Origin of the sequence: Arenibacter troitsensis (genome assembly GCF_900177645.1) — a bacterium.
GTDB lineage: Bacteria > Bacteroidota > Bacteroidia > Flavobacteriales > Flavobacteriaceae > Arenibacter > Arenibacter troitsensis.
The window spans coordinates 115,343-156,176 of the sequence record NZ_FXAO01000004.1 but is presented as its reverse complement, the minus strand read 5'-3'; the positions used below and the strand labels follow the sequence as shown (position 1 = coordinate 156,176).

General features: G+C 41.2%; 29 protein-coding genes (1 of these 29 only partly in view). 10 read left to right on the top strand and 19 right to left on the bottom strand.

Going from position 1 to position 40,834, the window contains the following annotated elements:
- Positions 1-357: 357 nt before the first annotated feature.
- The 10 genes from B9Y87_RS10225 to B9Y87_RS10175 form a co-directional block, all read right to left on the bottom strand.
- Positions 358-915, bottom strand: a complete 558-nt coding sequence (locus tag B9Y87_RS10225; RefSeq protein WP_085499237.1) for a DinB family protein — start codon at positions 913-915, stop codon at positions 358-360.
- A 57-nt stretch (positions 916-972) separates the two neighbouring features.
- Positions 973-1,509 (bottom strand): Crp/Fnr family transcriptional regulator, encoded by a 537-nt coding sequence (locus B9Y87_RS10220; RefSeq protein WP_085498743.1) that lies wholly within the window; start codon positions 1,507-1,509, stop codon positions 973-975.
- Between the two features lie 11 nt (positions 1,510-1,520).
- Positions 1,521-2,492 carry an NAD(P)-dependent alcohol dehydrogenase gene (locus B9Y87_RS10215; protein ID WP_085498742.1) on the bottom strand — a complete coding sequence of 324 codons (972 nt, stop codon included), beginning with the start codon at positions 2,490-2,492 and terminating at the stop codon, positions 1,521-1,523.
- Between the two features lie 26 nt (positions 2,493-2,518).
- The gene (locus B9Y87_RS10210) at positions 2,519-3,931 is read right to left on the bottom strand and encodes a BNR-4 repeat-containing protein (protein WP_085498740.1); all 1,413 of its coding nucleotides are present in this window, start codon (positions 3,929-3,931) and stop codon (positions 2,519-2,521) included.
- Positions 3,932-3,935: 4 nt separating this feature from the next.
- A complete protein-coding gene (locus B9Y87_RS10205) occupies positions 3,936-4,385 on the bottom strand; it encodes a GNAT family N-acetyltransferase (RefSeq protein WP_085498738.1) in 450 nt (149 codons plus the stop codon).
- Between the two features lie 651 nt (positions 4,386-5,036).
- Positions 5,037-5,255, bottom strand: coding sequence for a hypothetical protein (locus B9Y87_RS10195; protein ID WP_085498735.1), 219 nt, complete (start codon positions 5,253-5,255; stop codon positions 5,037-5,039).
- An 80-nt stretch (positions 5,256-5,335) separates the two neighbouring features.
- On the bottom strand, positions 5,336-6,178 hold the full coding sequence (locus B9Y87_RS10190; protein ID WP_085498733.1) for a pseudouridine synthase: 843 nt from the start codon (positions 6,176-6,178) through the stop codon (positions 5,336-5,338).
- 74 nt (positions 6,179-6,252) lie between these two features.
- A complete protein-coding gene (locus B9Y87_RS10185) occupies positions 6,253-7,158 on the bottom strand; it encodes a geranylgeranylglycerol-phosphate geranylgeranyltransferase (protein WP_085498732.1) in 906 nt (301 codons plus the stop codon).
- A gap of 11 nt (positions 7,159-7,169) precedes the next feature.
- A complete protein-coding gene (locus B9Y87_RS10180; RefSeq protein WP_085498730.1) occupies positions 7,170-8,108 on the bottom strand; it encodes a mevalonate kinase family protein in 939 nt (312 codons plus the stop codon).
- A 117-nt stretch (positions 8,109-8,225) separates the two neighbouring features.
- Positions 8,226-9,308 carry a diphosphomevalonate decarboxylase gene (locus B9Y87_RS10175; protein WP_085498729.1) on the bottom strand — a complete coding sequence of 361 codons (1,083 nt, stop codon included), beginning with the start codon at positions 9,306-9,308 and terminating at the stop codon, positions 8,226-8,228.
- Between the two features lie 94 nt (positions 9,309-9,402).
- On the opposite strand from B9Y87_RS10175, the gene B9Y87_RS10170 reads away from it, so the two are divergent.
- Positions 9,403-9,876, top strand: a complete 474-nt coding sequence (locus B9Y87_RS10170; protein ID WP_085498727.1) for a TspO/MBR family protein — start codon at positions 9,403-9,405, stop codon at positions 9,874-9,876.
- A gap of 483 nt (positions 9,877-10,359) precedes the next feature.
- Here B9Y87_RS10170 and B9Y87_RS10165 read toward each other — a convergent pair whose 3' ends face one another.
- Positions 10,360-10,914, bottom strand: a complete 555-nt coding sequence (locus B9Y87_RS10165) for a DUF1697 domain-containing protein (RefSeq protein ID WP_085498726.1) — start codon at positions 10,912-10,914, stop codon at positions 10,360-10,362.
- Between the two features lie 203 nt (positions 10,915-11,117).
- Between B9Y87_RS10165 and glpK the strand changes: the two genes are divergently transcribed.
- Together glpK and B9Y87_RS10155 are read left to right on the top strand one after the other, a co-directional pair.
- The gene (gene glpK / locus B9Y87_RS10160; RefSeq protein WP_085498724.1) at positions 11,118-12,617 is read left to right on the top strand and encodes a glycerol kinase GlpK; all 1,500 of its coding nucleotides are present in this window, start codon (positions 11,118-11,120) and stop codon (positions 12,615-12,617) included.
- An 18-nt stretch (positions 12,618-12,635) separates the two neighbouring features.
- On the top strand, positions 12,636-13,364 hold the full coding sequence (locus B9Y87_RS10155) for an MIP/aquaporin family protein (RefSeq protein ID WP_085498722.1): 729 nt from the start codon (positions 12,636-12,638) through the stop codon (positions 13,362-13,364).
- Between the two features lie 7 nt (positions 13,365-13,371).
- Here the strand turns inward: B9Y87_RS10155 and B9Y87_RS10150 are convergent, their stop codons facing one another.
- The 6 genes from B9Y87_RS10150 to B9Y87_RS10125 form a co-directional block, all read right to left on the bottom strand.
- The gene (locus B9Y87_RS10150) at positions 13,372-14,658 is read right to left on the bottom strand and encodes a BaiN/RdsA family NAD(P)/FAD-dependent oxidoreductase (protein WP_085498720.1); all 1,287 of its coding nucleotides are present in this window, start codon (positions 14,656-14,658) and stop codon (positions 13,372-13,374) included.
- Entirely contained in the window at positions 14,658-15,347 is a 690-nt protein-coding gene (locus tag B9Y87_RS10145) for a glycerophosphodiester phosphodiesterase (RefSeq protein ID WP_245808690.1), read from the bottom strand. Before B9Y87_RS10145 ends, B9Y87_RS10150 begins: the two co-directional genes overlap by 1 nt.
- An 80-nt stretch (positions 15,348-15,427) precedes the next feature.
- Positions 15,428-17,218 carry an alpha-amylase family protein gene (locus B9Y87_RS10140; protein WP_085498715.1) on the bottom strand — a complete coding sequence of 597 codons (1,791 nt, stop codon included), beginning with the start codon at positions 17,216-17,218 and terminating at the stop codon, positions 15,428-15,430.
- A 205-nt stretch (positions 17,219-17,423) separates the two neighbouring features.
- Positions 17,424-19,739: a glycoside hydrolase family 65 protein gene (locus tag B9Y87_RS10135; RefSeq protein ID WP_085498713.1), complete on the bottom strand. Its 2,316-nt coding sequence runs from the start codon at positions 19,737-19,739 to the stop codon at positions 17,424-17,426.
- Positions 19,740-19,835: 96 nt separating this feature from the next.
- Positions 19,836-20,498, bottom strand: coding sequence for a beta-phosphoglucomutase (gene pgmB, locus B9Y87_RS10130; RefSeq protein WP_085498710.1), 663 nt, complete (start codon positions 20,496-20,498; stop codon positions 19,836-19,838).
- A gap of 165 nt (positions 20,499-20,663) precedes the next feature.
- Positions 20,664-21,683: a LacI family DNA-binding transcriptional regulator gene (locus B9Y87_RS10125; protein ID WP_085498708.1), complete on the bottom strand. Its 1,020-nt coding sequence runs from the start codon at positions 21,681-21,683 to the stop codon at positions 20,664-20,666.
- 458 nt (positions 21,684-22,141) lie between these two features.
- On the opposite strand from B9Y87_RS10125, the gene B9Y87_RS10120 reads away from it, so the two are divergent.
- Both B9Y87_RS10120 and B9Y87_RS10115 read left to right on the top strand, forming a co-directional pair.
- Positions 22,142-25,264, top strand: coding sequence for a SusC/RagA family TonB-linked outer membrane protein (locus B9Y87_RS10120; RefSeq protein WP_085498706.1), 3,123 nt, complete (start codon positions 22,142-22,144; stop codon positions 25,262-25,264).
- Positions 25,265-25,274: 10 nt separating this feature from the next.
- Positions 25,275-26,843, top strand: coding sequence for a RagB/SusD family nutrient uptake outer membrane protein (locus B9Y87_RS10115; RefSeq protein ID WP_085498704.1), 1,569 nt, complete (start codon positions 25,275-25,277; stop codon positions 26,841-26,843).
- Between the two features lie 93 nt (positions 26,844-26,936).
- Here the strand turns inward: B9Y87_RS10115 and B9Y87_RS10110 are convergent, their stop codons facing one another.
- On the bottom strand, positions 26,937-28,589 hold the full coding sequence (locus tag B9Y87_RS10110; protein WP_085499236.1) for a solute:sodium symporter family transporter: 1,653 nt from the start codon (positions 28,587-28,589) through the stop codon (positions 26,937-26,939).
- 405 nt (positions 28,590-28,994) lie between these two features.
- Here B9Y87_RS10110 and B9Y87_RS10105 point away from each other — a divergent pair, with 405 nt between their 5' ends.
- From B9Y87_RS10105 to B9Y87_RS10085, 5 genes are all read left to right on the top strand, one after another.
- Entirely contained in the window at positions 28,995-32,351 is a 3,357-nt protein-coding gene (locus B9Y87_RS10105; protein ID WP_085498702.1) for a VCBS repeat-containing protein, read from the top strand.
- A complete protein-coding gene (locus B9Y87_RS10100; RefSeq protein WP_085498699.1) occupies positions 32,344-35,592 on the top strand; it encodes a VCBS repeat-containing protein in 3,249 nt (1,082 codons plus the stop codon). Before B9Y87_RS10105 ends, B9Y87_RS10100 begins: the two co-directional genes overlap by 8 nt.
- Positions 35,593-35,676: 84 nt before the next feature.
- Positions 35,677-37,023 (top strand): vanadium-dependent haloperoxidase, encoded by a 1,347-nt coding sequence (locus B9Y87_RS10095; RefSeq protein WP_085499235.1) that lies wholly within the window; start codon positions 35,677-35,679, stop codon positions 37,021-37,023.
- A gap of 73 nt (positions 37,024-37,096) precedes the next feature.
- Positions 37,097-37,993 carry a GyrI-like domain-containing protein gene (locus tag B9Y87_RS10090; RefSeq protein ID WP_085498696.1) on the top strand — a complete coding sequence of 299 codons (897 nt, stop codon included), beginning with the start codon at positions 37,097-37,099 and terminating at the stop codon, positions 37,991-37,993.
- Between the two features lie 66 nt (positions 37,994-38,059).
- A complete protein-coding gene (locus B9Y87_RS10085) occupies positions 38,060-38,920 on the top strand; it encodes a hypothetical protein (RefSeq protein WP_085498694.1) in 861 nt (286 codons plus the stop codon).
- A gap of 28 nt (positions 38,921-38,948) precedes the next feature.
- Here B9Y87_RS10085 and B9Y87_RS10080 read toward each other — a convergent pair whose 3' ends face one another.
- Positions 38,949-40,834: the 3' portion of a metallophosphoesterase gene (locus tag B9Y87_RS10080; protein WP_317045128.1), read on the bottom strand. The gene runs 1,822 nt beyond the window's last position; only the last 1,886 of its 3,708 coding nucleotides appear in the window; its start codon lies off the right edge, out of view; it ends in the stop codon at positions 38,949-38,951.

Sequence of the window (40,834 nt, the reverse complement as noted above, 5' to 3'; positions counted from 1 at the left end):
ATTCCCCCTCCTTGGGAGGGGGCTAGGGGGAGGACTTCAAGGCAGGATAATCATTGCTTAGTGCGAAAACAAAAAAGACGGAAGGGATTGAAACCCACAGCTAGATATTTTTCGCGAAAGGGTTTATGAAGTGCCGAGACAGGAGACTTTGCACAGTATGGATCATATTCCCCCTCCTTGGGAGGGGGCTAGGGGGAGGACTTCACGGCAGGATGTTCATCTCCAATTATTATCAGTCTCGTCAGTCAAAAACTGATTGTCGCACCATACCTGGCTACCGGCTAAGTATTCTCGCTATGACCATAAAATTTCAGGTAGACATTAGAGACCATAAGGTGAAACCTACATTCTTTCTTTCTAAACGGATAACCTGCTAGCCTCCCTTAATACCCTTTCCGCTTGGGCCATGTGGCGCTGATTGTGGTAGATGACCACCCTAAAGGTATCTCCCAATCTAAGTTGGATCCATTTGGAAATGGAAATGCCTGTTTTGGTCTTGTTGAGGTCTACCGCTTTGGATTTGTCCAATAGGTTAAGGATGGCCTGTTGTTGGCTCAGAAATTTTTTAAGGGTGTCCATGTTCAGCTCACTGCCTACGGGGTTCATGGACTTAAATGTTTTCATTTTGTTCAGCTTTTCCTGCGGAAGCATGGTTTTAGCAAAATAGTTGCCCAGCCATCCGCTTTTGAAAATTTCTGTAGACCGATGCTGGGAAGTTGCTATCCGCTTTTCAATTTCAGGAATATAGTAATCCCCATAGCGGTTTAAGTGTTCCAGGCATTCCAAAACACTCCAACTATCAGGGGAGGATTTCCAATTCAAAATTTCCAAAGGCAAGTGTGTAAAGCTCTCGGCCTTGTTTTTGTTTTCCTGGGTACGCTCCAATAAATCCTTCAATAAATCCTTAGAAAGCATGTCTTTATTTTTAAGGGCAAATTTTGGCATTTTAAAGCTCTAAATCATTGATTGAAATCAAGATTTTTTAATCCGGGAAAGCGTTTCAGGGGTCATTCTTAAATAGGAGGCTATGTATTTGTGGGGAATTTCCTGAAAGAGTTGGGGAGAGCGCTTCAGTACCCTTGTATACCTTTCCAAGGGAGACACGGTTAAAATATCCCGCTCCCTTTCCATTTGTTGCAATACCAATTGCTCCAACATAAGTTGCCAGGTGGTAGTATTTTCTGGGGTGGATTTCATTAAATCCATGAAAGTGGCCTTGTCAATGACTTTAACGGTGGTTTTTTTCAGTGCCTGTATATAGAGATCGGAAGGTTTTTCATCCAAAAAGGAATCCAGAGCAGTAATAAAATTATGGGTATAGCCAAACCTAATGGTGTGTTCCTCATTTTCCTCCACCACATAAATTCTTAAACTTCCCTGAACCACCCAATAGAGGTTGGTGTCCTTACTGCCCTTTACCTTTAGAAATTGGTTTCTATCCAATTCCAAGACATTGGTCCATAACCCTTTGCGTTCTATGTTCTCAACGAGGTCGGTAATTGGAGTCATTTTTTAAGGGATTAGGAATTGGTGGTCATTACTATTTTCCCCTTATGCTTTGCGTCTCCAAAATACTGGAGCAAGCGCCCGGCATCTTCCAATGGATATGGGCCATCTATCTGGCATCGAATTTTCTGTTGCGCAAGCAGATCACAGATATAATCCAACCCAATATTCGATTTTAGGGCGAGTATCTTTAACCTCTTGGAACTGAAAAGGGGTACAAGTTTTCCCCATAACAATAACCCTATAAGGTTCAAAGGCTTGCCCCCTATACTAACATATCGCCCAGTGGGGTTTAAGGCTTTTAGGTAGCTAAGGGAAGCTTTGTTGGACCTACAATCCAGGATGAGGTCGTACAATTCCCCCGCCTTGGTGAAATTCACCTTTTTATAGTCCAGCACATGGTCATAACCAAGCGATGTCATCATGGCCAATTTTTCTTGGGAATCCACTCCTGTAACCTCACAATTATACAGTTTGGCTATTTGCAGACCAATGGTCCCTACGCCGCCACCGCCACCGTTGATCAGAATTTTCTGGCCTTCTTTTATTTTTCCTAGGTCCCTTAGGGCCTGTAACGCCAGGCAGGAGGCATGTGGAATGGCTGCGGCTACCTCAAAACTTAAAGCCTGGGGTTTTTGGACCACCGCCTTTTCGTTAATACAAATATATTCCGCAAAGGTGCCAAAACCAAAATCTGCGGTGTCGCCCATAACCGCATCCCCAATAGTGAATTTCGTAGCCTTGGCCCCCAAAGCCGAGACGGTGCCCGATAACTCCATGCCCAAGCCATGTTTTGGTTTAAATAGCCCGAAAAATATTCGGTATATATAGGGCTTGCCTCTAACTATACTCCAGTCGTAGTCGTTTACGGTGGTGGCATGGACCTTTATTAAGATCTCATGGTCTTTGGGCGAGGGGGTAGGAACTTCGGTTATCCGGACCACTTTTTCGGGTGGGCCATAGGTTTCACATATAATAGCTTTCATCTGTTTCTATTGTTGTCCTAAGTTAATCATTTGATTCTAATGGGTTTCTCAAAATCTTCGGTCATTGTATAGGGCATTTTCCATATGTTGCCCTTAAAATTGCCAAAATAGAGTTCGGATTTACTGGATTGGTGCGAATGACCATCGGCCCAGAAAAAGCAAAATGGGGCTTTAAAATTTACGGCTTTGCGTACATAGGAATGGCTCATGATACTCTGTTCCGTCAATACCTTGATCTTTTTCCAGGTTGCCCCTTGGTCTTCAGACTGCCACATGGCCAATTCCCCGCCAACTCCCCAATCCTGGGCCCCTTGTTCCGTAGGCCCCACAATTTTCCAATGGTCTTGGCTAATAAAGAGACTCCCCATATCATAATTGTGGTCGGAGGTGGTAACCACTGAGGTTTGCCATTCCGTGCCGGTCCATTTGGTAATGCACCATTCGTAGGGGGCGCTTTTGGGGCCAGGCTCGTGGCCATTACTTCTAATATATAGGCAGGCCGGATTCCCCATAGCATCAAAGCCCATATCTTTTAGGTACACATTTTTTTCTTGGGAGGCGTAATCTACCGCTTTGGCCGGACTGTCCAGTTCTTCTACCGGAATAGGTATTTTTAGGCCATTAACGGTGGACCAAGTGGCTCCGAAGTCGGCCGATTGAAGGTAGTACAGGTCCGTCCTTTTATCCACATTGCCATTGGGGTGCCTGTTTAGGAAGGTTCCTAAAAGTTGGCCATTATAAAGGTCGCTCACTTGGTAATGGCCGGACTTTTCACCTTGCTTTTCAGGGATGGCGGCCAGCAATCTATCCTCGGTCCAAGAGATCCCGTCCTTGCTGGTTTCATAATAGAGCTGGCGTACCCCGGTATATTTTGTAAAAAAATGAAAAAAGCCAAAATCGGTATACCTGGGTTGTGGGTAGGTCATTTCCTCTTCCGTAACCTGTACAAATTCCTGTATGGAATAGGGTGTTTTGCTTTTGTATTTATAACCTGGCCTGTTAGTGCCCCTTCCACTGACAAACACCCAAATATAGCCTGAAGCATCGATTAGGATGGAAGGGTTGTCATGGGGGTCGTTTACCCCATTTTTATCGTAGACTACAGTGGGTTTGGAAACCATTTCCGTCTTATGATCGAACTCCCCGATCATACAGAGCAGGTGGTGTTGAGCTTCTGTTGGAGTGCCCCCATAAACAAAAAATGTCTTTTCTACTTCAGGGGCATAAATGGCCAAGGGCACATGCTTTGCGGTATAGGTACCCAGTGCTCCCGAGTATTTATCCCCATACTCGTACTTCTGGTTTAATTGGAACCAAATGCCCCGGTAGCCATTGATTTTGGTGTTGGTCAAACTTTGGCCAAAGCTATTTCCAACGGAAAAAATTATAAAAATCAGCACTAGAGTTTTGAAGCTTCCTGAAGTTTTAATACGTGCCATTTTCCTATTTTGTTTTGCCAAAGCATTTTTTTTTGATGCCTCCCGTACCGATATATTCACCTGTTTCCTGAAACCCAAACTTTTTATAAAGGGCTATTGCTGGGGTATTGGCCCAACCGGTTTCTACAATAAGGGTCTCGTAATCGTCATAATTTTCAAGGAACAGTAACAGCTTACGGGCAATTCCCTGCCTAAAATGTTTTGGATGTACTACCAGGCTACAGATATCCAGAGTGTTTTTTAGTGGGTCTATTTCAACTGCAGCGGCCAAAACATCGTCTTTCCAGAATCCAAAAAACTGGGTAGTGCTATTTTGAAATTCCGAAATGCTTCTGTGTAAAGGTGGAAAATCCGTAACGCCCAGTAATTCAGCCTCGATGCGATAGGAGACTTGGAAAAGCGCGTGGAGTTTTTCTGCATTGGAAATTTCGGAAGGGACTATTTCTTTGATCATTGACGGTAAAGGACGGCCTTAATTGTAGAATACTGTTATTAATGGAAACTCTAATATAGCAATTCTTTGTCTCTCTTGGAGGTTGTGGGTATGAAGGTTACAGGTTGAAAGTTAAAAGTCCGAAGTCTGTCACTTCAAACCTGCCTACAGCAGGAAGGTGGCTTCACAGACTAAAGGAGGAGAAGACGGAGGGGAATGGGAATGAAGGCTCAAGACCTTGGCGCATTGACCAAAGTATTGGAAATACCTTAGTTCTAATATTCTATTTAAGGATAGGTTTGTTCCTCCTCCATGGGAGGGGGCTAGGGGGAGGGCTTTAAAGCAAGATGGTATTGACCATTTTCGACTGCTATATCCAGATTGCTCCACAGTGCCTATCCTGTACTAGGCAGACGCTCAATTATAGATTAATGTAAGGCCGAGGGCTGTTTCCAAAAAGGATGAACTTCTCCCAAGATGTACGATATTTTCTCGCTATGTTCTCTTAGCGGAATAGGTAAGGAAAATAGTGTAGTTTTTTTCTAGAATATCAATCCGAAATCTATTGCAATGCCCCTTTAGAAATGGTAAAAGTATCTGTTTCAGTTCCCTTCCTAAATAATATATAGCCCTGTCTAATTCAATTTACCTTAAGATTAGGATTCTAAGGTGTTATTTTTTATTCACCGTATAAACTCCTCCGGCAACCAAAAGTATACCTAAACCTAAATAGAGATATCCCTGTTGTTTGCTCCCTTTATCTGAAACATCGAGTTCTATATCCAACACCTTTATAGAGGCCCCACTATTTTCTATTTTATTCAAACCCGAATACCCTAGGGCCAAGCCACCAATTATTAGAAGGATTCCGATTATTTTTTTAGTATTCATAGTTGGTTATTTAATGCTAAATATCAACAAAATTTTATGAACCTTATAATAATGATGGTAATGAAAACAGGCTTTGGACCCTATTTTATCATTCCCAAATTAATGACTTCCTGTTCGGTAAGATGTCTCCAATGCCCACGGGGAAGATCTTTTTTGGTGAGTCCGGCATAGACCACCCTATCCAATTTTACGACCTCGTATTCCAATTCCTCAAAGATTCGGCGTACAATTTTGTTACGGGTGCTTTTCAATTCTATCCCTACCTCGCGCTTGGGTGCGTTTTCAATAAAACTAACGTCATCTACCTTAACCACGCTATCGTCTATAGAAATGCCTTCCTTGATCTTAATAAGGTCTTCGCCCCTTAAGTTTTTGTTCAGCTCTACATGGTATATTTTACGAAGTCCGTTTTTCGGTTTCGTAAGTCGCTTCGTCATTTCCCCATCATTTGTAAATAATAAGAGACCGGTAGTGTTCTTGTCCATTCTCCCAACCACCGAAAGTTTGGATTTGGAAGCATTGGAAATAAGGGAGGCCACAGTTCTTTTGCCGTGCTCATCCTTTGGAGAGGTAACAAAATCCTTGGGCTTGTTCAGCAGCACGTACTCCTTTTTCTCCGGATTTAGCAAACGGCCATCAAATTTTACTTCATCGGTCAGTTTTACCTTGTAGCCCATTTCGGTAATTGGCTTGCCATTTACAGTGATGTTACCGGCAGCTATATAAATATCCGCGTCCCTACGCGAACATACCCCAGAGTTGGCTACATAACGATTTAGACGCATTACGTTGGGATCGGATGGCGGCTTTGCGTCCATTTTCTTTCTTATAGGTGCGTTGCCCCGTGCATGGCTCTTTTTTCTAAAAGTGCCCCCTTGTCTTCCTGATGCTTTTTTGTCGTTATTGGAATCTGACCTACTCATATGTACTATAATTTATTGCAAAGGTAGCAAAGGAAATGGTATGTTTAAGCTATTGTAGCGGTTATTAGCGATTCTTAGAGAATTCTGTTCAATACCAGATCTACATTGATCAATAAAATACTGAACACGCCCAGTATAATGATCAGCTTTAGAATGTTATGCAGCCATACATAGTGTTTTTTGCTGTTCGATTTTACCAAAAGGACTAAAAATCCCATCAACAAAAAAATACAGCCAATAAAATAGAGGTACATATAGCCTACATCAAAATATTCGATCAGGAGAAAGGAGGGAAGCAACGTTAGGCCAATCAAAATAGCGATACAGGTCTTGGAAAACTTGGCGCCGTACAATATGGGAATGGTCTTATAGTTTTGGGCCATATCCCCGGCTATATTTTCCAGGTCTTTGATCATTTCCCTGGCCAATATCAATAGGAAAAGAAAGAGGGCATGCACAAAAATTACAGTGTCGAAGTTCTTGTAATACACAAAAACGGCGAAAAAGGGGGCAATGGCCAAGGTGGCCGAAACAAAATTGCCCAAAAATGGTACTTTCTTTAATTTGTGCGAATAGAACCAAATGCCAAAAATATAGGCAGAAAAGAATACAACCGCCTTAAAGGAAACATAGCTGGCAAAAATAACCGAAAGAAAATTTAGAACAAAGTAGGTGGTTAGTTTGGTACGCTGACTCACCAATCGATCCAGCATACTCTTTCTAGGTTTGTTGATCAGGTCCTTTTCCGCATCGTAGAAATTATTGATGATATATCCTGCCGCAATGACCAAGGCGGAACTGAGCACAATAACAAATAGGTTTCCATCAAAAACAACCTTTCTTAAGGGTAAATGGGGAGCTAAAATATAAATGGAGGCCAGGTACTGTGCCAAAATGATCATAAGAATGTTGTATCCCCGGACCACAGAAAACAGGCTCAGAAACTTTAATAGCAAGAGCTTGTTTTTTCTACTAAGCATAAAGGAGGTTGTTAGAAGTTGTATACCACTTCTAAATTATAGCCCTTCAGGGCTTTTTTGGCTTTGTTGATGTCTTCGGTAAATCCTAAAATATAGCCTCCGCCACCGGAGCCACAGAGTTTTAAATAATAGTCGTTGGTATCTATTCCCTGTTTCCATAGTTTATGGAATTCCACAGGTATCATGGGCTTGAAATTATCAAGAACCACATGCGACAACTGTTTTAAATTCCCGAACAACGATTTTACGTTCCCGTTTATAAAATCCTCTACGCAGGCATCCGTATGCTTAATAAACTGATCCTTTAGCATGGCCCGGAATCCTTCATGTTTCATTTGTTCCATGAACAAATGTACCATTGGCGCGGTTTCTCCAGTGCTGCCACTGTCCAATAGGAACACGGCTCCCTTGCCATCCAGGTTCTGGGATGGAATACTGGTAGATTCTATATTATCCTGTGAATTTATAAGTATAGGCAGGCTTAGATAGCTGTTCAAGGGATCAAGGCCTGAGGATTTTCCGTGGAAAAACGATTCCATTTTCCCGAAAATAGCCTTCAATTTTAATAGTTTTTCCCTGGTAAGATTCTCTAAAACGGTAATTTTTTCAATGGCATACTTATCGTAAACGGCCGCCACCAGGGCGCCACTACTTCCTACGCCATATCCCTGCGGAATGGAACTGTCAAAATACATTCCGTCAGCTACATCCTTGTTCAATGCCTCCAGATCAAAAGTTACCAATTCCTGGTCTTTCTGCTGCAGGTCTTTTAAATATTCTGCAAAGGCCCTAAGGCTGGCGTTCGACTTCCTTGCCGCCTCGGAATCCTTATTTTTTGATTTTAGTGCTCCCTTAAAAAAATTATAGGGTATGGAAAGCCCTTTGGAATCCTTTATGATTCCATATTCCCCAAAAAGTAAAATTTTAGAGTAAAACAACGGTCCTTTCATATCTTTAAGATAAACATAAATAATTAAAATTCATGCAAAGGCATTAAATTAACAACAGATGCAATTGAACAATTAACGTATTATAAGGCTATTAATTATCCATTTTTCATATGAAAATTACAGCTTTTTCGCCCCATTTCCAATTTGATCGCAAATATACTGCCCGTTTTCACAATATGCAACCAACTCATTACTAATAAATTGATAAACTTCTTCCTTTTCGTTTTCAGGATAAAGCACATGCACATTTGCCCCCGCATCCAAGGTAAAACATACATGGGTTTTGGACGATGCCCGAAAGGCCCATATTTTATTGATAATCTCCAAGGTATTGGGTTTCATCAATATAAAATACGGCATGCTAGTCATCATCATGGCGTGTAGGGTGAGGGCTTCACTTTCTACTAGTTTGATAAATTCCAATAAATTTCCCTCTTCAAAAACCCTTTTTAATTTGGTCAGATTTTTATGCGCTTGGTCGAACCGTTCTTCCGCAAATGGGTGATCGTGCATTAAATTGTGGCCAAGACTACTGCTCACTTGTTTGGATCCTTTGTCCACCAAAAGGATGGTATCCTGATAGTTTTTAAAAACGGGGTGCACTTTATAGGGATATCTTATGGCATAAAGATCGGAACTGTTTATAGTGTCCTTATGTAATCCCCATTGCATAATGTCCCCTTCAATACTCCTACAGGCACTCCCAGACCCCAATCGGGCCAAAAAAGAAGCCTTTCTGTTAAAAAAATCGGTTTCCATATGGGGGTTCAGTTCCCTTTCCAATTCCATAAGGCACAGTGCCAAGGCCGACATTCCGCTGGCCGAGGAGGCAATACCACTGCTGTGGGGAAAGGAATTGGAGGTCTCTATGGTAAAATGATAGGCCTTTAAAAAGGGCAAATAGGGTTCCGTTCTCTTAAAAAATGTGCTTATTTTGGGTTTAAAATCTTCTTTGGGCCTGCCTTCGAATAAAAGGTCGAAAGAAAAGTCGGATGCTTTGTTCTTTAATTTTTTATAGCTGAGGGTTGTGGTGGTAGCACAGGTATCCAAGGTAAAGCTGATGGATGGGTTGGCGGGAATCTGATGTTCCTTTTTCCCCCAGTATTTTACCAAGGCGATATTACTGGGCGATTTATAAGTAACTTTTCCTTCCGTGATGTATGTGGCGTAAGAGGAAGGGATAAAGTCTTTATGGGTCATATTGGAAACAATTTTTGCAAAGATAGCTTTTAAGTAGTTTTACTGTAGATCCTGTTAAAATAAATTGTTAATTTAGGGCGTAAACAACCAATACTTGAAAAAGCAACTAACCTATATCGCCATTTCTGTCGCCGTGTGCCTAACCATAGGATTTTTATCCAGTTTTGCTACACAATCTTCGGTAAATGATTGGTATTTGGAATTGAATAAGCCAAGTTTTAATCCGCCTAATTGGATTTTTGCCCCCGTCTGGACCGTTCTTTATATAATGATGGGAGTAGCGGCCGGGATTGTTTGGGCAAAAGGGTTTTATCATATTTGGGTAAAAACAGCCTTATACCATTTCGGCATTCAATTGCTGTTCAATGCACTTTGGAGCATTATTTTCTTTGGGTTTAAGAATCCTTTCGCAGCCTTGCTTGTTATTCTGGCCCTATTGGTACTTCTAATCTTTACAATCAAGTGGTTTAAAGTGGTGAGTACCACAGCTGCCTATTTATTGATCCCTTATTTGCTTTGGGTATGTTTTGCCACCGCCCTGAATTATAAGATTTGGGAATTGAATTAACTTTTTTCTTGCCTTGTATTGAAAGTGTAAGAGAAAAGACCCTTCTTCACTAGGTGGTCCTTATAATCTCGTGATTTTATGGACCGATGCCATTTCATCTTCACGACGGAATAAGAATCACTTGACAATAGACTACCGGTACAAAATACAGGAGTATTCAAACCGGACATTGATTTATAAACACTAAATGAATTGATGGAACAAAGAAACGGCCTATTTTTATTATAGTAGTAAAGCAAGGAGTTTTCACACTGGGGAGTAGTTCTGTGTAAAAAGGTGGCCTTGGCTACGGCTGGCTCCTCTAAACCAAGGTACACTGTACCTTGGTTTATCGGCCCTAGTCGTTTTTTGGGCGATGCAAAAAATGAACTGACCCGAACTCTTGGGTAGTTTACACTAGCTATTTCTGTTTCACACAAAACTCTTGAGAAGGATTTCTTTTTACTAACTACTGACTGCTGACTACTGACTACTGACTACTGATCACTGTTTACTAATTTGTTTCCCCATTTCCAGTAGCTTCATCATGGTCCTATGGTTTCTAGTAGTAGCGCTTACCTTCAGTTTATTTTCAAAAAAATTAGTATCACATTTTGTTTTTCCATAGCCTTGATCACAGCTGAGGTAGACGCAGTTTGTGGCAATGGTGAACTGTTCATTGGGAAACTTTTCTTGTTGTAGGCTATTGATCAATTCCGTTTTGGGAGTTTCTTGCAGCAGCACATAGTACCATTTTTTCGATTCCGATTCATCCAGTGTTCTAAATGGGGATCGTTGAATGATTTCTTCCAGCTCGGGCATGGTCTTGGCCAGTACGTGGACGTCAAAGCCAAAAGTCTTGTATATACCCTCTTTGATGATTTGGGCAACTTCTGTAGACATGGGCAAAGCGCTTTTTAGAACAATATTTCCGCTTTGTATATAGGTGCTTACCTCAGAAAACCCCAATGCTTCCAACATTGCCCTTAACTGGGACATCTTAATTTTTCTTTGCCCACTTACATTGATTCCCCTAAGCAGAACAATATAATTTGTCATCTATGCCCTATTTAAATACCGAGCTATAAAAATAACAATATTCCAGATCAAAAATATTTGGGGATTGGTAGAATAACATCTAAGTTTTTCCTAAGCGGAAAAAAGTACTATTGTTAAAATGTATTGGGTTTGGGTATTAATTTTTCAAATTTAGTGTCTATATTTTGTTATCTTGATACCCATTTAAAATTTATCCCACCCATATGGAGAAATATATACTGGCGCTGGACCAAGGTACAACGAGTTCTAGATCCGTTGTTTTTGATAAAAAGGGTAACATCGTTTCGGTGGCCCAAAAAGAATTTACACAGTATTTTCCGAAACCTGGTTGGGTAGAGCACGATCCCTTGGAAATTTGGTCTTCCCAGGTCAGTACGGCTGCAGAAGCCACTACCAAACAAGGGATTTACGGAGCGGATATTGCTGCCATCGGGATCACAAACCAAAGGGAAACGGTAGTAGTATGGGATAGGAAGACCGGCAAGCCCATATATAATGCCATTGTTTGGCAGGATAAGAGGACTTCCAACTATTGTGATGAGTTAAAGGGTCAAGGAAAATCCAAGCTGATTAGGGAAAAAACGGGCTTGGTAATCGACTCCTATTTTTCTGGCACCAAAGTAAAATGGATCTTGGACAATGTGGAAGGGGCCAGGAAAAAAGCTGAAGCAGGAGAGCTGGTCATGGGCACCATAGATTCGTGGTTAATTTGGAATATGACCAAAGGCGAACTGCACATCACCGATGTTACCAATGCCTCTAGAACATTGCTTTTTAATATTAATACTTTGGAATGGGATGATGAGTTGTTGGAGCTTTTTACGATTCCAAAGAGCATGTTGCCACAAGTAAAGCAGTCCAGTGAACTCTATGGCAACACCAATCCCAATTTCTTTGCAAGTAAAATACCTATTGCCGGAATCGCTGGTGATCAACAGGCGGCACTATTTGGACAAATGTGTACCAAGCCGGGAATGGTCAAAAATACGTATGGTACCGGTTGCTTTATGTTAATGAACATTGGGGAAAAGCCTATTGTTTCCGAAAATAATCTGCTGACCACGGTGGCATGGACCATTAAGGGCAAAACCCACTATGCCTTGGAAGGAAGTATTTTTATTGCGGGTGCCGTTGTACAATGGCTGAGGGATGGCTTGAAAATTATTAAGAGGTCTGGAGATGTAGAAATGCTGGCTGCTTCCGTAGACAGTGCGGAAGGGGTCTATTTGGTGCCCGCTTTTGCAGGCTTGGGTGCGCCCTACTGGAACCAACATGCCAAAGGAAGTATTTTTGGACTTACCAGGGGTAGTACCGATGCCCATATGGCAAGGGCAGCTTTGGAATCCATTGCGTTTCAGACCATGGATGTCTTAAAGGCGATGGAGGCGGATTCCAAAATTTCTATTAAGGAATTAAGGGTCGATGGGGGAGCTACTGTCAATAATTTGCTGATGCAGTTTCAGGCCGATGTGCTGAATACCTCTACCGTAAGACCAAAAGTGATAGAGACTACGGTTATGGGGGCAGCTTATTTGGCTGGTTTGGCGGTCGGATTCTGGGAAAGTCTGGAAGAGATTCAGGAAATTTGGCAAGTCGATGCCAATTTTGACCCCACAACGGAAAGAAAGGAAATAGAACAAAATATTAAAGGCTGGTATAGGGCCATTGATGCTGTAGAATACTGGTCCAAACTAGGAGAATAATAATTAAACCAACCAACTATGACTCCATTTATTGCTGAAATTATCGGCACTTTTTTCCTGATCCTTTTAGGGGGCGGGGTTGTTGCCAACGTAATCCTGAACAAAACAAAATCCAACGATTCGGGCTGGATGGTCATCACCACCGCTTGGGGTTTGGCCGTATATGTTGGGGTGGCAGTGGCCGCACCCTATAGCGGGGCACATTTAAATCCGGCCGTTAGTATAGGCTTGGCCATGGCCGAAAGGTTTGAATGGGCTTCGGTCCCCATTTATGTGCTGGGACAATTTCTAGGGGCCATGCTGGGCGCTTTGATCGTTTGGCTATTCTACAAGGATCATTTTGATGCCACAGAGGACCAGGATACCAAAAAAGCGGTATTTTTTACTGCTCCGGCCATTAGAAACCCCATTAATAATCTATTTAGTGAAGTGGTGGGTACCTTTACCTTGGTATTTGTAGTCCTTTATTTTACGGATGCCACCATAACCGATACGGAAACAGTTATAGGACTAGGGTCTTTGGGTGCCCTTCCCGTTGCGTTTTTGGTGTGGGGAATTGGGCTTTCCTTGGGAGGTACCACAGGCTACGCCATTAATCCGGCAAGGGATCTGGGGCCCCGAATAATGCACGCTATAATGCCCATTAAAGGCAAGGGTGGCAGCGATTGGGGTTACGCATGGATTCCTATTGTAGGTCCTATTATTGGAGCTATATTGGCCGCTTTGCTAATGATATTGTTGAGTTAGCCCTGTATTATGGTTTGGCAATGGCCTGGGCGGCAATATACGCCCCGGTCCAGGCATTTTGAAAATTGAATCCGCCCGTAATGGCATCTACATTTATCACTTCTCCGGCAAAATAGAGCCCTGGGTGAATTTTGCTTTCGTAGGTCTTGAAATTTATTTCCTTTAGGTCTACCCCACCGGCTGTGACAAACTCTTCCTTAAACGTACTTTTACCAGTTACCCTAAAGGTGGAACCCGTTAATTGTTTTGCCAAGTTTTGTAGTTGAATTTTGGAAATATCGGCCCATTTATCGGAATCCGAAATTTGCGCTGCCTTTACCAGACTTCCCCACAAGCGTTTTGGCAGATCAAATGCTTTGGTGCGTAGTATGGTTTTCTTTCCTTCAATTTCCTTTATTTGCTGAAGCTGTCTTAATAACCCCTCTTCATGATAGGCAGGTAGCCAGTTTATTTTTATTGAAAAATTATAATTCAACTCGTGCAATATACGTGCTCCCCAAGCAGATAACCTTAAAATGCCCGGACCGCTCATTCCCCAATGTGTAATTAAAAGGGGGCCTTCGGACTCCAGATCGGAAGACTGTATGGAATATTTTTTTAAAGCGGCCTTAAATTTTCCATTGTTTACCTTAGAGGGGATAATCTGGATATTGGCATTGGTACTTACCCCTTGTATGCCGGTTATTCGGTCATCCTTAATATTAAATGTGAAAAGGGAGGGTACGGGCGCTATAATTGTATGTCCCATTTGCCTTAATAATTCCCATATTTTAGGATTGCTACCGGTAGCGACCAATATTTTTTTGGCCTGGTAGGTGTTTCGGATTGTTTTAATTGCCCAAGAGTAATCCCCTTTTGCTGTATTTCCGTCCAGCGATGTTATCCCAATAATGGAACTGTTCTTAAGGACTTTGATACCCAAGCGGTCCGTTTCCTGAAGAAAGCAGTCTATAATGGTTTGGGATGAATTGGTAGCGGGAAACATTCGTCCATCCGCCTCAATATTCAATTGTATGCCCCTTTTTTCAAAAAAGGCCATGGTGTCACCACTACAATAGGTATGAAACGGACCAACAAGTTCCCGCTCTCCCCTGGGATAATTTTTGGAAATTTCCCTAGGGTCAAATTCGGCATGGGCAACGTTGCAACGGCCCCCACCGGAAACCTTTACCTTGGTAAGCACCTCTTTGCCACGTTCCAGGATGGCTATCTTTAACTTGGGGTTGCGTTCTGCTATGTGTATAGCCCCATAGAAACCAGCGGCACCTCCTCCTAAAACTATTACATCGAACATTAATTGATGCGTTCTGGATAATTGGTGATTATGCCATCTACCCCCAATCTCTCTATGGCCTCAATTTCTTCCGGTTCATTTACGGTCCATGGATAAACTTTAAATCCCGCCTTTTTTATTTCATTTACGTTCTCCAAAGTCAGGTCTTCAAAATAGGGATTAATGGCCGTGGCATGCAGTTCCTGTGCAATATCCAAAGCTTCCAATGGGTCGCCGCTTATAAGGATCGCAATGGGTACCTCGGCATTTAGTGTACGCATGGTCCTGAGTTCGTCCCATTTAAAGCTTGAAATTATAAACTTATCCATAGACCAACCCTTTTCCTTTATGTAGTAGTTCATGATAAAATTGACTCTGTCCGCAGTATTGGATCCTTTGAGTTCTATGTTCAACTGTACTCTTTTATCTATAAGGTTTAGGACTTCCTGCAGGGTTGGTATTTTATGATTCCCTATCAAGGTTAGTTTCTGTAGGTCTTCAAAATTATAATCCTCTATTTTTCCAATACTGTCCGTAAGTCTTTCCACTTCCTTATCGTGAAACACTACAGTTTCTCCGCTCTTTATTTTGAACACATCAATTTCTATCATGTCCACCCCCAGATCGATAGCTTTTTGTATGGACGCCAAAGTGTTCTCCGTTTCATGTCCCATGGCACCTCTATGGCCAATAACCAAGGGTTTATTCATATTGTTACAACTTATAATTAATAGTAAAAGGAAGTAAGATCCAACTAATGATGATGTTTTCATAATGTAATGCTATTCATCTAAATTATACTTAAAATTAAGGATTCCAAGGGCTGTATGTCAATTCTTATATGCCCAATTTGGTTTTCCACAAACAGGGACAATTCTTTTTCTTTGAACAATTCGTCCTTCATCTGGTAGGTGCTGTCCTGTAGCCCCCATTCCCTGATAATTTCCCTCGGCAACTTTAGATCGAACCCAAAGGTCTGACCAGCATCAAAATTAGAAATAATAATGAGTTTTTCGTTCTCGGACCATCTAACAAAGGATAAAACCCTATGATTATAATATTCTGTATGATCTTTGTTATAAAAATGAATATCCTTGTATTTTCCCATTAAAGCGCTACTGTTAATGGTGAAATTGAGCAAGTTCCTGTAAAATGTCCTTAGCTCTTTTTCTTTTGGGGACAATTGCCCTCCATCAAATTTTTTATTGTTAACCCAGCGTTGAAAATGGGGCACCCCAACATAATCGAAGATGGAGGTTCTACTAGGGGATCCAAATCCGGGACTTTCGGCGGCCGGTTCCCCTACTTCCTGCCCAAAGTAGATCATGGTAGGCGAGGTGCTTATGGTTGCCGAAACCACCATACCTGGTTTGGCTTTTTCGGCATTTCCCAAAAATTCGGGACAGGCAATCCGCTGTTCGTCATGATTCTCCAGAAAATGTAGCATATGGTGTTCAATATCCATGAGTCCGTTTTGGACTACCGGGATATGATCGGTCCAGCCGTGTCCCTGCATAATATGTTTTAAAGAGTCATAAAACTCTACCTTGTCATAGAGATAGTCCATTTTTCCCTTAAAGATATAATCCCGGTATAGCTGTGGATTGTATACTTCTGCCATTAAAAATGCATCCGGATTTTTCATTTTTATGGACGAATTCATAAAACTCCAGAATTCTACTGGAACCATTTCGGCCATGTCATAACGAAATCCGTCCACCCCTACATCCAACCAGTAAAGGGCAATATCCCTAAATTTTATCCAGGAATCGGGGACTTCTTTATTTTTCCAGAATTCAAAATGTTCAGAAAAGTTTTTATGGCCAAAATCTTCAGGTAGGCTTGCAAAATCCCTATGTCCGTCCGGACTAATTCCGTAATTGATCTTTACGGTCTCATACCAATCATTAAAATCGGGTTTGGACAAACGGGAACCATTTCCAGTCCATTTTGCCGGGTTTTCGGAAAATTTGCCATCGGCCAAGTTGATGTTCTCCCCTCCCAAAGGTTGGTAGCCATTGCGCCAATCCGGAACCAAAAAAGATTCCCCTGGATTGTAATAAAAATTATTGTCCTTGTCATAGACCACACTGGTATTGTCATTGGCGCCAAAATCCACTACCCCTTTAGGGTTGTTCTTGCCTTCGTATTTTCTGGCAATATGGTTGGGAACTATATCTATAATCACTTTTAGACCTGCCTTATGACTTCTGGACAACAGTTCCTTGAATTCCAAATTCCTATTGTGGGGGTCATTGGCCAGATCGGGGTTAACGCTGTAATAATCCTTTACGGCATATGGCGAACCCGCCCGGCCCTTAACAATATCCGGATCGTCATTGGAGATGCCGTATGCTGTATAGTCCCTTATAAGGGCATGGTGGGGTATGCCCGTATACCAAATATGGCTTACCCCCAGACCCTTTATTTCCTTTAAAGCTTTTTGAGTAAAGTCACTTAATTTGCCCACCCCATTTTCCTCAATGGTCCCCCAAGGTTTATTGGTGGTATTGGTATTTCCGAACAATCTGGTAAATACTTGATAAACTACTGCTTTTCCAGTTCCAGTGGTCTTTTTCATTTGGTGCTTTCTTTTCGAAACAAAAAGCCTAACATGTGCCGATTAGCTTTTCAGTGCAATAATGATACTTGTTTTTGGAATTAGGGTCAATTTTTGCAAAAAATTTATTTTGGGAGGGACTTTCGGCTTAATTATTTCAAATTTTTTCAAAAAACAATCCCAATTATGTACTTTTTAAATGTGTTGATTTGCATGTACCTAGAACTTAGTTGACCAAGGAATAGGTTTTTTGTCCGGCAGTTAAAACCACGCGTTTACCGTTTACCCTAATGGACATCTCATCTGTACCTTCCAGGTCAAATGTGGTTTCGTTTTCCGTAACCTTTACCTTTAGGATTCTATTCCTGAAATTTACCTTGAAGGAATATGATTTCCATTGTTTGGGTATTCTTGGGCTAAAGGAGAGTTTGTCGTCCAATATTCGCATACCGCCAAAACCTTCCACTATGCTCATCCAGGTGCCGGCCATGGAGGTAATATGCAGTCCTTCCTTTACTTCCTTGTTATAATCGTCCAAATCCAATCTCGAAGTTCGGAGGTAAAAGGCATATGCTTGGTCCATTCTGTTCAGCTTGGCAGCCTGAATACTGTGCACACAAGGGGATAATGAAGATTCGTGTACGGTAAAAGGTTCGTAAAAATCGAAATGCTTTTCCAGTTCTTCCGTAGTAAAATGGTCTTCAAAGAAATAAAAACCCTGCAGGGTATCTGCTTGTTTAATGTAAGGGGATCTTAATATTCTGTCCCAACTCCATTTTTGGTTGATAGGCCGCTCTTTTTGGTTTAATTCCTTAACAGGGATAAGTTCCTTGTCCAAGAAGCCATCTTGCTGTAAATAAATGCCCAATTTTTCATCGAAGGGGAAGTACATTTTTTTGGCCACCTTGGCCCAGGCCTCTGTCTCTTTTTCTGAAAGTTTGGTTACTCCTATAATTCTGTGATAATCATCTGGGTAGCCATCCTTAACTTTTTGTAGTTCCTGCAGCGTATAGTTAATACACCATTTGGCAATATAATTGGTGTAGAAGTTATTGTTTACATTGTTTTCGTATTCATTGGGACCCGTTACCCCAAGAATTACGTATTTGTTCTTTTGGGTAGAAAATGTAGCTCTTTGATGCCAAAAGCGGGCAATCCCTATCAATACCTCCAACCCCATTTCAGGGATATAGGTGTAATCGCTTGTAAAACGGTAATAATTGTAAATGGCAAAGGCTATGGCGCCATTGCGATGTATTTCCTCGAAGGTTATTTCCCATTCGTTATGGCATTCCTCCCCGTTCATGGTAACCATTGGATAAAGGGCCGCACCGTTTACAAAACCTAATTTTTTTGCATTTTCTATGGCCTTTTCCAAATGGTTGTACCTATAGGTCAATAGGTTTCTTGCCACTTTTTTATTTTTGGTGGCCATGTAAAAGGGAATACAGTAGGCCTCTGTGTCCCAATACGTGCTTCCGCCATATTTTTCCCCAGTAAATCCCTTAGGACCAATATTGAGCCTGGAATCCTTTCCCAAATAAGTTTGGTTTAAATGAAAAATATTGAAGCGAATTCCCTGTTGAGCCTTTACATCGCCCTCAATGGTAATGTCGCTCATTTCCCAGATTTTCGCCCATGATTTCTTTTGCAGCTCCAAAAGGGATTCAAATCCTATTTCAGTAACCTTTTGTAAAACTTTTTTGGCGGCTGATATAAGTTCCTTGGGTTTGTGATTCGTAGAAACGGTATATCCACCAAATTTTACAAGTGTAAGGGTGTCCCCTTTTTTAATGTTTTTTTTATACTGATGTACTGCGGTGGTTTCCGAAAGGGCCTCCAACGGTTTTTCCAATACCACTTCATTATTATGGTACAGTCTGGATTCCATAAATGTACAGGTGGCGAAGTTGGTCTTCATGGTATGGGCCTCAATAAAGGCTTGGGAACCGTCCGCTGTAACCCCTGTGGTGTTCCAAAATTGGTCGTCCCAATTGGTATCCTCATTGGTGATTCCACTATCAAGATAGGGATGAAAGGCCAAAACGCTGTCTTGATTTATGGCCTTAATTTGGTATTTAATGGCACCTGCTTCATCATGGTCCAAACTAAGGAAGCGGGTAATCTTTACTTCTATAAGGGTATCATTGGGCAGGGTGGCCTTAAAACTACGGGTGTACCATCCTTCCTGCATATTTAATTCCCTGCGGAAATCGGCTACATTTTTACAGGTATTTAGATCTAAAGTCTCTCCATTGACAAGAACATTGATCCCTATCCAATTGGGAGCGTTCAATACCTTGGCAAAGTATTCCGGATAGCCGTTTTTCCACCAACCTACTTTTGTTTTATCAGGGTAATATACTCCCCCTATATAACTTCCTTGAAAAGTGGCGCCGGTATATTTTTCTTCAAAATTGGCACGTTGCCCCATGGCACCGTTTCCAAGACTGAATAAACTTTCCGAGGATTTTACCCTTTCTTTTTCAAATCCTTCTTCTATGATAGACCAGTTATCGGGCTTTATATAATCTTGATTCATTGGGTTGGTGTTTCACGGTTAACGCAATGGGTTTAATAATGTATGATGGTTTCCAAATTGAAAGACACCAAATTAATTAATTATAATGAATGTTCGTCACGGAGTTAAAGCTATTAATTTGTTAAGGAATTTATGATCGATTTCAGTGAAATTTGCAAACACATATTTTGCCTCCGAAAGTACTTTATCGTTCCCAATACCTATACTCAACATGCCCGCATTGTTGGCGGCCTTAATTCCGGCCACTGCATCCTCAAAGACAACACAATCCTTTGGAGGAACCCCCAATTGTTTTGCGGCTATCAAAAAAACTTCAGGGTCTGGTTTGGCCTTGGCTACGTGGGTTCCGTCCACAATGACATCAAAATAATCCAATAAGTTTACTTTTTCCAAAATTGGACGGGCATTTTTGCTGGCGGACCCCAAGGCTATAGGCGTGTTGTGCTTTTTAAGCAACTGCAGCACTTTTAGTACGTCTGGTAAAATTTCCGATTCATCCATTTCTTCTATAAGCGACAAATAATCCTCGTTCTTCTCCACCAACCATCTGTTGAACTGTTCTTGCGATGCCTTAATGTTCCCAATTTCCAAGAGGATTTCCAGGCATCTTTTGCGACTTACCCCTTTAAATAGTTCATTTTGCTCTTGGGTAAATTCAAATCCCAACTCATTGGCCAATTTTCGCCAGGCCAGATAGTGATATTTGGCGGTATCCACAATAACACCATCCAGATCAAATATAAATCCAGTTCTATTCATTGGTTTAAGATATTAATAAAAATTTGGTACAACGGTATAAAGAGGTGATTGTTAATGGGGAAATAACCACTTTTGTACGCAATCAGTTGGGGCTAAGGGGGGCATATTGTTAGCTTTTTATGGGTAATTGGATTATTTAGGTCGCATAACTTTGTAGTATGGTGCTTAATTAACGGTCGATCCGCGTTCTATAAGGGTAGGTTCCAATACCCTAGTAACATAAGTTTCTTCCTCCATATCATTTTCTATCTTGTCTATAAGTATTTCTGCCGCTATTTCTCCCATTTCTTCGCCGTGCTGGGCAATAGCGGTTAACCCCGGGGAGGCGTATTTGGACAGTAGCCCATCTGTAAACCCAATAAAGGAAATATCCTTAGGGATTTTTAGACCTTTACTTTGTACGTAGCGCATACTGTGAATGGCAAATATTTCATTAACGCTCAACACCGCGTCTACGGTTTCCCTTTCAAAAAAATCTTCAATCAATTTTTCATTGATTTCCATGGAAGGAAATTTTAATACAAGATCTTCATCATAGGCTATACCATTGTCCAGTAAGGCCTCCTTGTAACCTGCAGCTCTTTCCCTACTTACACTAATATAGTCCTCTGAAGTAATTAAGGCTATTTTTTTCCTGCCGTCCTTTATGAATTTGTTTACCGCGTTATAAGCACCCTTTTTATCGTTGATAATTACCTTGTCGCATTTTATATCTTCCGCTACACGATCAAATAATACCAAGGGGATGCCCTGTTCGGTAACTTCCTTTAAATGGTTGTAATCGTTTTTTAATTGTGTTCCAGAGGAAAGTGCCATTATAAACCCGTCTATACTACCATTGGCTAATAATTCCATATTAATGACCTCTTTGTCGAAAGATTCATCGGAGACACAAACGATTACATTGTAGCCTTTGGCATTGGCGTATTTTTCAATTCCCCTGAAAACAGTGGTAAAAAAGTGATGTACAATATCGGGGATGATGACACCAATATTTTTGGTTCGCTTGTTTTTTAGACTGATTGCAATGTTATTGGGCTTGTAATTGTAAAGTTTGGCAAAAGCTTGGACCTTCTCTTTAGTGTCCGATCCAATTTCCTCACTATTTTTTAATGCTTTGGAAACTGTAGAAATGGAAACCCCTAATTCCCTAGCAATATGTTTGAGGGTGATTTTTCTTTTCAAAGGTTAATTTTTTTCAAGTGAATATACTACTAAAAAAATATAAAAGCATTCACAATGCTTAGGCACAAATTGGCACATTAAATTTTACGCTGTAAAAATAGCATATTCGGATAAGGAGTGAAATCTATTTTGCAGAATAGTTTAAATAGTACATATTTTGGTCAAAATACCATTGATGTAAAAAATGATGTATATTCGTACAATATTTAGCCTTTTGCACGTCGCACAAAAGATGTGAAAAGTTGGTTGACGCTTTGTATACGGTCACTGAGGATCCATAATTTACGAAAACGTTTTAGTTGTTTTTTTGGCGTTAAAAATAGAAATATGTTAATAAATGGATATAATATTATTTATCTTTGATAATTATACAGTAAAAATTATGAAATATTAAAATCAATGATTACTTAACTCAATTAAAGCTAACTATTAATTAACTCAATTAAAACTAACAATGTATGAAGCTTAAATTACTAAAAAGCATTTTGCTATTTGGAACATTTTTGTGTTTTGGAATGGCATCGGCTCAAGAAGTATCAGGTACGGTATCTGATGCCAGTGGTCCCTTACCGGGAGCCAGTGTCGTGGTAAAGGGAACTACCAATGGCGCACAAACAGATTTTGATGGAAATTTTATCATTAGTGATGTGGATGCAAATTCCACTCTTGTTTTTAGCTATATCGGTTACAAAACACAGGAGGTGGTGGTAGGAAACCAGACCACCATTAATATAATGATGGAAGAAGATGCACAGGCATTGGCAGAGGTAGTTATCATTGGTTATGGTACTACTACTGTTAAGGATGCTACCGGTGCGGTTTCCGCAGTAACTTCCGAGGATTTTAACGGAGGGGTTATTTCATCTCCCGAACAATTAATTCAGGGTAAAACCGCTGGGGTGCAGATTTCCCAAGGAAGTGGTGAACCTGGCTCAGGTGTTGCCATCAGGATTAGGGGTACCTCTTCGGTTAGATCCAATAATGATCCCTTATTTGTGGTAGATGGTGTTCCTCTACCTTCTGGAGGTAGTTCCTCAGAAGGTACGGACATAGGGGTAGGGTCTAGTTCTGCTAGAAACCCACTTAGCTTTTTGAACCCAAATGATATTGAGAGCATGAGTATCTTAAAGGATGCGTCCTCAACGGCCATTTACGGTTCAAGAGGTGCCAATGGGGTGGTTATTATTACCACCAAGAGTGGTAAAGGTGGCGCCCAGGGAGGTACTTGGGAGTTCTCTTCCGATCTAAGTTTTTCATCACCTGCCAATGATTTCGATTTATTGAACAGGAGCGAATTCCTGTCAGCTGTTGCTGCCTTTGGCGGAACGGCTACGGATTTGGGCAATGATACGGACTGGCAATCTTTGGTTACTAGAAATTCATCTTCCACCAATAACAATTTTGCCTACTCCCAAAATTATGGATCGGGTAACGTAAGGGCAACATTTAATTATGGTAAACAATTCGGAATAGTGCCAAAATCCTCACAGGAGAGGGTTACGGGAAGAGTTAATCTTTCCCAAAGGCTATTTGAGGATAAGCTAAGGTTGGATTTACAAAGTACAATTTCCCGTGTTAATGACGAGGCACCGCCCTTAAGTGGTAGTGCCGGATCTACTGGGGATATGTTAGGTGCGGCTTATTCGGCCAATCCCACTTGGCCTGCCAACAACTCTTTCAATCCAGGGGATAGGATAAACCCATTGAATTTGTTGGAGAATTGGCAGAGTTTGACGTATACAGACCGTTTTCTGATCAATTTTTCTGCTTCGTACGATATAGTGGAAAACTTAACGGCCAAGGCTACTTTAGGTTATGACAAATCCAATTCTACCCGTGAAGCGGAATTGGGAAGTAAATCCTTTAATGTAGGCCGTGGTGCCGGTGGTAATGGTAGAGGTACAATAAATGACCTTAACTTGGAAAATAGATTGTTGGAATTAACGCTATCCTACAAAAAGGAGTTTGATAATTCGGTATTGGATGTACTAGGGGGCTTCTCCTACCAGGATTTTAATACTGAAGGAAGAAATGTTGAAGGTTGGGGCTATTCCACAACCAATTTAAACTCCATGGCCAGGAATTTAACCGATGCGGCAGATATGGTGGAATCCATGATTTCAGGTTCTTATCAGCAATACGGTTATGCTTCCGGAGGTGATGCCGATCTTTTTGTAAATAGACTTTTTCCAACACCGCAAACAGACAGGTTAGGAGAGGTGAGTATTCCTGTGAAATCCATTTTTGCCAACACCTTCGACAATACGGACGAGTTACAATCCTTTTTTGCCAGGGCCAATTACAGCATAGCCAGTAAGTATTTGTTTACAGCAACGGTTAGGGCCGATGGTTCTTCACGTTTTGGTGAAAATAATAGATATGGTATTTTCCCTTCCGCTGCTTTTGCCTGGAAGATCAATGAAGAAGAATTTATGGGCGATGCCATGTCTACTTTAAAACTTAGATTGAGCTACGGTATTACAGGTAACCAAGATGGTTTGGGATATGGTAGGTTTGTAAGGAGGGAACGATATTCTACAGCAATTAATGGAGATCCAAATATTGGTGATGGCGGGGCTGTTAGTGTTCCAGGTATTTCAACCGTCGAGTTTGCCAACCCCGATTTAAAATGGGAGGAAACTACCCAATACAATGTGGGTCTGGATTTTGGGTTTGCCAATGATCGCTTTAGCGGATCGGTAGATGTATACCGCAAGGAAACCAGGGACTTACTCCTTAATATAGAAGCGGCACAGCCTTCCCCACAGCCCACTTTTTTCCAAAATTTGGATGCCGTTGTGCTGAATCAGGGAGCTGAATTTTCCTTAAATTATGATATTCTGCAAGGGGAGGATTTTGATTGGACTGCTGGTTTTAATGTTGCCTATAATAAAAATGAAATCACCGATTTTGATGGGGAGATTGCAGCCGGAACCATTCGCGGTGCCGGTCTGTCCAACGCTTTTGCCCAACGTTTGGCCACTGGACAACCATTGTATTCCTTTTATTTAAGGGAGTTCACAGGTTTTGACGCCAATGGAAACCCAGTACATGAAGGTGGTGTGGATAACCAACAATTTGTTGGTAAAAGTGCCTTGCCGGATTTTACAGGCGGATTCTCTACTTCTGCCAGCTATAAAAACTGGTCTGCTTCCATGTATTTTAATGGTCAATTTGGCAACTATATCTACAACAATACCGCCAACGCCTTTTTTACAGGAGGTGCCATTGGTAGTGGTAATAACGTAACTCAGAACGTGGTTGAATTGGCAGGTCAGGAAGGTAGGTTCGCAGAAGCTTCGGTTTCTACCAGGTTCTTGGAGAAGGGAGATTTTGTAAGGTTGCAAACAGCTTCCATTTCGTATGACGTTCCCTTAAAGGAAGGCTTGTTCAAGTCTATGAGGCTTAGTCTTACCGGTCAGAACCTCTTTGTAATTACGGATTATTCCGGTCTTGATCCTGAGGTTAGCGTGGCGCCGGCCAGTGCAGCCCTATTAAATGGTCTGCCTATAGCGGGTATCGACTATAGCGCCTTCCCAAGACCAAGAACATACACATTAGGATTTAACGTAACTTTTTAATCATAGCATTATGAACATACAAAAATATATGAAACCCGTCTTCGGCTCCATATTTATATTGGTAGGCCTAGTTGGCTGTACCAATTTGGAGATAGAAGAATCGGATTCGATCATAAGTAAGGCAGCCGGTGGAGGCTTTACGCCGGTGGCCAATCCGGCCTCTTCCTTGAGTGACCTTTATAATAAGGTGGGAAGTGATTTTCAGACCCAGGAAACTATGTACGCCATGTCCGAAGTAACGACCGACGAGCTCTTGATTCCTACTCGGGGAACGGACTGGGGCGATAATGGAATTTGGAGACAGCTGCATACCCATACTTGGACGCCTGCGCATTTGTTTATCAAAAATGCCTGGAACAATTTAAACCAGAATGTGTTTAGGGCTACGGAGATCATAGAAAGTAATCCGGATGCCGCAGTATCCGCGGAAGCCAAATATCTAAGGGCATTCAATATGTTCTTTCTGATGGACTTTTTTGGATCTGTTCCCTTTAGGGAAGTGGATGAAGGTCCAGAAATTAATCCTAAGGTATTGACCAGAAGTGAGGCTTTTGATTTTGTGGAAGCAGATTTATTGGCAGCATTACCAGGATTGCCAGACGGTAGTCCGGGAACGGCCAATACAGGTACGGCCACAAAGGCGGCGGCAAACTTCCTGTTGGCCAAAATGTATCTTAATTCCCATATTTACAACGGCGGCGCCGTTGATAATGCCAATATGCAAAAGGTGATAGATGCCGTTGATGATATTGCGGCTCTGGGTTTTGCCATAGAAACAGGGTATTTTCAAATATTCGAATCTTCGGATGACAATGAAACTATATTCTACTTAAGGAGTGATATTGGGGCCAGGATATGGAACAGTTTGCATTACAATATGAACTCTCCAGATAATACTGGGGGTGGCTGGAACGGATTTTCTACCTTGGCCGAATTTTATGATTCCTTTGAAGGTGATCCCAATTCCAACTATGTAGGTGATGGTCAGGAAGAAAGAAGAGGTTGGGTGCCCGATGCCAGCAATGCCAATAACATTAATTTGGGGCTTGGATATGGCTTCTTAATCAATCAACAATATAATGAAGATGGCACCAAACTGAAAAATAGACAGGGAGGCGATCTTATATTGAAAAAGGAACTGACCTCCTTGGTAGGTAATGGAGAAGCTGATGGTATCAGAATTCTTAAGTACCACCCGTATGATGTTAGCAATGACGGTTCAGGGGTCAACTCTTTTAGGAGACATCAAATTCTTTTTAGATATTCGGACGCCCATCTTATGAAGGCAGAAGCAATGATGCGCATGGGGGGTGACCCAACGGCTTTGGTTAACGAATTGCGTCAGGCTAGGACCAATACCCCGGATTTGCCCAATGTTACAGAAGATGTATTATTGGCAGAACGCGGCAGAGAGCTATATATTGAATTTTGGAGAAGGAACGATTTGGTTCGCTTTGACAAGTTTACTGCCCCTTGGGGACTAAAGGAGGTAAGTGGTGACCCCAATAAAAATCTATTCCCGATTCCGGAAACCGCCTTGCTTTCCAATCCTAATTTGGTACAGAATCCAGGGTATTAAGAATTTAATATAGGTTTTACCAAAAAGAGGGCTGTTCATTTGAACAGCCCTCTTTTTTATATGGTAACATTGTTTGGCGCAATTACCAAGAAGCTATTTTGCAAAATAAATATATATCCCTACTACTATAACGCAAATGGCAATCCCTACATGGTTAACATATTTATAAGGTTCTATGGAGACCTGTTTGGTGTATTCCAACTCAAAAGCTTCTTCTCTAGGATAAAATTTTCCAATGAGCAGCATTATCGCGGCATTGGTAACAAACAAAATAGCCATGATGTGTAAAAAGTGTGGATAGGCATCCGCCTCAACTAATTTTAATGCGGCGGGGTCGGTAATGCCCGAGGCCTTGGCCGATGCCAGCGCTTTATCCACAAAAAGGCCCTTAAGGATAAACTGACTTATAATATATAATAATGATCCTGAGAAGATCCCTATTTTGGCCGCTATGGCAGGTACCCTCTTGGTTAAATAGCCTACCACAATTATGGTAAAAATGGGAATACTGTATATGCCGTTTATTTCCTGAAGGTAATTGAACAGACTGCCGGCATTGGCAATCATTGGAGCTATGAACATGGCTGCCAAGGCTAAACAGATACCAAATATCTTTCCATATTTAACCACTGTTTTTTCTGGGGCTTCTTTATTAATATGCTGTTTGTAAATATCTATTCCGAACAAGGTTACCGAACTGTTGAGCACACTGTTAAAGGAACTTAAAATGGCACCGAAAAGTACGGCCGCAAAAAATCCGACCAAAGGTTTTGGCAATACGGCACGTACCAACTCTGGATAGGCAAGATCACTGGAAGCCAAACCACCATCAAAATAATAGTAAGCTATCATTCCGGGCAATACTAAAATTAAGGGGCCCAATATCTTTAAGAAGGAAGCCAGCAATAGCCCTTTTTGACCCTCGGCTAAATTTTTGGCTCCTAGTGCCCTTTGTATAATCTGTTGGTTCGTGCCCCAATAGAAAAGTTGTACCAACATCATTCCTGTGAAAATGGTGGAAAATGGTACTTCCTGTCCGGCTTCACCGGTAGAGTCGAATCGTGCCGCATCCGAAGTAATTAAATTGTCAAGACCGGTAAGCATATTTCCGTCCCCTATGGCCATTAATCCAAAAATAGGGATCATTATTCCTCCAATAATGAGTCCAACGGCATTAATACTGTCCGAAACGGCAACGGCCTTAAGTCCACCGAAAACTGCATAAATAGATCCAATGACTCCAATTCCCCAAATACATAAGACCAGGGCGGTGGTATCCGAAACACCCAATAATTCGGGAACATTGAACATACCGCTGATTGCAACGGACCCGGAATATAGAATAACAGGCAAAAGTACTACTACATAGCCGGTTAAAAAGAGCCCTGAGGTAATGGTTTTAGTAGTGACATCAAATCTTTTCGCCAAAAATTGTGGAATTGTAGTAAGTCCACCCTTTAAATACCTGGGCAATAGAAAAACGGCCGTAACTACCATGGCAATTGCAGCCAAGGTTTCCCAGGCCATTACCGATAAACCATCGGTATAGGCACTTCCGTTAAGGCCTACTATTTGTTCCGTGGAAAGGTTTGTTAAAAGTAAAGACCCTGCAATTACTCCGGCGGTAAGGCTTCTGCCGCCCAAGAAGTAACCGTCAGAGGAAGTTTCATCAGTTTTTCGGGTAGCTAGGTAGGCAATAAGTGCCACTAAAAGGGTAAAGCCTACGAAAGAAAGAATTCCTAACATTGTAAAATAGAGTTTAATTGATTGTAGGGCTAAATATATTGGATTATTTATAATATATGGCATGTATATTCACTTTATCACAAAATGCACTTATTGGACATATCAAAATAATATCGGCAAGGGACAAAAAAATATCAATTATTAACAATGCCTACAGCTGTAATTTATTGAACTTTAGTTATCTTGCCCTTAATTTTTAAAGGGTGGTTTTTTCCTTTGAATGGAAGCTTCCATAACGATTTTAAATCTTTTAAATGGAGGACCAAAAGGCCAAGTATTTTAGGAGGTTTACCTTTCCTGGAGGGCTGGTAAAGATATTGGCGGAATGTAAAATAAAAAATGATATACAGTGGTAAAATGTATTTATTATATTTTCATGCTGTTACAAAATAATCGCATAGATATATGGGGAAATTTATGATAAGGGAAAGCCTTATTTTAATGGGAGTACTATTGTTGGGATCGTGTTCCCCAAAAAAGGATGGGGATGCCTCCGTAGAACGGAAAGAAGAGACCTTATTTTCCTTATTGGACTCGAAAAAAACTGGTGTCGACTTTGTAAACAAGGTAGTGAACCAGAAAAACTTCAATATTTTTAAGTATAGAAACTTCTACAATGGCGGGGGGGTTGCAATTGGCGATATCAACAACGATGGCATGCCAGATATTTATCTTACTGGGAATATGGTTCCCAATAAACTGTATTTGAACAAAGGAGGTCTCCAATTTGAGGATATTTCCGAGAAAGCCGGGGTGCAGGGAAATAAACCTTGGTCTACCGGAGTAACCATGGTAGATATTAATAATGACGGATTATTGGATCTTTACGTAAGTAATGCTGGCAACATGGAAGGTAATAACCATGACAATGACCTTTACATAAATAATGGAGATCTTACGTTTACCGAGAGGGCAGCGGAATATAATTTGGCCAAGACCGGTTTTTCTACCCACGCCACGTTTTTTGACTATGATAAGGACGGCGATCTAGATGCCTATATCTTAAATAACAGTAATGTACCTGTAAGTAGTCTTGGTTATGCGGAACAGCGCGAGGTAAGGGCCCAAGACTGGGCGGGAGTCCCGGATATCTTCAAAGGCGTGGGTGATATGCTTCTCAGAAATGACAACGGCAAGTTTGTGGATGTTAGTGAAAAGGCCGGTATTTATGGCAGTTTAATAGGCTTTGGTCTTGGGGTAATGGTCAGTGATATCAATGGGGATCTGTATCCTGATATTTATGTTTCAAATGATTTTTATGAAAGGGATTACCTCTATATCAATCAAAAGGATGGTACTTTTAAGGAAGAAATTGAAGCATGGACCTCCCATTTAAGCTTGTCTGCAATGGGAATTGACATGGCGGACATAAACAATGATGGTTACGCGGATATCTTTATAACGGACATGCTACCGGAAGGCGACCAAAGGGTGAAATCGGTAATGGAATTTGAAGGCTACAACGTTTTTAAATTGAAGCAGAGCAAGGATTTTTACCAACAGTACATCCAAAATACCTTGCAATTAAATAACGGAAATAATACGTTTTCCGAAGTAGCCTATTACAGCGGAGTGGCCAAGACCGATTGGAGTTGGGCCGGACTTTTGTTCGATATGGATAATGATGGTTTAAAGGATATATACATTACCAATGGTATAAACCACGATCTTACGGATTTGGATTTTGTTGACTTCTTTGCCAACGAAATTATCCAGGAAATGGCACTCACAGGAGAGAAACAATCCATAGATTCCATTATAGCAAAAATGCCCATCGCTCCCCAGCCTAACTACGCATATAGGAACAAAGGGGACATTACATTTTCCAATGAAACCGAAAATTGGGGCTTGGACCTGCCCAGTATGTCCAATGGAGCGGCTTATGGCGACCTAGATAATGATGGAGACCTGGATATTGTGGTCAATAATGTTAATATGGAAACTTTTGTGTATGAGAACCATAGTGAAAAAAAGTCCGGAAACAATTATCTTAAATTAAAATTTGAGGGCAAGGATGGGAACAGATTTGCTATTGGTACCACGGTAAAACTTTATTTTGACGATCAGGTAATAGTTCAGGAGTTGATGCCTTCCAGGGGGTTTCAATCGTCCGTAGATTATATAATGACCATTGGTCTGGGCAAGAATACCGCCATTGACTCCCTAAGGGTAATTTGGCCGGATGACAGTACCCAAAAATTCAACAGTATTAAAACCAATCAGTTCCTGACCCTTAAAAATTCCGAGGCACTGGAAATATTTATTCCCAATAACAAAAACATGGTCAACCCACTGCTTAAAGAATTGAGCAATTCCAAGCTGTTGGTGCACAAAGAGAATAATTACAACGACTTTGATTACGAAGGGCTGATCTCTAAAATGCTGTCCCAAGAAGGACCCGCCTTGGCTGTGGCCGACGTTAATGGGGATGGTAACGAGGATATATTTATAGGAGGTGGGGCAAATCAGGCCGGGGTACTCTATCTTCATAAGGGTAATGGAAAATTAACGGCCACCCTTCAAAAGGCATTTGAAAAGGATATGGCACTGGAGGACACCGCCGCAGCCTTTTTGGATGTAGATAATGATGGGGATATGGACATTATGGTAGGTAATGGAGGAAATCAGGTAGGCGACGAGAAACTCTATAGGGCAAGGCTCTATATTAATAACGGTAATGGTGGGTTTGAAGCTTCATCCGAATTATTGCCAAGTACCTTTAAGAATATATCCGTGATTGCACCCCATGATTTTGATAATGATGGGGACGTGGACGTATTTATTGGGTCTAGGAGTGTTGTAGGGAATTATGGTTTGGATCCGGACCACTTGTTCCTTGAAAACATGGGAGACGGTACTTTTGCCGATGCTACGGAACGGCTGGCCTACGATACCAAACAGGCCGGTATGGTAACGGACGCCATTTGGGTGGATATTGATGGTGACAAAAAGAAAGATTTATTAACCGTGGCAGATTGGGGAAGGCCGGTAATCTATAAGAATTCAGGCAAGAGAATGTCTAAGATGAACACTGCTTTGGACAGTTTAAGCGGTTGGTGGAATGTAGTGAGTGCCGAAGACTTGGACAATGATGGCGACTATGATTTGATTTTGGGCAATCAAGGGAATAATGTGCCTTATTCCTGCTCTAGGGAAAACCCTATGAAATTATGGGTCAACGATTTTGACAATAATGGGACCATAGAGCAGATTACCACTCGCAATTTTCAGGGGAAGGATTATCCCGTACATCAAAAGAAAGAGTTGACTACCCAGATGGTGGCCTTGAAAAAGCAAAACCTCAAAGCTTCGGAATATGCCAAAAGAACGATCGGGGAATTATTCTCTGGCGACACTTTTGACAAATCTATAGTAAAGGAGGGCACCATACAGGAATCGGTAATTGCCATAAATGAAGGGGCAGGAAAGTTTACCATAAAAAAATTACCGGGTCGTGTGCAATTGTCCTGCGTCTGTGGAATTACCTGTGCCGATGTTAACGGCGATGGTTATTTGGACCTTATTATGGGAGGTAATAATTTTGAATTCAAACCTCAATATTCCCGCTTGGATGCCAATTTTGGGAGCATACTTCTAGGGAATGAAAAATTGGACTTTGAATGGCAAAATTATGATGAAAGCGGGTTTTTAATAAAAGAGGAAGTGAAGCACATTGAACGGTTTCAGGACAGCAAAGGAAAACGGTTCGTTATTGCTGCCATTAATGATAACAAACCTAAAGTTTTTGCACTGGATGAGTAGATATGGCTTATGTATTTTATTCGCAGCGGTGCTCTGGGGCTGTGGGCCCAAAGAAGGTACAATTTTTAGGAATCCATCGCCAGACGAAACGGGGATCGACTTTCAGAATACCGTTAAGGAATCGGATGATTTGAATATTCTGGATTATCTCTATTTCTATAATGGAGGTGGGGTTGCTATTGGGGATATTAATGGGGATGGACTCCCAGATATCTTTCTTTCCGGGAACCAAGTTGAAAATAGATTATACCTAAATGAGGGGAACCTTAAATTTAGGGATATTACGGATACAGCCGGTATTGCCGGGAAAAGCACCTGGAATACGGGTGCCATAATGGGTGATATAAATGGAGACGGACTCTTGGATATCTACGTCTGTGCCGTAGTGGGCATTAATGGTTTTAATGGACAGAATGAGCTGTTTCTAAATAATGGCGATACTACTTTTACGGAAAGCGCTGCAGAATTTGGACTCGATTTTGATACCTACAGTAGCTCAGCGGCCTTGTTGGACTATGACTTGGATGGGGATTTGGATTTGTACCTGCTCAACCATGCCGTACATACGCAAGAATCTTATGGAAAGGCCGAAGTACGGCAGAAGAGAAATATTCAATCCGGAGACAGATTACTGCGTAATGATGGGGATATTTTTGTAGATGTTAGCGAAGATGCAGGAATTTATGGCGGTGCCAATGGATATGGACTGGGAATAGCTATAGCCGATTTTAACCAGGATGGATATCCGGATATCTATGTAGGTAACGATTTTCATGAGGACGATTATTATTACATCAACAACGGCAATGGTACCTTTTCCGAACAATTGCGGAGCCATTTTGGACATACTAGCAAATTTTCCATGGGGAATGACGTAGCCGATATCAACCATGATGGTTGGCCGGATCTTATTTCTTTGGACATGCTTCCCGAAGATGAAAAGGTCCTTAAGTCTTCAGAGGGGGATGACCTCACCCAGACCCAAATTTTAAGGGTAGCACGCTTTGGGTACCATTACCAATATTCCAGGAATATGTTGTTTGTAAACCAGCAAAATGCGCCCTATTCCGAAATAGCGATACAGAGTGGAATTGCCGCAACAGATTGGAGTTGGAGTGCACTTTTTGGCGATTATGACCAAGATGGGGAACAGGATATCTTTATTTCAAACGGGATTCCCAAGAGGCCCAATGACCTCGACTTTATAAAATTCGCCTCGGACGAACAAATAAAAAATAAGCTTAACAATACCAAACTTGTAGACCAGCAAGCCATTAATATGATGCCTAGCGGTGTAACGCATAATTATGTCTTTAAGGGCAGGGATGATTTGAAGTATCAGGATATGTCCGGCATATGGACCGTAAAGGATACTTTGATTTCCGGGGCAACGGCCATGGCAGATTTGGACAATGATGGAGATCTTGACCTTATAACCAATACCCTAAACAGTCCGGCAACATTGTATGTCAACAAAACGGACGCCAAGGCCAATTATTTAAAACTAAGGTTTAATTATACGGAAAAGAATAAATTTGGCATAGGCACCAAAGTTTTTGCCTATCTAAATGGGCAACTGCAGTACAAGGAACTGTATACGGTTCGGGGATTCCAAGCCTCTTCCGAACCAATGGTACATTTTGGTTTTGGAAAACAGGAGAAGATAGACTCCATAAAAATTGTTTGGCCCAATAGGACCTTTCAGGTCCTGAGGGAAGTGGCTACCAATCAGACCTTGGAAATTTCCCCAGATAATACGGAACCCTTCAACTACAATTCCCTGAGACCGAAACCAAAAAGAATATTTGCAAAGGTAAAAAGTAACCTAGGTATAGATTTTACACATGTAGAAGACAATTATCTGGATATCAACAGACAAAAATTGATTCCCTATCAAATATCGGATCGTGGTCCCGCTCTGGCCGTTGGGGATCTGAACGGTGATGGCAAAAGGGATTTGTTTTTTGGTGGCTCCAAGTACATTCCGTCCAGAATATTTCTTCAAGGTGATACTACCTATCTGGAAAAGAGAATGGATAATATTGCCAACGACTCCATAAAGGAGGATATAACGGCGATTATAGCGGATCTGAACAAAGATGGGATGGCCGACCTTGTAATAGGAACCGGAGGCGGGGATTTTTATAATGAAATGGCACCATTAACCGATAGTTATTACCTTCAGAATGCGAGTGGTTTTGAAAGAGGTGAACTGCCGGAATATTTTGAAAATGCGGCTGTAATACGGGAAAGTGATTTTGACAATGATGGGGACTTGGATTTATTTATTGGCAATAATGCCATAACCAACGATTTTGGCAATATCCCCAATTCCTTTTTGTTAAGGAATGACCAAGGTAAGTTTAACTTTGTAGACAATGAGGTGTTGCAAAAGGCAGGGATGGTCACGGATGCCGTCTGGTCCGATTTTGACAATGACGGGATATTGGATCTAATAGTAGTCGGGCAGTGGATGTCGCCGAGATTCTTTAAGAACAACAAGGGACAATTAATGGAAGTTTCACCTTTGGACCGCCCGTATAACGGACTCTGGGAATGTATAATCCCCTTTGACATAGATAAGGACGGAGATATGGATTATCTACTGGGAAACTGGGGTGCTAATACCAAATTTAAAGCATCGGATAAATATCCAATGAAAATGTTCTATTCGGATTTTGACCAAAACGGAAGTACTGAGACCATTGTCGCCATAGAAAAAAAGGGTAAATATTACCCTCTGGAAGGATTGGATGAACTATCCACCCAAATGGTAGGGCTTAGAAAGAAATTTTTGACCTATAAGTCCTTTGCAGGGAAACCTATAGAAGGGATTATGGATGAAAATTCCCTTAAGAACAGTACCGTTCTCGAAGTAAATATCCTAGAATCCGGTTTTTTGGAGAATAATGGGGGGAAATATTCATTTGTTCCCTTCAAATCGGAATTACAGGTTGCTCCAATTAGGGCATTTTTAGAGTATGACTTTGATAAGGACGGAAATACGGAAATCCTAGCAGCAGGGAACTATTTTGGGATTAAGCCATATCACGGTAGGTTGGATTCCTTTTCAGGCGCACTGATAAAGGATAAAAATGATGTAATTTTGGGTAACAGCTTGGGTCTGGAACTGGAGCTTAAGTCCGTAAGACACTTGAATATGATAGATTTAAATGGTAAGACCTACCTGTTGGTTACCTTTAATAATAACATGGCCCAAGTGTATGGGTTGGGCGAATAAAAAGAGTTAATCGGTTATGGCATCCTCTTCAGGGGATATTTTGATAAAAAGTAAACTATGTATAATTTGGAAAAAAGAGTTAAGATGAAACTGTATTTAAGATTATGTGCATTATTTGCGGTGGTCATCTCCTGCAATAAAAAAGAGGAGCCGATTGTAATTACTTCCCAGGATCTCCATGGGTCTATCCATAAGGTAACCGAAGTGATGATCCATGATATTTTTTCACCCCCAGTGGCCAGTAGAATTTTTGCTTATCCCAATATAGCGGCGTATGAAATTGTGGCCCTGAACAATAGTGGTTATAAGTCGTTGGTAGGACAGGTAACAGATTTGACGCCAATTCCCGTGCCAGCGAAGGACAAACCTATCAATTATCAAATGGCAGCCCTAATAGCCCATATGGAAATAAGTAAGCGTTTAATTTTTTCCGAGGATAGGATTGAGGCACATCGAGATAGTTTGTACGCAAATTGGCAAGCTAAAAACCTGACCCTCTTTAAGAACTCTGAGGAATATGGTCTGGCCGTAGCTAAGCATATAGGGAATTGGTTGGACAAGGATAATTATAAACAGACTAGGACTATGCCCAAGTTTACCATAAATACAGACGATAACTCTCGCTGGCAGCCTACACCACCGGCTTATATGGATGGTATAGAACCTCATTGGAGCAAAATAAGACCCTTTGTTATAGACTCTGCCAATCAATTTGTTCCGGTACCACCACCTGCATTTTCTATGGATAAAGAGTCTGATTTTTACCGGGAAGTAAAGGAGGTGTATGATATTAGTAGAGAGATTACTGCTAAAGGGGATAGTTCTGAAGAAATAGCCATTGCAAAATTTTGGGATTGTAACCCCTATGTCTCCGTTACCAGGGGCCACTTAATGTTCGCAACCAAAAAGATTACTCCAGGGGCCCATTGGATCGGGATTACCAAAATTGCTTGCGAGAAAACCAACTCGGATTTCGATAAAACCATATTTGCCTACACCAAAACCTCAATGGCTATAGCCGATGCCTTTATAAGTTGTTGGGATGAAAAATACCGCTCTAATTTAATACGTCCGGAAACCGTCATTAATCAGTATATTGATGAAAACTGGGCCCCCGTTCTTCAAACACCACCATTTCCTGAGTACACCAGTGGTCATTCCGTGGTTTCGGGAGCAGCAGCTACGGTATTGACCAGTATTTTTGGGGATAATTTTGCATTTGATGACGATACCGAAGTACCCTTCGGCCTACCTGTAAGAGGTTTTACCTCTTTTAACCAGGCTGCAGATGAGGCCGCCATAAGTAGAATGTACGGAGGCATCCATTATCGGGCAGCAGTGGAAGTTGGGGTAGGACAGGGCAGGAATTTGGGCACATTCATTGTAGACAAATTGGAAATGAACGGAAATAAGGAATTGGTATCCAAGTAGTACTTAAAGGCCATATTCATATTTCATTTCCGAAAGGTTCAAAATTTACTTAGCCCCTATAAAAATACAATTAGTGAGAAACAAAATTGTTTATTTCATAGTTTTCCTTCTTTTGGGATCATTGATTTGGTATCTGTTTATAAAGTCCTATGATTATTCGGTTTCCATTACTTGCAAGACCTTTCCTGGCACCATAAATCAGAGCATAAAAGTGTGGGGTAATACCAATAGGAATACGGTGTTATTGCAGGAAAAGGATTTTTTGAATATTGATCAGCAATTAAAGTTCAATGATTCCTTATTCCAATATCAATGGAAAATAACCCCTGTTAATGATTCAACTACAAAGCTAAAGATATACATTACGGATGCAGATCATAGCTTGGGGAATAGAATAAAAATTCCTTTTATGGATACGGACTTCGAAAAACGAACCAAAAGGACTATTTTGGATTTCAACAATGCACTAACGGAGCATCTGGAAAAATTTAGGGTTACCGTTTTGGATAGCGTGCAACAGCTTCCGGATACCTATTGCGCCTATATCCCCATTAAGACTTCACAATTGGGCAAGGCTAAAGGAATGATGCAAAATTATCCCATTTTAAGTACAGTTCTCGTGGATAACAACGTAGCATTGAACGGCAGGCCATTTCTTGAAATTACCAATTGGAATAGGAAAGTGGATAGTGTTTCCTATAATTTTTGTTATCCAATTATTAAAAGTGATAGCCTTCCCCAAAATGATATTATAAAGTATAAGAAATTTGAAGGCGTTAAGGCATTAAAGGCTGTTTATAACGGAAATTATATCACCTCTGACCGGGCTTGGTACGCCTTGTTGGATTATGCCAAAAAGAATGGGATGGAGGTATGGGAAAGACCTGTTGAGGTATTTTACAGTAACCCTAATTTTGGGGGAAACGAACTGGATTGGATAGCTGAAATTTATATGCCATTAAAGGAATAAAAGGCTATAAGGATACGTAAGATTAAATAATTGGTTGCCCACCTATATGATTATATACTTATTTGTATGAAAAAATACTTCTTATTGTTGCTTTGGGGAACCATTATTAGTTGTGCCAGAAATTATGGACAACTGACATTTGTTACCAAATTACCCCAGAAATTAACGGAGAATTCCGGAATGGTTCCGGCCAAGGACTCTACGGTTTGGTTCGTTATGGATAGAGGAAATCCCGATAAAATTTATCAGGTAAATTATAAAGGGGACCTCGTCAAGGAATTAAAAGTAAAACATGCCAAAAACCACGATTGGGAAGATATGGCCAGGGATGAAAATGGGAATGTATTCATTGGCGATTTTGGTAATAACAATAATGACAGGAAGAATTTGGCCATCTATAAAATCCCTAATCCAAATGCTGAAACAGGAGATGATATTGAGGCTATAAAAATTGAATTTAAGTATCCCGAACAAAAAGATTTTCCTCCAAAAAAGAATAAATTGCTCTTTGATGCCGAGTCGTTTTTTTATTACAAAAGCAATTTCTATATCGTAACAAAGAATAGGACACAACCTTTTAGCGGAGAAGCCCTATTGTACAAGGTGCCTGCTATAGAGGGCAAGCACAATGCCCAGTATATAGGGTCTTTTTTTCCTCCCCAAGGCAAGATTAATGGGCAAGTAACCTCTGCCGATATTTCTCCCGATGGGAAGACCATAGTATTATTGGGAAATGGTACTTTGTGGGTTTTTACCAATTTTACAATGGATAATTTCCTTGCTAGCGGAACGCTTAAAACGATAGACTTGGGCGTATATACGCAATTGGAATCCGTTTCCTTCTCCAATAACACTACCTTATTGCTTTCGGACGAGGAGTCCGGAAAAACGGGAAGAAATCTATATTCATTGGTGTTGGGCAATTAAACCCATTGCAAAAACCTTTACTTCTTAGTTAGAATCCAAAACCAACACCAAAGGAAAATCGCGGGCCGTCAACACTGTTGAACAAGGCAACCCTGGCCGTCATCACATCCGCTCCATTAAGAAATAAGCCCCCTCCATAGGAGGTGTGCCATAGGTCGGAATTTTCATTGGGTGTCCAGACCCTTCCGTAGTCAAAACCGCCATATACCCCCAACGTAACAGGTAACAATCCTGTTTTAAGGCTTTTAAGGCTAAATCTAAGGTCTGTATTCTGGTAATAACTGGTCTTGCCCGAAAATCGCTGGTTTCTAAAGCCTCTAAGCCCATCGATCCCTCCAATACTGGCAGCTTGGTAAAATTCGTAATCATCGCCAATATTAAAATGGGCCTTCCATTTGGTGGCAAGGACCAATCTACCATTGGACACCAGTTTATGATCAAAAGAAAGACTGGGAACAATATAAGCATAGGCTTCCCCCTGGTTCTCCAAACTAGCCTTGTATCCCAAGAGAAGTCCAGTGGACATTCCCATGGTGGGGAAGGCGGCATTGTCCAAGTTTTCATAGCTGTATTCTGCGTCTACCCCAATAAAACTGTTTCTATTCTCCTCTCCGTTGGCTAGGTAGAAGGTATTCACGTACCTATCCTCCGTTTCTTCCACTTCCAAACTTTCCAAGGTAATGCCCGTTCTAAATTTTGCCCCCAGCTGCCCGCGCCAAATCAAAGAGGGAGAAAAGCTTAAGTTTTGAATTTTCACCCTATTGTAATCCATCTCCAAAGTATCGTCAAAATTTTCGGTCTCATTCCCGAATCCGAAAAAGTTTATACTAAAATTGGGGCTGGTAAAGCGGGCGGCCAGTTCTAAATTCCAATTGTCCAATATATGGGCAAACTCTCCTTTGTAACCCAATTCAAAGCCATTGGTGGCAAAATAATAGGCGGCATTGTAATGGTGTTGGGTAGTATAAGGGTTTTGTCGTAGACCATAAAAGGTATTTGTAGCACTGAAGCCAAGCTTCATGCCGTCATCCGGATTAAATCCTATAGTCGGTATTATCTGCCGTGTACTGTTCCTGAGTTTTAAAGGTTGATAGGTGTTGGTTTCGTAATTGTTGGTAAGTCTTAGCTTTGCTCCCTTTATTTTTTTGAAGGTATTTTTTTTGGACCTGTGATCGTAAATCCAAGTGTTGCTACTTTCCGATACATCATAAACATCGTTGTTTTGCCCTCCAATAAGTCTAATTTTTATTTGGTTGCCTTTGGTGCCGGCCACTTCAAAAATATCGTCATCGTCCAGGCCATAGATCCAGATCTCCTTTGTGATATTGCTGTTGAATTTCTTTTGATAAAAGAGTTTATCCTTTTTTCCACTTATGTTTCTAAAAGCTTTGATTTCCACTTCGTGCTTGGACAAATTATTAATCTCGAACCAATCGTCCTTATCGGTGCCTTTTATAACAACATACCTGTTAAGTGCCGAAAAGTAATCATCGGCAATTCTGGGAAGGTTCATGATTCGGGATATAAGTATATTCTTTAAATCAAGGATATTTTCGTCCAAAATTTCTTGGGGAAAGGATTTAAAGGCTTCGTCTATTACCGTTGGGGTTAATTTTTGCTGTATATATTGCACTTCTTTATCCCAATCGGCTTTTGTGGTCTGGGATAACAAGGTTACATCAAGGCCGTAGGCACTCTTGTTGAAGGCGACTACATTTCTAATGTCATTATTAAATCCTTCCATCATTTGAAGGGCAGGAATTATTCTTGTTGCCACACCCATCAGGGCACCATCTCCCCAAATGGAATATACTTGGTCCCGATCTCTCGGGATGGCCTCAAAAACAATCTTTCCCGTTTCCTTGTCCTTGATTTCTCCCCAGCGCCATTGATCGTCATGCCTGTCCCAATCGC

Bases quoted from the DNA above. Each gene is read 5' to 3' on its own strand.
- B9Y87_RS10225 (WP_085499237.1), bottom strand. From the start codon at position 915: ATGCTTTCTAAGGATTTATTGAAGGATTTATTGGAGCGTACCCAGGAA.
- B9Y87_RS10220 (WP_085498743.1), bottom strand. From the start codon at position 1,509: ATGACTCCAATTACCGACCTCGTTGAGAACATAGAACGCAAAGGGTTA.
- B9Y87_RS10215 (WP_085498742.1), bottom strand. From the start codon at position 2,492: ATGAAAGCTATTATATGTGAAACCTATGGCCCACCCGAAAAAGTGGTC.
- B9Y87_RS10210 (WP_085498740.1), bottom strand. From the start codon at position 3,931: ATGGCACGTATTAAAACTTCAGGAAGCTTCAAAACTCTAGTGCTGATT.
- B9Y87_RS10205 (WP_085498738.1), bottom strand. From the start codon at position 4,385: ATGATCAAAGAAATAGTCCCTTCCGAAATTTCCAATGCAGAAAAACTC.
- B9Y87_RS10195 (WP_085498735.1), bottom strand. From the start codon at position 5,255: ATGAATACTAAAAAAATAATCGGAATCCTTCTAATAATTGGTGGCTTG.
- B9Y87_RS10190 (WP_085498733.1), bottom strand. From the start codon at position 6,178: ATGAGTAGGTCAGATTCCAATAACGACAAAAAAGCATCAGGAAGACAA.
- B9Y87_RS10185 (WP_085498732.1), bottom strand. From the start codon at position 7,158: ATGCTTAGTAGAAAAAACAAGCTCTTGCTATTAAAGTTTCTGAGCCTG.
- B9Y87_RS10180 (WP_085498730.1), bottom strand. From the start codon at position 8,108: ATGAAAGGACCGTTGTTTTACTCTAAAATTTTACTTTTTGGGGAATAT.
- B9Y87_RS10175 (WP_085498729.1), bottom strand. From the start codon at position 9,308: ATGACCCATAAAGACTTTATCCCTTCCTCTTACGCCACATACATCACG.
- B9Y87_RS10165 (WP_085498726.1), bottom strand. From the start codon at position 10,914: ATGACAAATTATATTGTTCTGCTTAGGGGAATCAATGTAAGTGGGCAA.
- glpK (WP_085498724.1), top strand. From the start codon at position 11,118: ATGGAGAAATATATACTGGCGCTGGACCAAGGTACAACGAGTTCTAGA.
- B9Y87_RS10155 (WP_085498722.1), top strand. From the start codon at position 12,636: ATGACTCCATTTATTGCTGAAATTATCGGCACTTTTTTCCTGATCCTT.
- B9Y87_RS10150 (WP_085498720.1), bottom strand. From the start codon at position 14,658: ATGTTCGATGTAATAGTTTTAGGAGGAGGTGCCGCTGGTTTCTATGGG.
- B9Y87_RS10145 (WP_245808690.1), bottom strand. From the start codon at position 15,347: ATGAATAAACCCTTGGTTATTGGCCATAGAGGTGCCATGGGACATGAA.
- B9Y87_RS10140 (WP_085498715.1), bottom strand. From the start codon at position 17,218: ATGAAAAAGACCACTGGAACTGGAAAAGCAGTAGTTTATCAAGTATTT.
- B9Y87_RS10135 (WP_085498713.1), bottom strand. From the start codon at position 19,739: ATGAATCAAGATTATATAAAGCCCGATAACTGGTCTATCATAGAAGAA.
- pgmB (WP_085498710.1), bottom strand. From the start codon at position 20,498: ATGAATAGAACTGGATTTATATTTGATCTGGATGGTGTTATTGTGGAT.
- B9Y87_RS10120 (WP_085498706.1), top strand. From the start codon at position 22,142: ATGAAGCTTAAATTACTAAAAAGCATTTTGCTATTTGGAACATTTTTG.
- B9Y87_RS10115 (WP_085498704.1), top strand. From the start codon at position 25,275: ATGAACATACAAAAATATATGAAACCCGTCTTCGGCTCCATATTTATA.
- B9Y87_RS10110 (WP_085499236.1), bottom strand. From the start codon at position 28,589: ATGTTAGGAATTCTTTCTTTCGTAGGCTTTACCCTTTTAGTGGCACTT.
- B9Y87_RS10105 (WP_085498702.1), top strand. From the start codon at position 28,995: ATGGGGAAATTTATGATAAGGGAAAGCCTTATTTTAATGGGAGTACTA.
- B9Y87_RS10100 (WP_085498699.1), top strand. From the start codon at position 32,344: ATGAGTAGATATGGCTTATGTATTTTATTCGCAGCGGTGCTCTGGGGC.
- B9Y87_RS10095 (WP_085499235.1), top strand. From the start codon at position 35,677: ATGAAACTGTATTTAAGATTATGTGCATTATTTGCGGTGGTCATCTCC.
- B9Y87_RS10085 (WP_085498694.1), top strand. From the start codon at position 38,060: ATGAAAAAATACTTCTTATTGTTGCTTTGGGGAACCATTATTAGTTGT.